The 57671-nt window shown below is 37.6% G+C and carries 46 protein-coding genes and 2 rRNA genes (1 of these 48 running past the window's edge); 30 read left to right on the top strand and 18 right to left on the bottom strand.

Annotated elements, in window-relative coordinates:
• From QWY86_RS00240 to QWY86_RS00230, 3 genes are all read left to right on the top strand, one after another.
• A 23S ribosomal RNA gene (locus tag QWY86_RS00240) occupies positions 1-1895 on the top strand; it begins 980 nt to the left of the window's first position.
• Positions 1896-2033: 138 nt separating this feature from the next.
• A 5S ribosomal RNA gene (gene rrf / locus QWY86_RS00235) occupies positions 2034-2145 on the top strand.
• A gap of 562 nt (positions 2146-2707) precedes the next feature.
• Complete coding sequence (locus tag QWY86_RS00230; protein ID WP_290237393.1) at positions 2708-4468, top strand: S8 family peptidase; 1761 nt, start codon at positions 2708-2710, stop codon at positions 4466-4468.
• Positions 4469-4476: 8 nt separating this feature from the next.
• Here the strand turns inward: QWY86_RS00230 and QWY86_RS00225 are convergent, their stop codons facing one another.
• The 3 genes from QWY86_RS00225 to QWY86_RS00215 are packed head-to-tail and all read right to left on the bottom strand — an operon-like array spanning position 4477 to position 7318.
• On the bottom strand, positions 4477-5253 hold the full coding sequence (locus QWY86_RS00225; RefSeq protein ID WP_290237391.1) for a polysaccharide deacetylase family protein: 777 nt from the start codon (positions 5251-5253) through the stop codon (positions 4477-4479).
• Entirely contained in the window at positions 5253-6185 is a 933-nt protein-coding gene (locus tag QWY86_RS00220) for a glycosyltransferase family 2 protein (protein WP_290237390.1), read from the bottom strand. Before QWY86_RS00220 ends, QWY86_RS00225 begins: the two co-directional genes overlap by 1 nt.
• The gene (locus QWY86_RS00215; protein ID WP_290237388.1) at positions 6182-7318 is read right to left on the bottom strand and encodes a glycosyltransferase family 87 protein; all 1137 of its coding nucleotides are present in this window, start codon (positions 7316-7318) and stop codon (positions 6182-6184) included. The genes QWY86_RS00220 and QWY86_RS00215 overlap by 4 nt, the downstream gene beginning before the upstream one ends.
• Positions 7319-7588: 270 nt before the next feature.
• Here QWY86_RS00215 and QWY86_RS00210 point away from each other — a divergent pair, with 270 nt between their 5' ends.
• Together QWY86_RS00210 and QWY86_RS00205 are read left to right on the top strand one after the other, a co-directional pair.
• Positions 7589-8791, top strand: coding sequence for a glycosyltransferase family 87 protein (locus QWY86_RS00210; RefSeq protein WP_290237386.1), 1203 nt, complete (start codon positions 7589-7591; stop codon positions 8789-8791).
• An 81-nt stretch (positions 8792-8872) separates the two neighbouring features.
• Positions 8873-9229 (top strand): response regulator, encoded by a 357-nt coding sequence (locus tag QWY86_RS00205; protein ID WP_290237384.1) that lies wholly within the window; start codon positions 8873-8875, stop codon positions 9227-9229.
• Between the two features lie 60 nt (positions 9230-9289).
• Here the strand turns inward: QWY86_RS00205 and QWY86_RS00200 are convergent, their stop codons facing one another.
• A complete protein-coding gene (locus QWY86_RS00200) occupies positions 9290-10810 on the bottom strand; it encodes a DUF4394 domain-containing protein (RefSeq protein ID WP_290237382.1) in 1521 nt (506 codons plus the stop codon).
• Between the two features lie 32 nt (positions 10811-10842).
• Positions 10843-11163, bottom strand: a complete 321-nt coding sequence (locus QWY86_RS00195; protein ID WP_290237380.1) for a hypothetical protein — start codon at positions 11161-11163, stop codon at positions 10843-10845.
• A gap of 177 nt (positions 11164-11340) precedes the next feature.
• Between QWY86_RS00195 and QWY86_RS00190 the strand changes: the two genes are divergently transcribed.
• From QWY86_RS00190 to QWY86_RS00150, 9 genes are all read left to right on the top strand, one after another.
• Complete coding sequence (locus tag QWY86_RS00190) at positions 11341-11499, top strand: hypothetical protein (RefSeq protein WP_290237378.1); 159 nt, start codon at positions 11341-11343, stop codon at positions 11497-11499.
• Positions 11500-12081: 582 nt separating this feature from the next.
• Positions 12082-14994, top strand: a complete 2913-nt coding sequence (locus QWY86_RS00185; protein ID WP_290237376.1) for a SusC/RagA family TonB-linked outer membrane protein — start codon at positions 12082-12084, stop codon at positions 14992-14994.
• A 19-nt stretch (positions 14995-15013) separates the two neighbouring features.
• Positions 15014-16504: a RagB/SusD family nutrient uptake outer membrane protein gene (locus tag QWY86_RS00180; RefSeq protein ID WP_290237374.1), complete on the top strand. Its 1491-nt coding sequence runs from the start codon at positions 15014-15016 to the stop codon at positions 16502-16504.
• Between the two features lie 10 nt (positions 16505-16514).
• A complete protein-coding gene (locus QWY86_RS00175; RefSeq protein ID WP_290237372.1) occupies positions 16515-17831 on the top strand; it encodes a DUF3472 domain-containing protein in 1317 nt (438 codons plus the stop codon).
• Positions 17832-17838: 7 nt separating this feature from the next.
• A complete protein-coding gene (locus QWY86_RS00170) occupies positions 17839-18387 on the top strand; it encodes a discoidin domain-containing protein (RefSeq protein WP_290237369.1) in 549 nt (182 codons plus the stop codon).
• A gap of 25 nt (positions 18388-18412) precedes the next feature.
• Positions 18413-19765, top strand: coding sequence for a Gfo/Idh/MocA family protein (locus QWY86_RS00165; protein ID WP_290237367.1), 1353 nt, complete (start codon positions 18413-18415; stop codon positions 19763-19765).
• Positions 19766-19888: 123 nt separating this feature from the next.
• Entirely contained in the window at positions 19889-20965 is a 1077-nt protein-coding gene (locus QWY86_RS00160) for a phosphotransferase enzyme family protein (RefSeq protein ID WP_290237366.1), read from the top strand.
• A 194-nt stretch (positions 20966-21159) separates the two neighbouring features.
• A complete protein-coding gene (locus tag QWY86_RS00155; protein WP_290237363.1) occupies positions 21160-24186 on the top strand; it encodes a SusC/RagA family TonB-linked outer membrane protein in 3027 nt (1008 codons plus the stop codon).
• A gap of 16 nt (positions 24187-24202) precedes the next feature.
• Entirely contained in the window at positions 24203-25960 is a 1758-nt protein-coding gene (locus tag QWY86_RS00150; protein WP_290237360.1) for a RagB/SusD family nutrient uptake outer membrane protein, read from the top strand.
• An 82-nt stretch (positions 25961-26042) separates the two neighbouring features.
• Here QWY86_RS00150 and QWY86_RS00145 read toward each other — a convergent pair whose 3' ends face one another.
• The 3 genes from QWY86_RS00145 to QWY86_RS00135 all read right to left on the bottom strand — a co-directional run bounded on the left by QWY86_RS00145 (position 26043) and on the right by QWY86_RS00135 (position 28591).
• Positions 26043-26693: a hypothetical protein gene (locus tag QWY86_RS00145; RefSeq protein WP_290237358.1), complete on the bottom strand. Its 651-nt coding sequence runs from the start codon at positions 26691-26693 to the stop codon at positions 26043-26045.
• Between the two features lie 105 nt (positions 26694-26798).
• Complete coding sequence (locus QWY86_RS00140) at positions 26799-27971, bottom strand: hypothetical protein (RefSeq protein WP_290237357.1); 1173 nt, start codon at positions 27969-27971, stop codon at positions 26799-26801.
• Positions 27971-28591, bottom strand: a complete 621-nt coding sequence (locus tag QWY86_RS00135) for an RNA polymerase sigma factor (RefSeq protein WP_290237355.1) — start codon at positions 28589-28591, stop codon at positions 27971-27973. The genes QWY86_RS00140 and QWY86_RS00135 overlap by 1 nt, the downstream gene beginning before the upstream one ends.
• A 187-nt stretch (positions 28592-28778) precedes the next feature.
• On the opposite strand from QWY86_RS00135, the gene QWY86_RS00130 reads away from it, so the two are divergent.
• From QWY86_RS00130 to QWY86_RS00105, 6 genes are all read left to right on the top strand, one after another.
• Entirely contained in the window at positions 28779-29600 is an 822-nt protein-coding gene (locus QWY86_RS00130) for a hypothetical protein (protein ID WP_290237353.1), read from the top strand.
• Between the two features lie 71 nt (positions 29601-29671).
• Positions 29672-30232 carry a YceI family protein gene (locus QWY86_RS00125; protein WP_290237351.1) on the top strand — a complete coding sequence of 187 codons (561 nt, stop codon included), beginning with the start codon at positions 29672-29674 and terminating at the stop codon, positions 30230-30232.
• A 3-nt stretch (positions 30233-30235) separates the two neighbouring features.
• Positions 30236-31174 (top strand): DUF5777 family beta-barrel protein, encoded by a 939-nt coding sequence (locus tag QWY86_RS00120; protein ID WP_290237349.1) that lies wholly within the window; start codon positions 30236-30238, stop codon positions 31172-31174.
• An 11-nt stretch (positions 31175-31185) separates the two neighbouring features.
• Positions 31186-31635 carry a QcrA and Rieske domain-containing protein gene (locus QWY86_RS00115; protein WP_290237348.1) on the top strand — a complete coding sequence of 150 codons (450 nt, stop codon included), beginning with the start codon at positions 31186-31188 and terminating at the stop codon, positions 31633-31635.
• A gap of 169 nt (positions 31636-31804) precedes the next feature.
• The gene (locus tag QWY86_RS00110) at positions 31805-32713 is read left to right on the top strand and encodes a hypothetical protein (RefSeq protein ID WP_290237345.1); all 909 of its coding nucleotides are present in this window, start codon (positions 31805-31807) and stop codon (positions 32711-32713) included.
• 586 nt (positions 32714-33299) lie between these two features.
• Positions 33300-34550, top strand: a complete 1251-nt coding sequence (locus QWY86_RS00105; protein ID WP_290237343.1) for an erythromycin esterase family protein — start codon at positions 33300-33302, stop codon at positions 34548-34550.
• A 106-nt stretch (positions 34551-34656) separates the two neighbouring features.
• On the opposite strand, the gene QWY86_RS00100 is transcribed toward QWY86_RS00105, so the two are convergent.
• Both QWY86_RS00100 and QWY86_RS00095 read right to left on the bottom strand, forming a co-directional pair.
• Positions 34657-36258, bottom strand: a complete 1602-nt coding sequence (locus QWY86_RS00100; protein WP_290237341.1) for a beta propeller repeat protein — start codon at positions 36256-36258, stop codon at positions 34657-34659.
• 45 nt (positions 36259-36303) lie between these two features.
• Entirely contained in the window at positions 36304-36435 is a 132-nt protein-coding gene (locus QWY86_RS00095) for a beta propeller repeat protein (RefSeq protein WP_290237339.1), read from the bottom strand.
• A 761-nt stretch (positions 36436-37196) separates the two neighbouring features.
• Between QWY86_RS00095 and QWY86_RS00090 the strand changes: the two genes are divergently transcribed.
• The 9 genes from QWY86_RS00090 to QWY86_RS00050 all read left to right on the top strand — a co-directional run bounded on the left by QWY86_RS00090 (position 37197) and on the right by QWY86_RS00050 (position 47640).
• Positions 37197-37691 (top strand): GNAT family N-acetyltransferase, encoded by a 495-nt coding sequence (locus tag QWY86_RS00090; RefSeq protein WP_290237337.1) that lies wholly within the window; start codon positions 37197-37199, stop codon positions 37689-37691.
• A gap of 3 nt (positions 37692-37694) precedes the next feature.
• Positions 37695-38477, top strand: a complete 783-nt coding sequence (locus tag QWY86_RS00085; protein ID WP_353958883.1) for a sigma-54 interaction domain-containing protein — start codon at positions 37695-37697, stop codon at positions 38475-38477.
• A 156-nt stretch (positions 38478-38633) separates the two neighbouring features.
• Positions 38634-38816, top strand: coding sequence for a potassium-transporting ATPase subunit F (locus tag QWY86_RS20035; RefSeq protein WP_353958882.1), 183 nt, complete (start codon positions 38634-38636; stop codon positions 38814-38816).
• 33 nt (positions 38817-38849) lie between these two features.
• The gene (gene kdpA / locus QWY86_RS00075) at positions 38850-40568 is read left to right on the top strand and encodes a potassium-transporting ATPase subunit KdpA (RefSeq protein WP_290237335.1); all 1719 of its coding nucleotides are present in this window, start codon (positions 38850-38852) and stop codon (positions 40566-40568) included.
• A gap of 9 nt (positions 40569-40577) precedes the next feature.
• The gene (gene kdpB / locus QWY86_RS00070; RefSeq protein ID WP_290237333.1) at positions 40578-42605 is read left to right on the top strand and encodes a potassium-transporting ATPase subunit KdpB; all 2028 of its coding nucleotides are present in this window, start codon (positions 40578-40580) and stop codon (positions 42603-42605) included.
• 18 nt (positions 42606-42623) lie between these two features.
• The gene (locus QWY86_RS00065; protein ID WP_290237331.1) at positions 42624-43184 is read left to right on the top strand and encodes a K(+)-transporting ATPase subunit C; all 561 of its coding nucleotides are present in this window, start codon (positions 42624-42626) and stop codon (positions 43182-43184) included.
• A 168-nt stretch (positions 43185-43352) separates the two neighbouring features.
• On the top strand, positions 43353-44423 hold the full coding sequence (locus QWY86_RS00060; protein WP_290237329.1) for a porin: 1071 nt from the start codon (positions 43353-43355) through the stop codon (positions 44421-44423).
• Between the two features lie 315 nt (positions 44424-44738).
• The gene (locus QWY86_RS00055) at positions 44739-45869 is read left to right on the top strand and encodes a sensor protein KdpD (protein ID WP_290237327.1); all 1131 of its coding nucleotides are present in this window, start codon (positions 44739-44741) and stop codon (positions 45867-45869) included.
• Positions 45870-45891: 22 nt separating this feature from the next.
• Positions 45892-47640: a HAMP domain-containing sensor histidine kinase gene (locus QWY86_RS00050; protein ID WP_290237324.1), complete on the top strand. Its 1749-nt coding sequence runs from the start codon at positions 45892-45894 to the stop codon at positions 47638-47640.
• Positions 47641-47920: 280 nt separating this feature from the next.
• Here the strand turns inward: QWY86_RS00050 and QWY86_RS00045 are convergent, their stop codons facing one another.
• The 8 genes from QWY86_RS00045 to QWY86_RS00010 form a co-directional block, all read right to left on the bottom strand.
• Positions 47921-49021 carry a Fic family protein gene (locus QWY86_RS00045; protein ID WP_290237322.1) on the bottom strand — a complete coding sequence of 367 codons (1101 nt, stop codon included), beginning with the start codon at positions 49019-49021 and terminating at the stop codon, positions 47921-47923.
• A gap of 760 nt (positions 49022-49781) precedes the next feature.
• Positions 49782-50690: an aldo/keto reductase gene (locus QWY86_RS00040; protein ID WP_290237320.1), complete on the bottom strand. Its 909-nt coding sequence runs from the start codon at positions 50688-50690 to the stop codon at positions 49782-49784.
• Positions 50691-50736: 46 nt separating this feature from the next.
• Positions 50737-51483 carry an SDR family oxidoreductase gene (locus tag QWY86_RS00035; RefSeq protein ID WP_290237318.1) on the bottom strand — a complete coding sequence of 249 codons (747 nt, stop codon included), beginning with the start codon at positions 51481-51483 and terminating at the stop codon, positions 50737-50739.
• Between the two features lie 54 nt (positions 51484-51537).
• On the bottom strand, positions 51538-52521 hold the full coding sequence (locus QWY86_RS00030; protein ID WP_290237316.1) for an alpha/beta hydrolase family protein: 984 nt from the start codon (positions 52519-52521) through the stop codon (positions 51538-51540).
• Positions 52522-52530: 9 nt separating this feature from the next.
• Positions 52531-52950, bottom strand: coding sequence for a cupin domain-containing protein (locus QWY86_RS00025; RefSeq protein WP_290237314.1), 420 nt, complete (start codon positions 52948-52950; stop codon positions 52531-52533).
• A gap of 96 nt (positions 52951-53046) precedes the next feature.
• On the bottom strand, positions 53047-53514 hold the full coding sequence (locus tag QWY86_RS00020; protein WP_290237312.1) for a cyclophilin-like fold protein: 468 nt from the start codon (positions 53512-53514) through the stop codon (positions 53047-53049).
• 18 nt (positions 53515-53532) lie between these two features.
• Entirely contained in the window at positions 53533-54708 is a 1176-nt protein-coding gene (locus tag QWY86_RS00015) for an NAD(P)-dependent alcohol dehydrogenase (protein WP_290237311.1), read from the bottom strand.
• Between the two features lie 11 nt (positions 54709-54719).
• Positions 54720-55286, bottom strand: a complete 567-nt coding sequence (locus tag QWY86_RS00010) for a DapH/DapD/GlmU-related protein (protein ID WP_290237309.1) — start codon at positions 55284-55286, stop codon at positions 54720-54722.
• 116 nt (positions 55287-55402) lie between these two features.
• Here QWY86_RS00010 and QWY86_RS00005 point away from each other — a divergent pair, with 116 nt between their 5' ends.
• Positions 55403-56218: an AraC family transcriptional regulator gene (locus QWY86_RS00005; RefSeq protein WP_290237307.1), complete on the top strand. Its 816-nt coding sequence runs from the start codon at positions 55403-55405 to the stop codon at positions 56216-56218.
• Positions 56219-57671: the final 1453 nt, after the last annotated feature.

Below are 57671 nucleotides of genomic sequence, written 5' to 3'. Positions count from 1 at the left end.
GCTAAGGTCACGCGCCGAGAGGGAAAGAACCCAGACCATCAGCTAAGGTCCCCAAGTGTACGCTAAGTTGAACTAACGAGGTCCGATTGCACAGACAGCTAGGATGTTGGCTTGGAAGCAGCCATTCATTTAAAGAGTGCGTAACAGCTCACTAGTCGAGCGATCGGGCATGGATAATAAACGGGCATTAAGTGTATCACCGAAGCTATGGGATTGAAATATATCGGTAGGGGAGCATTCTATATGCAGCGAAGGTATCTGGTAATGGGTGCTGGAGCGTATAGAAAAGCAAATGTAGGCATAAGTAACGATAAGGCGGGCGAGAAACCCGCCCACCGAAAGGATAAGGTTTCCTGATCAACGCTAATCGGATCAGGGTTAGTCGGGACCTAAGGAGAACCCGAAGGGGATATTCGATGGACAACTGGTTAATATTCCAGTACTTTTTATAACTGCGATGTGGGGACGGAGTAGTGACACTGCCGCGAACTGACGGAATAGTTCGTTAAAGGTTGTAGGTATTAGAATGGTAGGCAAATCCGCCAATCTAGCTGAAAACCAATAGTACCGCGAGTCTTCGGATGAGTGGATAGAGCAGGTAAACAGACTTCCAAGAAAAACCGCTAAGCTTCAGGTTATAAAAACCCGTACCGCAAACCGACACAGGTATCCGGGAAGAGGATTCTAAGGTGCTCGAGTGAATCATGGCTAAGGAACTCGGCAAAATGGCCCTGTAACTTCGGGAGAAGGGGCGCTTGCAGTAATGTAAGCCGCAGTGAAAAGGCCCAGGCGACTGTTTAACAAAAACACATGGCTTTGCAAAATCGAAAGATGAAGTATAAGGCCTGACACCTGCCCGGTGCTGGAAGGTTAAGAGGGGATGTCATCGTAAGAGAAGCATTGAATCGAAGCCCCAGTAAACGGCGGCCGTAACTATAACGGTCCTAAGGTAGCGAAATTCCTTGTCGGGTAAGTTCCGACCTGCACGAATGGTGTAACGATCTGGGCGCTGTCTCAGCCATGAGCTCGGTGAAATTGTGGTCCCGGTGAAGACGCCGGGTACCCGCAACGGGACGGAAAGACCCCATGCACCTTCACTACAATTTAACATTGACATTGGGTACAGGATGTGTAGGATAGGTGGGAGACTATGAAGCGGCGTCGCCAGGCGTCGTGGAGTCAACGTTGAAATACCACCCTTTCTGTATTCGGTGTCTAACTCCGCTAAGCGGAGGACATTGTTTGATGGGTAGTTTGACTGGGGTGGTCGCCTCCAAAAAGGTAACGGAGGCTTTCAAAGGTAAGCTCAATACGCTTGGTAACCGTATGAGGAGTGCAATAGCATAAGCTTGCTTGACTGTGAGACCTACAAGTCGATCAGGGTCGAAAGACGGATATAGTGATCCGGTGGTTCTGCATGGAAGGGCCATCGCTCAAAGGATAAAAGGTACGCTGGGGATAACAGGCTGATCTCCCCCAAGAGCTCATATCGACGGGGAGGTTTGGCACCTCGATGTCGGCTCGTCACATCCTGGGGCTGGAGAAGGTCCCAAGGGTTCGGCTGTTCGCCGATTAAAGTGGCACGCGAGCTGGGTTCAGAACGTCGCGAGACAGTTCGGTCCCTATCTGTTGTGGGCGTAGGAATTTTGAGTGGGGCTGACCTTAGTACGAGAGGACCGGGTTGGACTAGCCTCTAGTGAATCTGTTGTTCCGCCAGGGGCATTGCAGAGTAGCTACGCTGGGAATAGATAAGCGCTGAAAGCATCTAAGTGCGAAACTAGCCACGAGATGAGAATTCCATATAGGACCGTAGAAGATGACTACGTTGATAGGTTACAGATGTAAAGCTGGTGACAGCATAGTCGAGTAATACTAATCATCCGAAGCTTTCAAAGCAAACAGACTGTTGTTTGTTCTTCAAAACTTAACTTCTTTCAATAATATGTCATTTAAGTTGTGGGTTATAAGTTATAGGTGGTACGTTTTAAGACGTATAACTTAAAACATAAAACTTAACACTTATATAAAAACATTTAGGTGCCTATATCGGTGGTGTCCACCTCTTCCCATTCCGAACAGAGAAGTTAAGCCCACCAGAGCCGATGGTACTGCGGTAACACGTGGGAGAGTAGGTCGGTGCCAAATCTTAAAAGAAGAGCCTTGTAACAACTGTTGCAAGGCTTTCTTTGTTTATACACTTTTTTGGAGCATAAGAGCAAGGAACAAAGAGCAAGGAGTAAGGATGAAGGAACAAGGAACAAGGATGAAGGAGCAAAGACTAAAGAGCAAGGCGGCTAAAATCGAAAGCCTCAGTTCATTTTCCGGGACTGAACTGGATAGGAATGAAACAATACCCTATTTGAGCAGTTGTTCAACTAAACAACTAAACAACTAAACAACTAAACAACTAAACAATTCAATTTTCTGCGGATTGAAATGGGGAACGCTGATTTGTGCTAGGTTTAAAATACTGACATTGAAAGTTAAACCTGATGGGCGTGGAAATCTTTTTCGGCTTTCCAAACAATTAAAATATCTTCTTCCAGTCACCGAAAAGATTGAAACTACAGCAGGGCTACATTTGCCATTATAGATGATGTTGGTTTGTTAAAAGAATACATTCTATTGTTAAAATATGCTAAAAATTTTAAGGACAAGGCAATAAAACCGTATTATTGTAATATTGCGTAGGTATAATTTGATGAAAATGAAATTGAAAAGGTTAGGAATTCTTTTAGTAATATTTGCTGCCAATGTTGTTGCTTCTGCACAAGACAAAAATATAGAATTGCCTAAAAATTGGTTCAATTTAGATTTATTGGAAAATGGTTATTTTGGTATCAGTACTGAAAAAGCTTATCGAGAAATTCTGACGCTGAAAAAACCTAAGCAAAAGGTTGTTGTGGCAGTTATTGATGGCGGCATAGAAACTAACCATGAAGATCTAAAAGATGTAATTTGGACTAACTCAAAAGAAATTCCAGGTAATGGCATTGATGATGATGGCAATGGCTATATAGATGACATACATGGGTGGAATTTCATAGGTTCAAAAAATGGTAATTTGGAATACGATAATCTTGAATTGGTTAGACTTTTAAGGATTTACACTCCTAAATATCAATCTACCACTAACCTAACACCCTTAGATAGTACCCAAAAAGAAGAATTTAAATTGTACAAAAAAATGGTTGGCGATTTTGGTAAGAAATATGAAGATGCCAGCAATACTTTTTCAGTTCTTATTGCCATTAATAAGGTACTTGATTCTGCCGCTAAAGTAAACAATAAGCAAATTCCAACATTAGATGATATTGAAAGATATAACCCTGATGATGAAATAGAAGAACAGGTTAAAAAAATCATCAGAAAAGGTGCGAAGGAGGATGGTAGTTTTGAGAAATTCTACAAGAGTATTAAGGATGGATATAAGCAATATGATGCGATGTTGAAATATAACCTCAATCCTAAATATGATATGAGAGCAACTTTGGTTGGCGATAATTATTCAGATTCGGAACAAAAAAATTACGGCAATAAAGATGTTAAAGGACCTGATGCACACCATGGAACTCATGTTGCAGGTATAATAGCTGCAAATCGTATAAATGCACTTGGGATAATGGGCGTTGCGAATAATGTAAGCATTATGGCAATTAGAGTTGTCCCTACCGGAGATGAGCGGGATAAAGATGTAGCAAATGGAATTAGATATGCAGTTGATAATGGCGCAAAGGTAATTAATATGAGCTTTGGTAAAAGCTACAGTTGGGATAAAAAAGTTGTTGATGAAGCCGTAAAATACGCGGAAAGCAAGGGTGTTCTTTTGGTACATGCGGCCGGAAATGATAATCAGAACAATGACATTGAAGAAAATTACCCTAACAAATATTTTGAGGGTAAGGAAGCTGCTGAATATAAAGCAGCTCATAAAAAACCAGCATTAGCAGATTTTACACCCCCAAAGCCCAATATGCAAAATAATGGTATGGGCATGAGGCCGCCTATTAGCAACAGTGCATTTAATAAACCAATTCCATTGGATTCGGCGAAATTTAAACTTCCACATGCTTCAAACTGGATAGAAGTTGGTGCAAGTGCTTATAAGGATGATGATAATTTAAAAGCAGATTTTTCTAACTATGGCAAGTACAATGTTGATGTATTTGCACCGGGTTTCTTAATTAATTCTACAGTTCCAGATGGTAAATATGAGGAATTGGATGGTACAAGTATGGCATCTCCTGTTGTTTCAGGATTGGCAGCACTGATTTTGAGCTATTATCCAGATTTATTACCATCACAGGTAAGGGAAATAATTATGAAATCGGTAACCAAAGTTACACGTAAAGTAAAATATAAAAATGAAAAAGGTGAGAATGTGAGAGTACCTTTTAGCGATATTTGTGTAAGCGGCGGCATAGTTAATGCCTACAATGCATTGAAATTAGCAGAAAGTTATAAATAGTTTTTTAGCTATTTTATAGTTTGAATGAAATCTTTAAATGTGCCGAATGGATACTTTTTAACTTTCATCCAGCGAATCAAATTTTCCATTCTACTAACCATTTTATCGCCGGTGTTTTTTACAACGTAGCCGGGAAAACCAAATCTTTCAAAATCATCTAAATCGGTAAATTCCCATGGGTGGAAATAGATATTCAGATAATTGTCTTTTTTGTAAGTCCAGCGGGCTAATAATTTATAAATAGACAATGGGAGGTTATGAAATGACAGCCAAAATAATGGAAATCTTATTAATGGACTAACCGAGGCAGGGATTTGCAATACATTTTCTTTAGTAAAAAATGTGCGGGAAATGCTAAAGTTATTGTACCTACCCGGTAAATAAGTTGGATTTATTGATGTGTTGTAAGCATAACCTGCTTTTTCAATTTCCTTTTCATCCACAGGCATCATTCGTGCCATTCTGTAGCCGACTATTTCTTGCCCAGAAAGTGCTTCTAATTTGATTTTCGATTGGAGCAAATGTTCAGGTTTAAAATCTGAATGATAATAACCGTGTGACGCCAACTCATGACCGCTATCAGTAATTCTTTTAATGATATCGGGAATATTCTCCGCAAAGGTTACGGTACAAAAAAAGGTCGCCTTAACATCGTATTTATCTAAAATGTCTAAAATCTTTAAAGTTCCTGCTTTCGAAATTGCAATTTGATCAGCAAATGAGATTTCCCGATTGTATTCATAAGGCATGTCAAACTCTTCAATATCAAAACTTAAAAGTACCATTATTTTACAGGAATATTTGTTGAACGGATGATATAATTTGGACGGTTCTTGCTCTGCATAAACATTTTACCCACGTAAATACCAATTATGCCTAAAATTATTAATTGCAAACCACCAAAAAATACAATTGTCATAATTACCGAAGCCCAGCCAGAAACTTCAACATCATTTGCAAAGGCATAAATAATATATGGGATGTATAATACTGAAGCAAACGATAATGTAAAGCCCAAATAAACCGCAGAATACAAAGGTTTAATACTAAAAGAAGTTACGCCATGTAGCGCCAACCTCAACATTTTTTTTAGGGTGTACTTACTTTGTCCGGAAAAACGAGCTGCCGGATTATATTTGATTGCAAATTGCTTAAAGCCCAACCATTTTACCAAGCCTCTTAAAAAAGGTTCATTTTCATGGAAATTTCGGAATACATTTACAACTTTTTGATCTAGTAAACGGAAATCGGCTGCGCCAGATTCTAATTCAATATCAGATAGCCAGTTTAAAGTCTTGTAAAATAAACTCGATGAACTCCGTTTACCTTTGGAAAGTGTTTTATCTTCTTCGCGAATGGTATAAACAACTTCAAAGCCTTCTTCCCACTTTTTAAGCATTTCTGGTATAAGTTCTGGTGGATGTTGCATGTCGCAATCCATAGAAATTACACAGTCTCCATATGCATAATCCATCCCAGCCTTTACAGCAAGCTGATGGCCGAAGTTTCTAGAAAATTCAAGAAAAAAAATATTATCAAGTTGTAACGCGTATTCTTTTATTTTTTCGATTGTATTATCGGCACTGCCATCATCAACTAAAATAATTTCATAATTGTAATTAATTGATGCAAAAACCTGTTTAATGCTTTCTGCAATTACAAAAATATTGTCGGCTTCGTTGTAAGCAGGAATTACTATAGAAACTAATTTATTCATTTATTGGCAGTAGGGTAAGCGTCAAAGTCTTCTACCATCATTTGATAGATTATGGTTAACCAAATAATTATGCAAGGTAAAGCTTTAAGCGAATATAGGCGAATGAATTCTTTAACCGAATGCGGAAAAATATCAGTAGGAGATAAGCTTGTTAAAATAAAAGTAAAAATAAATAGTGCAATTATCCAGTTTTGTTTTGGTTTTTGTTGCGTAACGAACCACACTGCAACACCTGCAAATGCGATAATATAAGTTGGCGATTCAGATCCACTGCTAAATATAACCGTGAAAATTAATGTAGAAGCTAAGAGCAGTAGCTGAAATGATAAAAACTTATATTGTTTTAATCTTGTATAAGGTAATGCAAAAAGTAAAATTCCACCTAATAAAAATGGGGCATTTTCTAATTTTACATTTCCCGAAATTCTTCGAGCCATACCCATTACAGAAATATCTTGAAATGAAGTTAATGATGCATTAATATCATTTTTATGTACCAATGAATTATACCAGTCAGAATAGCTTTGTATGATGAAATTAGGTGAGGAAATCACCATTGGTAGTATAAACAATACCGCCAGGGCAATTATGCCTCCTCCTATAAATTTTATTTTATTCTTACTGAAAAAGAAAAATGCCAAGCCTACAATTCCATAAAGCTTAATTAATGTTCCTATTGCGATGAAAAATGCTGATTGTATTTCCTTCTGCCTTATTGTGTAAGAAAAACTCAGTAAAATTAATCCGGTTAAGGCAATATTAAACTGAAAGCTGAATAGTGCTGTTAGCGTTTCATGTGCACAAATCCAGGCAATTATTTTTCTTTTATCAATAGATATTGGCAAACTAAAAATCCCATAGAGTAACAAAACTACGTTGGCCATGTTCCACAAAACGGCACCTATTGCATCAGGAAATAAAGCGAATGGAGCTACAAAAATTGAAAACAGCGGTCCGTAATGATTGCTATCTAAATATTCAGGATATTCTGAGTATAGATTTTTATTTTCTACAGTATGGATATATACGTATTTATAAATCTGATAATTGTTGTACGTATTATGGTTATACTGCTTAATACCCGAAATAACAGCAAGAAGCAAATAAATGATTATTATAAATCGTTTATTCATCAAAATGGATTTCAGCTTATTTGGAAAGGTTAACCTCAGATTCATGCCATGATTAGAACTGCAAATATAGGCATTTATATTTTTTTGAAAACTGAATTGCCTTGCGGAACTTAATATTCTGATTAAGAATATAATACATCATTCTACTCAAAATTAGAATAAAAATGTATGATTACTTATACCAGTTGTTTTTTTTGTGCTTAATGATTTGGAAGTGATAAATGTTATAATTAATATTGCTTTGTAACATCCTTATTACTTTTTTAACCAATGATTAACTTTCCTGAATTACTTAGAAAAGGGAAAACTTTTTCTACTTCTAAGCAAGGTATTATATTTTATATATGGCTTGCAATTGCATTATTCTTTGCAATAAATTCACTCATAACACATCGATTTAATAACTATCTAATATTTGAGAATACTTTTAGGAATTTGTTTGCTGAGCAATCTTTTTATGCTCAGTATCCGCAATTTCATGATGATGTAAATCATTATGGCCCAGTGTTTTCTTTGTTTATTGCGCCATTTGCAATGTTGCCAAATTGGTTAGGTTTAATACTTTGGAACGTATTTAATTGTGTGATTCTGTTTTATGCTTTGCAAACACTGCCCATAAAGTCTGATAAACGCGTAATAATTGGCTATATCGCAATTCCTTGCCTTATCGAATCCATGTTAAACCAACAATTTAATGCTACTGCAGCAGCATTTATTATTTTAAGTTTTACCAGGTTAAATAATAGTAAAGGTTTATGGTCATCTATGCTGATTATTTTAGGCACTTTTATTAAGCTTTATGGTGTAATGGGTTTAGCATTTTTCTTTTTTGTGAAAAATAAACCTCGCTTCATTTTGTATTCTGCATTATGGGCGGTGGTATTTTTTACTTTACCAATGTTTTTCTCATCGCCGCTAACTATTTTCGAATCTTATCAGGAATGGTTTATTACATTGGCTGAGAAGAATCTAACGAATACAACTCAAGGCTCTGTGCCTATTTCAATCATTGGTTTCTTTAGATCACTTATTTACGATTATGATATTCCTAACCTGGCATTTTTAATGCCTGGAGCTTTCATTTTTCTAATCCCATTCGTTAAATGGTCATCTTTTAAGGGAAAAACATTTCGATTATTAATTCTATCATCAGCATTGCTGTTTCCTGTATTATTTAGTACAAGTTCAGAAGATTGTACTTACGTAATTTCAATTATTGGCGTTGGCTTATGGTTTATGTATGAAAAGGATAGTCAAATAAAGAGGGTTTTATTACCAACGCTTTTAGTTTTATGCTGCAACTTTCCATTGCTATTATTCCCGCACTGGGCGCATAAGCATCCTTTATCATTAGCTATACTAAGTTTACCATTCTTTATTGTTTGGTTGCGAATAATTTATCTGGCTTGGGCTTATCAATCGGAAGTAGAAGAAGAACATACTTTGGAGGTTTCTAACTTCAACATTTCATAAAAATAATTGGAGGTTTCAGTTTATTATAAATATCCGAAACCAAAATTGATTCTTTTCGTTATGGTTAAATGAAAATTTGCTATGAATAAAAAGATATTAATTGTAGATGATGATAGTGAATTACAAGCCGTATTTCCCTTATTGTTCGAAAACAGGAATTTTGAGTTAAAGGGTGTATTAAATATTACTGATGTAGAATTTGTAATAGAAGAATTTAAACCCGATTTAATTTTACTTGATATTTGGATTGGCGACATAGATGGAAGAATAGTTTGCAACTATTTAAAAAGTCATGAAAAAACCGCCAATATTCCAATTATTTTAATTTCGGCAAATTTGATAGATATTGATGATGCGAATTGCCGACCAGATGCCATTGTGCAGAAACCATTTGAAATAGGATATCTGCTAGAAATTATGGACGAATTGATGATTTAAAAAAGAAAGCCTTGAAAAATAAATTTCAAGGCTTTCACATTTATATTTAGAGGGAAGAACTTAAAATCCTAAGCCAACTGTAAAAGCTCTGGCTGAGGTTGAAACTGTTCCTAAAGCGGTTGCTGCTCCCGTAGTTAGGTTAACAGTATAAACTCTTTGAGTTGTACCAACTGTAAATAAACCATATGCAATACCAGAAGTTGAGCCAATATCAAAACCATTTGCAGCCTCGACATTAATTCCAAGTGCGCCAACATCTACCAATGTACCAGCATTTGGTGGATCTTGTTTATACAATCTATCGCCAGTAGAATCTATGTTATAAAGCACAGTTGACGCAGCAGCAGCAACATTATTTGTATAAGCTGAGCCTGTAACTGCGGCAGTCGAAAGTGATATGCTACCATCAACAATCACGGTTCCATCGGCAGGGTTAAAACGTAAATTCTGTCCGGTGTTACTTACAATTCTAATTCTATCAACAGATGGATTAAAATCAAAACCAAATTGAGTGCCAGCCAAAAGGGTAGTTAAAGGATTAGCATTTACAGCAGCAGCAACACCTGATGAAGCATTAATCGTGTAAATTCTGCTGGTGCTACCTAGTGCAAATATTTGTCCGTTAATTGGGCGCATATCAATGCCTAAAATGGTTTCTCCAGTTTGAATTCCGGTAATTGGTTTTGTAATAATTGTTGGTGTAGTAGATAAATGATTAAATATCAATAGTTCATTAGCTGATGAAATTGCATAAGCTACAGGTTCAGTTGGAATTGCTAAACCAGTGATTTGTTGACTAAAATTACCAACTTTTGAAGCTTTTCCTGAGTTGATATCGATAATAAATAGTGATGAAGTCCCGGCAACTGACATTGCAGCCAAAGCAGATGTTCCATCAGGATTAATATCAAAACCACTTGCATCTTCTACATCGTAACCTAAGCTACCAACTTCAACAAGTTTCCCATCATTTGGTGGGTCTTGTTTATGAAGCTTATCGTTGGCTACATCAATATCAAAAAGTACGGTAGTTGTAGCGCCTGCCTTATTTTGTGTATAAGCTGCTGCAGTAACTCTGGCATTTGTTACGCCGTTAATTGTGCCATCGGTTGCGGCTACAGTTCCAGTTTCTGGGTTTAAACGCAAGTTTTGACCGCTTGAAGTTACAAGTCTAATCCTATCAACTGTTGGGTTAAAATCAAAAGCAACAGAAGTTCCGCTTAAGGCTGGTGTAAACGGAGCTGCAGAAATTGATCTTGCAATACCGGTTTTTTGGTCAATAACGTATAACCTGCTTGTACTACCAATTCCATATAATTGGCCTGTTGCCGGTCTGAAATCGATTCCAAGTATGGTTTCTCCGGTTTGTAAGCCAGAAATGCTTACCTGAGAGGTAACTGCTGATGGTGTTTTTGCATTTATAAGCAACAGTTTACTATCTGCAGTTAATGCATAGAAATTTACGTCTGGTCCAGGAGTTAAAGGGTCGTTAAAGTTTCTATCTTTTTTGCAGGATGATAATGTTAAAGATAGTGATACTACACATAGTACCGCTAAAAGTATTTGTTTAATTTTAAGCATTGTATTTAAGTTTATTTTAAGGAATTGTTTAATTATTCGAAAAAATAAACTGCTTTTGGAGGCTGTTTAGGCACAATGGAATAAATTATTGGAAGAACGATATTGTAATTTGAAAAGGAAATTTTAATTCTTTTTAAAAAAATAACACATCTCGACTGATTCAGTATAAATTCAGTCGTTTTTAAACTTCCAGTTTCTTTTTTTTCCTCGCTGGATGTTTCAATTTTTTCTTTTTCTAAATCTTCTTTTGGTAAAGATTTTATTGTATTGCAAATAACAGGCACAATTACTTTAGCACTTACAGAAAGTAATGTGAAGAATGATAGAAAAAATAAAAGGTAAATTTTTTTCATTGTAAGCTTTGCCTGAAACTCGTTTCTGGTACTTACTTACGAACTCTACAACTATTTGGTTTTTATTTATTAATAAATTTTCAATTCGTTTCTACCAGGATTGTTACCAAGAAAATAAAATAATCTTAAACATTTAGAGGTTTGATAAGTTAATGTATTAAAACAATTGGCAAAACTATGGCAACTTTACAAACTTCAAATTCAGATAACCACTCAACAAAGATTCAAAGCTCAAATTCTGTAGTTATAACAGATAACTCATTGGAAACACAACATAATCGTGAATTATTTCTACGCTTTTTATTGGAAAATATTGAGCAGGATTCAGAAGAATAGATAATTCTTCAATAATAATTTCTCAATATAATTAAAGATATTTGGCTGCTCTATCAACCTTAATTTGCAATATTTTATTGAAATATTGCTTGCCCTGAAATAATGCTTTTGATGAAATTATTCGTGTTTAATAGAACATGAATACACATTTGTGCCCTTATTTTTGCCTTTTGCATACATTCATGCAAGTTTTCTCAAACGTTTGCGCAGCATTAATTTTAATGCGGTTACTTCACCTCAGTAATTTTCTAACCATTCCTAAAAACTTATATGTATTCCATACATAATATTTAGTTATTCCACTTTTTACAATAGGCAGACAATTACAGGCCTTTTAAAATAGCTGTGTTAATAGGGCTTTACGCAATAATCTTATCAAACGTTTGCGTTTAGTTTTCATATTCAACATTACTTTCTTCCTCTTACCTTGGTCAAAACAGTTAAGGCTAACCACACAAACAAAACTTCTATTATGAATAAATTTTATCCGATAAGGGAGTGAAAGTTAAAGGCAATTCCCAAAAATTACTAAGCATCAAATACCAAGTTGATGCAAAAAACTAACTAACCAAGCTTAAAAAAATGAAAAAATTACTCCTACTTTTTGCGCTACTAAGCTCAGTACTTAGTATATATGCACAGGAATTAACTATTACTGGCACAGTCAAAGATTCAAAGGGCGACCCAATTCCTAACATTAATGTTAATGAGCAGGGCAAAAATCTTAATGTACAAACCAATGGTGATGGAATTTATAAAATCACCGCTTCCAGAAATTCGACTTTAATTTTCAGGGGCATAGGTTATACCACACAAAGCATAAAAGTTACCACTAATACGTTAAATGTTTCTCTTGTAGAAAGCACAACAGATTTAGATGCCGTAACTGTTGTTGGTTATTCGGCTAAGAAGAAATCAGAACTCAGCAGTGCGGTATCAGTTGTTTCCGGAGAAAAGCTAAATGATGTAACATCTGTAAACTTAGCAACGTTAATTCAAGGTAAAGTTCCAGGCGTTGTCGCATCAACTGCTTCAGGCGATCCTACATCAGGTGCGAGCATTGTAATTAGAGGTGCAGGAACGATAAATGCCAGTACTGGTCCGTTATATGTAGTTGATGGAAATATTGGCGGTTCTTATAACCCTGCTGATGTTGAAACGATTACCGTATTACGCGATGCAGCTGCAACGGGTTTGTATGGCTCAAGAGCCGCAAATGGTGTTATTATCGTAACAACAAAAAAAGGTAAAAATGGCGAAACTAAATTTAATTTAAGTTCTGTTGTTGGTTTTGCTAATCCAACCATGGGCAATTTTAGCCTGATGAATGCCCAGGAACTTTTTAATTATCAAAGCACATTTTTTACGCCTGCAGCTGGTGTTTTAAATAATGATACCGATTGGTGGGATTTAGGTTTCAGAACAGGAATGATTAATAACCACACATTAACGGCAAGTGGTGGTTCAGAAAAAACTCAGTTTTACTTATCCGGTAATTATTATAAAGAAGAGGGAACCCAAATTTATAACGATAAAACACAATATAGTTTAAGGGCAAACATTATTTCACAATTAACAAAACGCCTTAAACTTACTGCACTTTTAAATGGATTGTACATTAATGATAATTACAATTCTGCAGGTTCGGTTTATCAATCTTATTTAAATTTACCTTATGATGCAGCTTACAATGCTGATGGAACACCTGTAGATTCAAGATATGGAACTTGGTATGGTAGAGATAGATCTAATTTTCTGCACTCCTTGCAATACAATTATTCAAAAGCAAGAAGTTATAGAACTACCGCCGATTTGAATTTAGATTATACTTTGTTGGATAATTTAACAATCTCTACTTATAACAGAGCTAACATTTTTAATCTACGTAGTAATTCATATTATGATAAACGGACTAAAGATGGTGCTGTAAATAATGGAAGTGCTTATGTAAGTAATTCATTTTCTTCTACGCTTTTATCATCAAACAGAATAAGATATAACGTAAACTTTGGTAAGCACAACATTAGTGCATTGGCGGTTGGCGAGATTGAAAAGGGTTATTCTGATTCAAATAGTGCAAATGCTAAAGGGCTTCCGGCCGGAAGAGATGCTTTTAGTACCGCAACTGATATCATCAGCAATCCATCTGGCGGCTATGATAATTATCAATTTATTAAATATTTAGGTCAGCTAGATTATAGCCTTGCTGATAAATACTTTGCAGTTGCATCAGTAGTTAACGAATATTCATCACGTTTTGGTAGCAATAACCCAGATGCAACATTTTACCAGTTAGGTGCTTCATGGATTATATCTAATGAAAAGTTTATGGAAAACATTAAGCCAATAAGCTTTTTAAAACTTAGAGGTAGTTATGGTACAACTGGTAATGCAGATGGAATTGGATATTATGCATCAATGGGTTTGTATAACATTAATTCTGGTGCAAGTTACGCAGGTTTGCCTGGTGCTGCACCAAGTCAGATGGCAAATCCAAATTTAACCTGGGAGAAATCAAAATCTGCAAATATTGGATTAGAAATTGGTTTATTTAAGAGAATTGATATCAGTATTGATGCTTATCAGAAAAAGAATTCTTCGTTACTTTTCTTTAGAGAATTACCAGCTACAACAGGCTACAGCGGCGTTTACGAAAATGTTGGTGTAATTAGAAACAGAGGTTTGGAGCTATCCATCAATTCAAAAAATATTGTAGGAAAAGACTTTACCTGGGAAACCAATTTCAATATTGCAATGAATAGAAATAAGGTTTTGGAAGTAAATCAAGGTCGTTCTGAAGTTTATGCTGGTGCAACACAGCCAATCGGTGTTGGGCATAATATGGATGAATGGTTTATGCCGGTTTGGGCTGGTGTAAATCCAGCTGATGGAAGACCTTTGTGGCAAAATGCAATATCTGATGCAGATGGAAACAGTTACGTGCTTTATACAAATACGTATAACCTTGCATCAAGAGTTTATACCGGTAAAACTGCTGCACCTAAATTTACAGGCGGTTTAACCAACACCTTTGCTTACAAAAATTTCACGTTAAGTACATTCTTTAATTTTGTTCAGGGTAACTATGTTTATAACACAAGTCGTTTTTATTTTGATAATGATGGTTTATACGAAAGTTATAACCAAATGAATTTGGCAAAAGGATGGTCTAGATGGGAAAAACCTGGTGACATTGCAACACACCCAAAACCAGTGTTCGGTCGTTCTGATGCTTCAAACCAAACTTCAACAAGATATTTGGAAGATGGAAGTTATTTACGACTTCGTAACGCTACGTTAGGCTACAACTTGCCAGATGCATTAATGAAAAAAATCAAATTTCAATCTGCAAGAATTTTTGTAAGTGGAGATAACTTGTGGACGCTTACTAAATTTTCTGGTACTGACCCCGAAGTTGATCTTGCATCAGGAGATTCAAGTATCAAATACCCAACAAGCCGCAAATTTATGTTTGGCTTAAATGTTTCATTCTAATTCTTAAATCGTTAAAATCATGAAAAAGAATACGATAATTTTCGCAGCCATTTTAACTACGGTTTTAGGCACTTCATCTTGCAGAAAAGAATATTTTCCATCAACACAAATCGACGAAAACTCCGCCCTAACTAACGCAGGAGATATTGAAACCGCAACCATTGGTACTTATGCATTGTTTAAAGATTTAAACTATGTTAGAAGCGGTCATTTTTTAACAGAATATCCTTCTGATGAAATTGCTCAAGGACAAAATTCATCAGATGACCTTTCCAATTTGTATAAATACACGCACCTAATCAACTCTTCGCATGCCTCATTATTTTGGAGTCAATCTTACAAAGCTGCAGGTGCCGCAAATAAAATTATCGAAAAAATAGACGATAATGCCACTGCAGATCTTAGGCAATTAAAGGGAGAAAATCTTTACATAAGAGCCATGATGCATTTCAATTTGGTTCGGGTTTTTGGCCGACCTTTTAGTCAGAATGCAGGAGATAATGCGGGTATTCCAATTTTAAAAGAGGGTTTAACTGAAGAACAAAAGTTAACCTTACCTCGCAGCAAAGTTTCGGCTGTTTACGAATTTGTAATTGCAGATTTAATTAAGGCTGCAAGTTTAATGTCTGTTGCCAAAACTAATCCTTTTGCATCTAAAGAAGTGGCTTATGCATTATTATCAAGAGTTTATCTTTATCAGGAAAATAACCAAAAAGCTATCGATTACGCAAATTTGGTTATCAATTCTGGTCGTTATGCGCTGTTGCAAGGTTCAGAATATCAAACGTATTTCAGGGCTGCGCCGGAAGGCAACAAGGAAACCATTTTCTGTACCAGGCACATTAAAACAGAGGATAGAGGTTATTCTGCAATCGGTTCGATGTATTACAGTGGCGATGCAAATGGTGTAGCACAAAACCAGGCATTCAGCGGTTGGGGCGAAATATATGCATCTAAAAAGTACTATGATTTCTTATCGCTTAACCCTGCTGATAGAAGACTAAGCTTTATCTCTAGCTATAGAGTAAATGGTGTGGTGCAAAATAATACTAAGGTTACTCCTAACACGCCAATGCACTATATTAATAAGTATAATTTACAAGAGGGTATTGTTAATTTAAGTTCGCCAGTTTATTTAAGGTTAGCAGAAATGTATTTAAACCGTGCTGAGGCTAATGCTAAATTGGGCAATGCACAACTTGCACTTGATGATGTAAATATTATCCGTACAAGAGCGGGCATTACTACACACACAATCGCTTCGGTTGCAGCTTCCGCTAAAAGTATTCTTGATGTAGTATTAGAAGAAAGATGGCTGGAACATGCTTTCGAAGGTCAACGTGCTTACGATTTATTTAGAAACGGACGTCCGATGGTTAGGAATTATCCTGGTACACAAGCAGTAAATGGTAATGTTAATCAAACGGTTACCGCTTTTGATAATCGCGTTGTATCATTTATTCCGCTAACGGAGATAAATAAAAATCCTGCATTAACTCAAAATCCTTAACCTCTTTTTTATGAAAAAGTTAAATTTTAATAAAATGCTGAGGATTTATGGACCATTGATGTTACTTTTCTGTACACTAACTGTATTGGCTTGTAAGAAAAAAGATATTATTGAAAAGCCAAAAACAGAAACTGTACCTGAAACTATCGATGGTATTTTAGTTCCATTTGGAGGAAATGCATTTATTCAAACCAAAGCCGCAGCAGAAACAATTGAAAAAACTGGTTTAACAGGCTGGACAAGTGATAAAACCATTAGCGTGGTTTATTTTAGAGTTCAACAAGCCGGAGAATTAAAATTAGGCCTGAAACTTAAAGTTGCAGGTGGAACCAGTCAATTTAACGTAACTGCAAACGGCGTAACGAATAAAGTGACGGCATCAAACAGCGAGCTTAAAAATGTTTACGTTGGAAAAATTAATGTAGCCAAAGAAGGTTATGTAAAAGTAGAAATTCAGGGCATATCAAAAACCGGAAGTAGTTTTGCAGAGATTTCAGACTTAGTTGTTGGCGGTACAACTGCTGCAAATTTAATTTTCGCTAATGATCCCGAAAATTACTACTGGTCGCGTAGAGGCCCATCTGTTCACCTGGGTTATACTTTGCCGGCGTCAACAAATGCCGAATGGTTCTACAATGAACTAACTGTTCCTGTTGGCGAAGATTCGCCAGGTTCTTATTTCATGGCAAATGGTTTTGGACAAGGCTATTTTGGAATTCAAAGCAGAGCTAACGATAGATGGGTATTATTCTCGGTTTGGGACCCAAGTACCGGAATTACTGAAGCGACATCTCAAGGCCAAGGTGTAACTGTACAACGCTTTGGCGGCGAAGGTACAGGCGGCCAAAGCTATGTTGTTTACAACTGGAAAGCCGGGGTAACCTATAAATTTTTGACTCAGGCAAAGCCTGATGGTGCCGGAAATACGCTTTATTCAGCTTGGTTTTTCGAGCCGGAAGCCAATAGCTGGCGTTTTATGTGTACATGGAAAAGACCATTGACCGACACCTATTTAACTGGTTTACATTCGTTTTTAGAGAATTTCTATGATTATAACGGATACATGGGTAGAAAAATGTTAACCAATAATCAATGGATTTGTACTAATGATGGCGTTTGGATTGAACTTAAAGCAGCTAAGCTAACGGGTGATGCTACTGTTACCAACAAGCAAAGAATGGATTATGCAGGTGGTATTGATAATGGAACATTTTACTTAAAAAACGGTGGCTTCTTTGATCAATACATTCCAGTAAACCAAAACTTTACCAGAACAACAAATGGCATCAAGCCAGAAATTAATTTTAATAACCTTCCTAAAAAATAATATCAAGATGAAAAAGATTGTATTAAGCCTTTTAATAGGCATCGCTTTGCTAACTGCATCCTGCGATAAGGCAGAAAGCATTTTGTTTGAAGATAAATCTACAGCCATCAAAGCTGATAAAACAACCTGGACAGCAACCGCAGATAGCGAAACCCCAGATGGTTATGAAAATACAGGTAAAGCATCAGCCTTGCTTGATAATAATATTGCAACCTATTGGCATACTGATTACACGGTAACGAATCCAGATTATCCGCATTGGGTACTTTTAGATATGAAAAAAGAAAGTAAATTAGTTGCTGTAGTGGTTACCAACAGGCAGGCGGCAACACCAAACAGATCGGGAATGAAAAAGTTTAATTTAGAAGGCAGTACAAATGGAACAACTTTTACCAGCCTTGGAACGTTCAATTTTGCAATCACTAACGATCCGCAAACTTTCCCGGTATCCTCGGCTAATGCTTACCGTTATATTAAATTAACTGCTACTGAAAGTCAGACAGGAACCACTAAACATACTTTTTTAGCGGAAATTGATGTGTTTACAGTAAAATAATAATCACCTATAAAATAAAAGAATAATGGAACGTAGAGCGTTTATTAAAAACAGTACAATTACTGCAGCAGGAATTACAATTTTACCTGGCGGAACACTTTTTGCAAAATCTGACAATACCAAGGTTAGACTTGGTTACATTGGTGTAGGTGCAAGAGGTATGAGTCATATTTCTGAAGGTACATTAAGAGATGATGTGGAAATTGTAGCCATTTGCGATACACAGGAAAGCTCACTTAAAATTTGCCGTGCTTTTATTGCTAAAAAAGGCAGGCCTGCTGCCACAGAATATACAGGCGGGGCTGATGCTTACAAAAAACTTTTAGATAGAAAGGATATCGATGCAGTAATTATTGCAACACCTTGGCAGTTTCATAAAGACCAAGCCATTGATGCAATGAAATCAGGTAAATATGTGGGCTGCGAGGTTATTGCAGGCTTAACTGTTCAAGATCATTGGGATATTGTAAATACCTCTGAAAAAACAGGTATGCCATATATGACTTTAGAAAATGTTTGCTACCGCAGAGATGTTATGGCAGCTTTGAATATGGTTAGGCAAGGCGTTTTTGGCGAACTGATTCACTTAGAAGGCGGTTATCAGCATAACTTAAGAAATGTACTTTTTAACGATGGAAAATCTTATTACGGTAATGGTGTTGAATATGGTCCGAAAGCATTGAGTGAAGCACAATGGAGAACGCAATTCAATATAGACCAAGATGGAGATCTGTACCCAACGCATGGTGTTGGTCCGATTATGCAGTATGTGGATATAAACAGAGGTAATCGCTTTACAAATCTGGTCTCGTTTAGTTCAAAAGCCAGAGGTTTAGCCGCTTACGTTGAAGATATGTCGCCAGGTCATCCAAACGCAAAAATAAATTATAAAAATGGTGATGTAACCACAACGCTATTAAATTGCGCAAACGGTGAAACTGTTTTATTAAGTCATGATACGCATTTGCCACGCCCATATTCTATCGGATTTAGGGTTCAGGGAACGGATGGAATTTGGATGGATGTAAACAAATCAATCTATATCGAAAAAAATTCCAAGGGCAATGATAAATGGGAGCCAGTTAAAGAATGGTTTGAAAAATACGATCATCCACTTTGGAAAAAATACGAAAAGGAAGCCGTTGGTGCAGGGCATGGTGGTATGGATTGGTTTGTTTTTAATGGATTTATTCAGGCAGTAAAACAGAAAAAACAAACACCGATTGATGTTTACGATTCAGTTACCATGAGTGTAATTGTACCGCTTTCTACTAAATCTTTAAAAGAAGGAAATATGCCACAAAAATTCCCTGATTTTACTAAAGGTAAATGGAAGGAGCGAAAAAATACATTTGCATTAGATGATAGTGGCTTTTAGTAAAATGTTGTATAATTAGTCTGGCATTTTATATTGCCGTTATGAACTTGAGTTTTTCATTCATAACGGCAATGCTAAACACATAAACAACAAATAAATTAATGAGTAGATTTAGTAAGTTATATGATTGAAGAAGTATTGGAAAGGTTTGGATTGGATGAAACAGATGCCAGTTACAAACCTTTCGGGAGCGGTTTGATTAATAATACATGGAAAATTTCATCTCCTGCTGGAGATTATATTCTTCAAAAGATAAATACCCATGTGTTTTCTACACCAAAGGATATATCGGATAATATTCTGATGATTAAGCATTATCTGGATAGGGTAGCTCCAAAGTATTTTTTTGTCGGCCCCGTGCAAACTAATAATGGCGATTCTGTTTTAGAGTTTAACGGAAATGCTTACAGGCTTTTTCCATACGTAGCCAACTCAATAACTATTGATGAGGTTCAACATGCAGATCAGGCTTATCATGCGGCAAAACAATTCGGTAAGTTTACGCGTATGCTAGAAGCATTCAATCCCGAAAAACTAAAAATTTCTATTCAGGATTTTCATAATCTGCCTTTCAGGGTAACTCAATATCAACATGCGTTATCTATAGCTAGCAAACAAAGGTTAGATGCTGCTGAATGGGCAATAAAAGAGATAGATAGGCATTTCTACATCGTAAATATCTTCAATCGGGTTACAGAAAATCAAGAATTAACGGTAAGGGTAATTCATCATGATACTAAAATTAGCAACGTACTCTTAGATAAAGATAACGGACGTGGTATTTGTGTTATAGATTTAGATACGGTTATGCCAGGTTTTTTTATTAGCGATGTGGGCGATATGATGCGAACTTACCTTTCTCCATCAAATGAAGAAGAGTTAGATTTCGATAATATTAAAATCAGACCTGAAATGTTTGCCGCTATTTATAAAGGCTACATGGAAGAAATGGATAAAATTTTAAATACATCAGAAAAGCAACTTTTTATTTACAGTGGTAAGTTCATGATTTTTATGCAAGCCATTCGTTTCTTAACCGATTTTTTATCTGGAGATGTTTATTATAAAATTACTAATCCAAGGCATAATCTAAACAGAGCAGAAAATCAAATCTTCCTTTTAAATAAATACACAGAAAGCGAACCAATTTTTAATGATATTATAGATAACAGGACTAAAGTTTTAGAAATAACGTCTTAATCAAGGAAATTCACATCCCAAATAATTAATACTCAAAGCTACGGAAACGTGGCTTTTTGTTTTACAACATAAATTTTACTCTTGTTTGGAATAAGATATGTTGTGCACTAATAAATATTGTTTTTATATTTGATAAGCGTTTAATTAACGTTTATAATGTTAATTAAGGTTAAACTAAAAAACCAAATATAAATATGAACAGACTTTACCTCGCTTGCATGCTATTGCTGGCAGTTTTTACTGTACAGGCGCAAACCCGAAAACTCAGTGGAACAATCTTTGAGTCGGGCACTACAACTACAATTCCTGGTGCAAATATTTCTGTTACTGGTGCTGATGCAAAAGCCATTAGTGATGTTAATGGTAAATTTACAATTGATGTTACTAGCGATAAAGCATACACATTGGTCATTAGATATGTGGGATACATAGATCAGTCTATTGTTATTCAACCTACGGATCAGAACATAAAAGTTAACATGGTTTCGCAGACGAATGATTTAGATGAAGTTGTTGTTGTCGGTTTCGGAACCATTAAACGTAGAGATTTAACCGGAGCCGTGGCCTCAGTAAAAGCTGCTGATATTGTGAAAGCACCCACACATAATGCTATAGAAGCAATACAGGGTAGAGCTGCAGGAGTTGATATTACCCGAAGTAGCGGTAGTGCAGGTGCTGGTGTAAACATTCAGATAAGGGGAACACGTTCAATTTCCAATAACCCATCGCCTTTATATGTTATAGATGGTGTTCAGAATGGCGGCAGTATCAATAACATCAACCCGAACGATATCGAAACTATTGATGTATTACAAGATGCATCTTCAACAGCAATTTACGGTTCGCAAGGTGCAAATGGTGTGGTTATCATCACTACAAAAAAGGGAACATCAGGAAAACCAAAAATTTCTTATAATGGCTATTACGGTATTAATGGTGAAACTGCATTTCCAACACCACGCCAGGGTGAAGATTATTTAACCCTAAGGAGAGAATCTTTTAGAAATGATGCAGGCGTAATTACGCAAACTGATGCGCAAATATTTAATGGCGCAGGCGAATTAGCAGCCATTCAGGCAGGTGCATTTGTAAACTGGATGGATTTGGCTATCCAAAATGGTAGACAACAAAGTCATACGGTTTCTATAAGAGGTGGTTCTGAAGCAACTAAAGCATTATTCTCATTAGGTTATTTTAACGAAGAAGGTGCGCTTAGAAATAATGATTATAACCGGTACAACTTTCGTTATAATATCGAACACAAAGTGAATAATTGGTTTAAGGCAGGTATTACTGGTCAGTTAGCTTACAGTAAAACCAATGCCCGCCGGGATCCATTATCTGCTGCTTTAACGGCTCTACCATTTGGTACACCTTATAATGCAGATGGAAGCATCAATATCTTTCCGATGGGCGGTTTTGCAACGGGTAATACGGCTTTGAGTCCGCTAACAGATGAAAGACCAGGCGCCGCGATTGATGAAAACTTAGGAACTGAAGTAAACGCAACGGGTTTTGCAGAACTAACGCCAATAAAAGGTTTAACCTACCGGATGAATTTTGGTACGGTACTTAGCAACAGTAGAAGAGGAGTATTTAACGATCAATTTTCAAATGCCCAAAATACGGTAAGGTATGCATCAGCCTCGCTTACCAATAATAATGGAAGATACTACAACTGGGATAATGTTATCACTTATAATAAATCGATAAATAAACACAATTTTACCGTAACGGCATTATCAAGCTATATCCACAGCGACGCCGATGTAAATTCTGCAACAGGGATTAGACAGGTATTGCCTTCACAAGGTTTCAACAATCTTTTTGGTACTGAAGCATCAAGCAGGGTTACAACTTCGGGCTTTACAAGGTTCGATTTATTGGCTTTTGCAGGGCGATTAAATTATAGCTATGATGGTAAATATCTTTTCCAGGCAACCCAACGCTGGGATGGTGCTTCGGTTCTTGCGCCAGGCAGAAAGTGGGATGATTTTGCATCAGCATCTGTTGGTTGGGTAATCAGCAGCGAGGCTTTCATGAAAAACCTTAAACAAATTAGCAATTTAAAGTTGAGGGCAAGTTACGGTGCTGCGGGTAATTCGGGCAGTGTTTCTCCTTATGGTTCTCAAAGTTTAATAACAACGGTACCCATGGGTTTTGGCGAAGTACCGGTGCCTGCATTTGGTTTTAGTGGTGCAGTAGCCAACCCCGATCTAGGTTGGGAACGTTCGGCAACCTTAAATACTGGATTAGACATTGGTTTGTTCAACAACCGAATTTCTGGTTCACTTGAATTGTATCGTACTAAAACAACAGATATTATCTTAAGCAGAGGGCTTCCACTAACAAGCGGACAAAGTACCATCACGCAAAATATTGGTGCAACACTAAACAGCGGTATCAACGCAAGTTTAACAACTGTTAATTTCCAAACTAAACATTTTACATGGAGCACAACTGCAACCTTTTCTCGTAACAAAGAAAGAATTACAGCTCTAATTGATGGAAGAAATATTGTAGCCTCGAATAATCCGGAAGAGAATTCACTATTTATAGGCTCGCAGGTTAAAGTGTTTTATACCTACAAAAAGTTAGGAATTTGGCAATTAAACGAAAACCCAGGTGCTTTAAGCTTAGCTGGACAGGCTTTTAGATTTGGAGACATCAAATTGGAAGATGTAAACGGAGATGGTATCCTTGATCCTACAAATGATAGACAAATTATTGGTGGTATTCAGCCAAAATGGTTTGGTGGCTTGCAAAATAATTTCAGGTATAAAAACCTGGATCTAAGTATTTTCTTAATCGCAAGATATGGGCAAACCGTTAAGGCAGAATTTGTTGGGAGATACAATCCGGGCGGTGTAGCCAACGGACCGGATAACTTTGATTATTGGACCATCAATAACCCTTCTAATGATTTCCCTCGCCCTCGTCAGGGTAACGGTCTATCAAGCATTTACCCAAATCAATACCAGTCGTTATTGTATATCGATGGCTCATTCTTTAAAATTAAGAACATACAGTTAGGTTACACCTTACCAAAAAGCATTACTGATAAATTGAAAATAGGTTCGTTAAGAGCTTATGCAACAGGTTCAAACATCTTTACGTATTCAAAAAATAAATTACTGAGAGATTACGATCCGGAGCGTGGCGGTGCAGAATCATCACCATTGAGCCGCCAGTTTGTATTTGGTTTCAATTTAGATTTATAACATTTAAGAAATTATCATGAAAAGGAATATATTTTTGTTCGCAGCGCTTTTATCAGCCTGTTTAGTTTCTTGCGAAAAACGCCTGGATGAGGTAAATCCGGGTGGTGCAACTGCTGATGCAACCTGGACAACACCACAAGGGTTTGTTACAGCTGTTAACGGCGCTTATCAGGAGCAGCGTGCCTGGTACGGTAAAGAAGATGGTTTATTGGTTTCAGAAGGTGGAACTGATTTATGGTTTAACGCAAATAAGGCCAACTATGCAAATCAGCTTACACGTTATGAAGGTTTATCTGGTGCAACACCAAGTTCTTCTTTAGCAGTTTTCAGGTTATTTTACAGAGCTGTAAACCTGTGCAACGCCGGAATAAATCGCATAGAAAGTGCTGGTTTTACCGACGTGGCAGAAAAAAACCGCCGTTTAGGAGAATTAAGATTTCTCCGTGGATTTTATTACTGGCATATTGTAGAGCAGTGGGGTGGTGTTAATTTACGTACGCAGGAAACAACAACAGTAGAATTAACCGCAACACGGAGTCCGGTAAGTGCTTTTTACGATTTAATAATTAGTGATTTAAAATTTGCTGCAGATAACCTACCGGTTTCTTCTTTCTGGGGTGCTGAATATAGTCGTGCATCAAAAAAGGCCGCACTTGGTTTTTTAGCCAGAGCATATTTATCAAGGGCATATTATGCAACCGGAACAGAACGCACAGAATATTTTACCCTTGCACGAAATACTGCAAACGAAGTAATTACACGCAAAGCTGAGATTGGAACTGATTTATGGGCAAGTCCTGCTGAACTTTGGAATCCGGCAAATAATAAAAATAACAAGGAAGCATTATACATCATCAGTAATTCTACAAATACGGCAATTGATTATGATGGGAATGCAAACAGATTACATGCCTGGTACTTAACGCAATACAGCAATAAACCTGGTTTAGTTCAAAGCATTCCATACGGGTTTGATGGACAACGCCGCTTGCAACCAACTCGTTTTCTTTTAGATCTTTTTAATGAGCAAATTGATGCCCGTTACGCAGCAAGCTTTCAGGAAAACTGGTTGGCAAATTCTACAACAAGTGGCTCAACAGCATTTACGTGGACTGCCGCTCAGGCTGCTACTTATGGTAAAGCCGCCAGCGTTGTTGGTGCAACCGTTGTTAGTGGAACCGGACTTTCTTTACAGATTACTAAAAATATTGTTGCCGACAAAGCAACAAAGCCTTATGTAGTTGTAGATAGAGATGATTTGTACAACGCTAATGGCACCATTAAATCGCTAACAGATTTTGTTGCTTTAAAAAAGTTTTTAGATAATAACAGGACTGTTCCAAATTCTCAGCCTGGTTTTAATGATGTGATTGTGATGCGCTTGGGAGAAATGTATTTAATTTCTGCAGAGGCAGAATTTCAACTTGGAAATTACGGCGCAGCAGCAACTCAGTTAAACGTATTGCGTACACGTGCAGCAGTTAAAACACCTGTTAATCAAACTGCGGCTATGCAAACAACAGCTGCTGCAGTACAAGGCGGTGGTATAGATTTCATTTTAGATGAGCGTGCAAGAGAACTTTGTGGTGAGCAAATAAGATGGTTTGATTTAAAACGTACATTAACAGGCGAGCAGTTTGTGGCCCGTATCAAATCTGCAAATCCGGATATTACAGCGGTACAAGCCTTTCATCGATTAAGGCCAGTGCCTTTAACCGAATTAAATGCTTTGTTGAATGGAGCAGAATTCGGTCAGAATCCTGGATATCAATAAGAGGTTAAAAAAAGAGCAGGCAACAATGCCTGCTCTTTTTTTAGGTATTAAACTTTAATTACCCTTTTGCTTATAATAAGTACTAATTAGATTTTTTATCTTCATTATATTTTTGAAAAATCATAGCTAAATCATCAAAACCTAAATATTTAGATTGAAATTGTTTAGTTAAAACCTGATTATCAGCAAAGGCTTTACTCAGAACGTCGATATAATTTTTCTTGGTTAACTCATAAGTTGTATTCCCTTCTTCATACATAAAAGTTTCATCTATTGAAGTCTTTCCTCCGCTGTTTGAAAAGGAATTTGTATTAGAAAAAATTGGCCTTCCGCCCGAAGCATGCATAGTTGGAGCAGCACTCATGCTTGCGCTTCCAGAACCAGCAGTTGTATAAATATTAAATTTTCTATAAAATTTTGATGTTGGGGTTAACGCAGCTATACTTCCTAAATAAAGTTTATTTGCTTTATTATTTTCGGTTTTAACCACTAAACTATCTCTTCCACCAGATAATACAACAGATTGTATTTTATCCAAAGCAATGGTTTGTTTCTCTGTTTCATTATCTTTCTTAAAAACTATCGAATTTAAAGAAGAAGGAACAAATAAAAAGCCTTCCATTTTTTGTCCGTTGGAAGTGTAATAATGGCCGTACTTGAAATCACGGGCTTGTTGCGCTTGTACGGTTAAACAAAAGATAACCAATACGATGAGTAGATTTAATTTTAGCATATGTAGATGATTAGAATGTTAAATTTAAATAAAATACCTTTCAAATTAAACGTTAGTACCTCTTGTAATTTGTAATAATTTTGTTCAGTTTTTAATTATTGCCAGCTATTTCTTTTTAAATACATCCATCATATTCAAAGAAACCGCGACACCAGCTGATGATAATTTAGAATTTCCATAACCAATTTCGGTTAGAGGAATTTTCATGAATGGGCTAATCCCTACGGCGAATTTATTGTTAATTTTGTGTTGAAAGGTTACACCTACATTGGCTACACCAAGCAAATGGTTGTTTTGGTTGTGAACCTGGTATGATTTCGGACCACTTGTATACTCATTCTCGTAAGTATAATTATATCTTTCCTTTAGCATCAAATAGCTTGATAATCCAGTGGTTACGATTAAACTGCTCCTACTGTTGCCTAAAACTTTATAATTTACATTAATCGGAATATCCAGTACATCGCAATTGGCGTATATGTTTAGTGGTTGGTTTTTAAAAACATAGTTAGAGTTTGGCTTATAAAGGCTAAAATCAGAATTGTAAAGTTTTTTGGCATATGCTAAGCCACTGCTAATGCTTAATTTATTGTTCAAAGATAAAGAGATTCCTACACCTATACCGCCACTTAAACTGCTTTGACTAGAGCCTTTTACGCTGGTTAAATCAGGAGCAACGCTGAAGGTTAAGGAAAGCGACGGCTTGTTAACAGTTTTGTTAATCGATGAAATGGCTGATTTTTTAAAACCTATTTCTGTTTTTATTTTCTGTAGCTTATAATCAACGTTAGTTTTTCCAGCTGCTAATTTTTGACTTTTTATATCGGCGAGTAATTTAATATCAGTCGATTCGCTTGTAGAATCAGTTACTTGTTCATTTCTGAGAACAGGATTGAGTTGGGTTTTATTTTTATAATCCAAACCATTTCTTACTGCATCAATTATTTTTATTTCAGAATTTTTTCTTTCGGATAAATCATTGCTCAAATGAGGGATTTTTGAGGATTTAGCTTTTTGGCTTTTAGCTCCATTATTCCATTTTTGCTGTAAAGCAGTTTGCTCGCTAAGTTTCTGATCAGGTTTATTCAGTAAAAAAACGATTGTTAAAATGGCTGCTATTGCCGCAATCGTACTTATCCAAAAAATCGGACTGATACTACGCCTACCTTCCTTATTCAGCTTTTTATCCATTGCAGCCCAGTGCATCTCGTCAAACCGAATCTCCGGATTTTTAAGCCCCTCCTTAAATAACGTATCTATATCTTTTTCCTCTTTCATTAAATATTGGTGTTTAACCCTATTTGTATCACCGGCGTATTCTCGCTGGTTTTCCAATCACTTAGATTTGTTTCTTCAAATGTTTTTAATAGTTCTTGTAATTTTATTCTAGCCTTAAATAAGTTTGATTTTGATGTGCCGACAGAAATGTTTAGCATCTCAGCTATTTCCTCATGTGTAAAACCATCTATAGCAAATAAGTTAAAAACAGTGCGATATGCCGGACTAAGCAATTGAATTACCTTTAATAAATCTTCGTATGCTAATCTGTCGTTTAGTAAACTAACAGGTGCTAACGCTTCCATAGAATCGAGCTCTACATGAGCAGCAAATTTCAAATTAGCACGGTAGAAATCAATTGCTGTATTGGTAATTATTTTTCCTATCCAAGGTAAAAACGCTTTATTAGGATCGTAATGGACAATATTTTTAAAAACTTTAAAAAAACCTTCGTTTAGTATTCCAGCAGCATCAAGCCTGTTGTTGGCATAACGCAAACAAATACCCATAGCAAAGCTATAGAAGTGTTGATATAGCGCTTTCTGGCTATCTCTTTCATTTCTAATGCAACCCTGTATATGCCTATTCAGTAAATCTTCGCTGTTAAGCTTTTTGCTCACTTATTCTCCTTTCAATACGATATACGGCGATTCTTTTGTAAAGGTTGCCTGCACACATTTTTTTAAAAAAAATCTTAAAGATATATTTTTTGGTTTGGGCAACCTTGTTTGTTGCTGCCACGTAATGCTGATAATAAAGTTACAAACCTTAAACTAAAACGTTATGATGGACTTCAAAAAAAATCTAATGGCCACTAGCTGCCTTGTTTTGCTATTTATTTCTGCCTGTAAGAAAACGGTTAATGAAGAACCGATGGTGGAGAAAAAAGGAATTCAATTAGCAAGTGATGCTAAATTTGGAACAATACTAACCGATAAAGCCGGCAAAAGTCTTTATTTTTTCTCTTCAGATGTGGGTGGTACAGCCAATTGTACTGGCGGTTGTGAGGCCACTTGGCCACTATATTATGCTTCAGATGTGAGTACAGATGTTAATCTCGATAAAACACAGGTTGGCGAAATTACGAGACCTGATGGAAGAAAACAAAGTACTTACAAAGGTTATCCACTTTATTATTATGCCAGCGATATAGCCGCTGCGGATGTAAAAGGCGATGGTATAGGCGGAATTTGGTTTGTAGCAAAGCCAGATTATTCTTTAATGTTAGCCAACATGCAACTTACCGGTTTAAATGGAAAAATGTATACTTCAGCTTATGTAGAAGGTACAGGCAACACCCGTTATTTTACCGATGCTATGGGCAGAACCTTATATGCCTTTTCTCCTGATAAAAACAATAAAAACACTTTTACAAAAGCAGATTTAAGTAACAATACCGTTTGGCCGGTTTATGAGGCAGAATTAAAAAGTTTACCATCAATTATTACAAAGGATTTAATTGGTGTTACAGATGTATATGGAAAGAAACAAATGACTTATAAAGGCTGGCCACTTTATTATTTCGGACAAGATTTGGTAAGAGGAAGTAATAAAGGTGTTAGCGTTGGGGCAGCACCCGGTTTTTGGCCGGTGTTAACCTTAACAACAACGGTTGCACCAGCACCATAATCTGTGGCTTTGTTCTGTAAAATGTTTTGAGTATCCTTTTTCAAATGCATTGGTAATTAAATTAAATAACCATGAAAGTAAATAAACTTGTAATTGCAGCTGTATTGCTTGCCTTTATTATTTTAAGATGTTTGGCGGTCAATGCACAGAGTTACCTTGCATCCAATGTAACAACATCTTTTTATTCAGAAACACCGATAGAAGATATTAAAGCATCAAGCAGTAAAACTGCAGCGGTTGTTGTGGCTACAACAGGCGATTTTGCTTTTCAGGTGGCAATAAAAAGTTTCGAATTTGAAAAAAAACTGATGCAGGAGCATTTTAACGAAAATTATCTCGAAAGCAATAAGTATCCTTCCGCATCTTTTAAAGGCAAAATAAACCCAAATATAAATTGGAAAAATGACGGGGAATATAGTGCGGTTGCCAAAGGAACTTTAACTATTCATGGGCAATCTAAAGCAAGAAGCATTCCTGTAAAAATTATCGTCAAAAATAAACAAGCAAATATATCGGCAAATTTTGATGTGGCATGCACCGACCATAATATCGAAATCCCAACCCTTGTTTTTACAAAAATTGCTAAAGTTATTAATGTAAAAGTGAATGGAAACCTAACTCATAAACCCTAAAAAATGTTCAAGTACTTTACAATTATCCTCGTTTTTTTGGTATTAAGCACTGCGCTTTTTGGCCAATCGGCAGATTCACTATTGAAAACAATAGCAGATACTACCACCTCAAAAAAAAGTAGTTCTACATTCAAATCGACCAGAATTGTACTTTCTCATTCTACAGAAACACAAAAGGCGCATGATTTGGATATGCGGATTCGTCATCATTTCGGAGATATTGGCGGTGAATTTGGAAGTGGCCATACCCTTTACGGCTTAGATGTTGCCTCCGATTTATTTATTGGTTTTGATTATGGCATTACTAATAAATTAACCGTAAGTGTAGGTAGAAGTAAGCATGATGAATTATACAATGGTTTTATTAAATATAAAATTGCTGAGCAAAACTCAGGTTCGGGCCAAAATTTCCCTTTAAATGTTACTTTTTTAGCTCAAATGGCATGGATAACCCGAAAACCTTTTGCTACCACTGAATTTGCTTCTTACGGTAATCGCTTTTCGTACTTTTTACAACCATTAATTTCAAGAAGAGTAACCGATAGAATTTCTTTACAATTGGCGCCAGCCTTACTGTTAAGAAAAAATACAGTTGAAATAAACGACCCAGAAGGCTTGTTCAGTTTAGGTTTCGCTGGGCGGATAAAATTAACCAAAAGGTTATCGTTTGTGGCCGATTATACTCTTGTGAATGGCTTAAATCGCCCTAAAACATTAGTGCAAAAATTTTATAACCCTCTAGGCGTTGGTTTAGAAATTGAAACAGGAGGCCATGTATTTTCATTAAATTTTATGAATTCAGAATATATCTCTGAGAACAGCTTCATTCCTGATACTAAAAAATCATGGACAAATGGAGGCGTTCGCTTTGGTTTTACAATCTCCAGAAATTTTACCCTTTATAAATCAAAGAATAAAAACATTCAATCTAACATATACTAAAACTAAAAAAAATGGAACGTAACGAATTTATCAAATCTCTTGGTTTAGGGGTTGCCTTAGTTTGCACAGGTAGTTGCTTTGCTGGTTGCGGTAGTAAAAGTAACGACCCACAGCCAAACGGACCGAGCGGTGTAACGCCTCCAGCAGGCGGCGCAAGCGTTAACCTCTCTACACAATTATTAACGGTAGGTGCATCTATAGTAGTTGGTGGCATACTCTTTATACGCACAGCAACTGGTAATGCAGCAACTTCATTCGTAGCAACGCAGGCCGTTTGCCCTCATCAAGGTGGGTCACTTGGTTTTATTCAAGCCAGTAATTACATACAATGTAATTTGCACAGTGCGAGGTATACCACCGGCGGTGCAATTTTGGCTCAGCCGAATGATGGTGGTACAACTGCAGCATTAAAAGTTTATTCGTTAAGCCTTGATGGAACCACCTTAACAGCAAATGCATAATTTGTCGAATGCCAAATGTGATGGGTAATTTTAATTATTTTGAATCCAACAGAGCCTGATGCAAAATCAGGCTCTTTTTTTGTTCGTAAACATTAATTTGTCATCCCCCTTGATAGTAAGAAAAAGGATGTTCAAATTCGCTATCGAAATATCAAACCCTAAAACCGCAATGAACTTTTACAAAGATAGATTGACTGTATGTATGCCTGCCAGAATTTCAACTTTAACTTTGCTGCTAATATGTTTTAGTCGCTTTACATTTGCACAAAATACACCGGCTAAAATAATTTCTGCTGATCTTAGCGAAATATCCGGCATATCAATTTTAAACGACAATTTATTCTTTGTGCATAATGATAGTGGAGATACTTCCAGATTTTTTGCCATCAATGCTAAAGGTAGTTTAATATCAACATTGTATTTCAAAGCTCATGCTTCAAAAAAGCATTTAGGTGTAACGGATTGTGAAGATATTGCCATTGGCCCTGGCCCTGTAACAACTAAAAGGTATATCTATCTCGGCGATATTGGAGACAATGCGAATAACCGCCCATACATTACAGTCTATAGGTTTCCAGAACCGGGCAAGTATTCCGGTAAAATGCAGATCGAAAGTGAAGCCGTTCATTTAAAATATCCCAATGGTCCGCAAGATGCAGAAACTTTAATGGTCGATCCCATATCGAAAGAATTAATCATCGTATCTAAACGACAGGACACCGTCGGAATATATTCAGCATCCCTCAATTTCAAAAACAAAGATACTGTTACGATGAAAAAGCAGGGCAGTCTTTTCCTCCCGGGCAGAGGTCTGTTCAAGTATGTAGTTTCAGGAGATATATCTCGTGATGGACGGCAAATCATTCTAAAAACCTATACAGCCGTTTATTATTGGCTGCGAAATGGTAAAGAATCAATTGCCCAAACCTTGAAGGGAAAACCTACAATACTTCCCTATAAGATGGAACCGCAAGGGGAGGCCATTGGTTTCACACCGGATGGAAAAGCTTACTATTGCATCAGCGAAGGGAAAAATGCTGTGATTTATCGGTATGATATTCCAAAAGTTACTTTGTAAGCCTTATTACTGGATTTTCCCTACAAGCAGATTGATTTCATATTGCCTTACCATTTGGAGTGTACTTGTTAAGGGTTTCTTAACCTTTTAAGTAAGCAAGGGGTTACCAAAGGGTTATGAATGGGTTACCAAAGGGTTACGAATGGGTTACCAATGGGTATAGAAAGGGTTAAGCAGGGGTTAACAAATCTGCACCAAAGGGTTAACAAATCGTAATTAAAAACCAGGTAGATTTGCAGTTTTTGGTTTCATAGACCATGATTATGATTAGCGAAAGAATATTGAATTTTAAACTAAAAAAGCCCATCTTTTGATGAGCTTTTAATCAGTAGCCGTTAATGGACAAATTTTGAATTTTTTCATTACTAATTTGAGGAATTGGCGAAAGTTGCTAATTATCTTAAACATGAAAATAATGTGCGTTTTTTGAGGCAATATCTAAATTAACAATCTTATTTTCCCATCGGAAATCCATAGGCTAGTATAGTATTGCGGATGTGTAGGGGTGCTGACAACATTTTAAGATGATTAGGGCTCTTAAATTATTATTTTTTTGCTAGGTTAGCGAGGAACCAATCTCCTCATTATGCTCAATAATTTGACCGTACTAGTAGTTTTATTTATATCAACCAGCTTTTCTGCTTTGGCCCAAAAAAACTTAATTAATGAACTAAACAATGAAATAATCGCTATTGATTCAAATAATAGTCAGGGTTATACCATCAGTAAAGAATCTTTAGGTAAAGTCTTAATTGGAAATAAAGTTATAGGCATCGGAGAGGCAACGCACGGAACAAAAGATTTTATTGACCTGAGATTATCATTAATTAAGAACCTTGTAGAAAACCTCAATTATAAACTGATTGTGCTTGAATGCGATTATTCAAGTACGTTACCAATGAATGAATATATCTGCGAAGGAAAAGGATCAGTTCAGACTGCCCTCAAAGCTATGGGATTCTGGATGTTCAACAATAAGGATTTCATTGCAACTGTAGAATGGCTCAAAGCTTACAATCAGAACAAACCTGAGGAAAATAAAATAAAGTTTTATGGATGTGATATGCAGGCTCCAATGATTATCTATGATCTACTTGTGGGCAAAACTGTACTGAAAAACCCGTTGACTTTGGATGAAAAAGAAGGTTTGAAACTTCTGGCAGATTACTCAAAAACAAAGTTTTCTAAAAATGAACTGGAAAATCTTAATACTTTAAAAGTACAAATTAATTTAAGAATCCAGGAATCGAAAGAGTCAGAAACTATCTTAAATGGATTACACACCATTGTGCAAAGAGTGAATCACAAAATAATCGGCCCCGGAAAAGACCAGTCTGAGTTTAGGGATAAAACAATGGCTGAAAACTTTACACGAATATATAAACAAAATAAAGCGTGCAATACCATACTCTTGGCCCATAACCTCCACATAAGGAAAAACCATAATTCATCTGGCGTAAGCTTGGGGAGTGAGCTTAATAAGACGTATGGCGCTTTTTATTATGCATTAGGAACGAGTTTCTATCGTGGAAATGTAACTGCTGCTGATCGGGACACTAAGCAATTAAAAACCTTTTATGTTGAACAAAACGATAAAAAATATATCGAATACACTTTTAATAAATTGGATAAGGATAATTTTCTGTTGGATTTCAAGAGCTCTGAACAAAATCCGGATGTTTTATCATGGTTACAAAAGTCTATCTCCACGCGTCAAATCGGTGCAACGTTTTCCGTTTCAAAACTTGATGATGAAAATACATCCAGGGCCATTGTGCAAGATGAAACTTTTGACGGTTTAATTTTTCTTAAATCTACAAATGCTTTAAATTTCTAGAAATATTTATTTCTGAATCAGCTACTGAGGATACATTCGTTTTTTGAGACAAAACTTATATTAAATAAGCTTTTAGTATTAAAAATCTAGCTCTTTTTTTTGGGTATTATTGAATTTTTCTTTTGTATATGCCTGATGGGCACGCTGTATATATTATCCTTTTGAAAGGGTCGTAAAATAATGTCCAAAAATTTTCGTCTTTTAATCCTTCAGTATATGGATTCCAGTTTTTGCCTCCATCTTTAGTTATAAAAATTCCTTTATCCAAAGTAGTACAAATGATGATTTTAAAATTTATTGGAGTGATTGAGGTTACTGTAACATATTCATTTTTTACTTTCAATCCATTGTTGGTTGCCGACCAAGTTAATCCATCATCTATGGATTTATATACCCCATGAGCATATGTTCCCGCATAAATGACATCTTTGGTGGTCGCAAAATCCCAAATCTCCAAAGAATCTAAAGATTTGACTCTCTTAAAGAATGTACTTTTATTTTTAGATCTTAATGTGAAGGGTGAGCCATTATTTCCACTAATAATTAAAGTCTGTTGACTATTCAATGCAGCAGTACGCGTGGAAAAATTCGTATAACCGTTTAAAATATATTTCTTCCATGTTTTACCATTATCTATGGAAGACCAAGTGCCATTATTACTTATACTGACAACAATTATTTTTTCAGAGAGGTGTTTGAAGATTGCATAATCACCTTTTATATCTTTTACACCACGCCAAGTTTTACCTTCATCATCAGAGATTAAAATTTTATTTTTTTCGAAAATTAATAAGTTACCGTTTGAGGTCGTGGCAACATCGGTACCCCCATCTTTTCGTATCAGCTTCCAATGTTTTGAGCTCAAGGAAAATTTCCAAATTCCATTGCCGCTTGCAAAAATATTGGATGTGCCTCCTGTAATTCTGAAAGTTTCCCAGTTGTCTATTCCATTCCCGACTTGTGAGAATTTATTTCCAATTTTATCTGAAAAATACAGACTTCTACCATTCGTTCCTACAACAAGTTGACCACTCTTAATTCTCATTATGAATCTACATATTTGCCCATTTAGTTCTTCCATTACCCATGTCTTTCCTTTATCTACAGATTTGTAAACACCAACTTCCCCATTTATTTGTTCGTACCCTGCTGATGCGTAAAGACTTGTGTCTTGAAGTAAAATCGAACTGATTGGTGAATTTGTATCAATGCCCTTATCACTTCGATACCAAGTTAAACCATCATCTCTTGAAAAGTATATGCCTCCTCGAACTTTTCCACTTTCTTCTTGACGATCGCCAAGTGATGCAAACAGCAAATTATTGAATTCTACCACCCCAGATATAGGAATATGGGTAGGGAGACCTTTTCCTGCCAGCAGCCAATTCTTCCCTTTGTTTTTAGAAATATATGAAGCTTTTTTTGTAGAAACAATTAAAATTCCTTTGCTTGTTTGGCTTAGATTAATTGGATCCAACTTTTTAAAGGAAGTTTGGGACCATGACCTTCCATCGTCATCAGACTTAAATACTCCAGTAGCAATATTATTGTTATTGCCTTCGCCAATAAATGCTGCTGTTAAAAAAAGTTGGTTTTCTATATTTTGTATTATAGAGTATAAATAAACATTTTTATCAAATCCTATCAATGACCAATTTATACCCTTATCATCTGATCGATATAAACCAGAACGATACACACCAGCCAAGAGCGTACCAGAGCTTGTAACGATAATTTGGTCAACTACCTTTCCTTATAACCCGCAACTTTTCCAATTTTTGCCACCATCGTTTGATTTGAAAATACCCGAAGTAGTAGCAACGTAAAGGATATGATCATCTGCTTCTGCTAGGCTTCTTATTGATGAGGCAAGTGGACTTTCCATTTTTTCCCATTTTGAGTTTAGGCTAGCTTTTTTATTTTGACAACCAATTAAAAACATGAAGGATATCATTAAAAGGCTTTTGATCATTTTGATATATATTAAGATATTTTATGATTAAAATCAAATATAGCCTAATATTTTAGTGTTGAGGAATTGTTACAAAAGTTAGTATTGCGTTTTTGTAAGATTGATTTATCATTAATTACATGTTTTGCTGTGATTGGTACATATAAATAAACCACCCTTTCAAATTCTCGCTGAAGGTCGCTGACCAGGTTTTTCCTAAAATCTTTTGCCCATTAATACCGAAATTCTGTTCGCCCTGGTCCATTTCTGTTATAAAATATAATATTATCGAGTACTTACTTCAGGGAATACATGGAAGTGTCTCCAATTTTTTCTACGGTTAACATTTTTTGTTTTTTGGATTTCTAATACCAAACCTGTGCCATTTGCGATTCCGAAGAATTGGTTTTTTGTTTTGTACAGTTTGCCGCTATGCAACCTTCCAAAATGAAAACTTTCCTTTTCATTTTGGTGCAGTGATATTGAACGAAATTTTTCTCAACAGAAAAAAATGTATGCCTTTTTTGCCTCTGAGCGGCATAATTGTAATTTCTCATGGCTTAGGCATTCCCTTTGTAACGGCCATGGCATGAAATTTTAAGATAATGGATAACCAGATTATATTTATACGAATAGCCGATGAGCGGGATATTAAATTTATAAACGAGATCATCGAGGAGACTTACCAGAGTGCATTGGCCAGGGGCAGTGGAATCTCACGCCGTAGCTTTGAATCGGTCGAAAGTAAGATCCTTGGCGGAAAGGCGGTGGTTGCGCTGACCAGCAATGGAGAATGGGTAGGTTTTTCCTATTTGGAATGCTGGGAGAATGATCGTTTTGTATCCAACTCTGGGCTTATCGTAGCACCAAAGTTCAGAAATTCCGGAGTGGCCAGAGCCATTAAGAACAGGATTTTTAAGCTTTCCAGACGTTTATATCCCGATGCTAAAATTTTCAGTATCACTTCCGGACCAGCCATCATGCGTATGAACTCAAAACTGGGTTTTCTACCGGTAAGTTTTGCGGAAATCACCCACGATGAGCAGTTTTGGGAGGGCTGTAAATCGTGTGTAAACTATGATATTCTCCAGCGTAAAGGAAAATGCAATTGTCTTTGCACGGCCATGCTTTTCGATCCAGATTATTTTATAAACGCACAACCACTCGTTTACGAACAGACCGAATTTTAGGCCATCCATCACGCGAGCGATCGGTCGCTCAAGCCATTTGTCGCCTTAAATTGCAGTGGTTTCAATCCCGAACTTTTAGAGAGCGAACTTTTCGGATACAAAGAGGGGGCCTTTACGGGCGCTTCTAAAGATAAAAAGGGCTTGCTCGAAGAGGCTAATGAAGGAACGCTTTTTCTGGATGAAATCGGGGAAATGAATATTGATTTACAAGCCAAATTACTCAGGGTATTGGAAAGCCAGACTTTTATAAAAATTGGTGATACCAAAACCAGCAAGGTCAATGTGCGCATCATTGCCGCGACCAATAGAGCGTTAAAAGAGGATGCAGAAAAAGGCACTTTTCGCTCAGATCTTTATTACCGCTTATCAGTATTTTCTCTGGAATTGCCATCATTGGCACAGCGGCGCTCAGATATCGTTCCCATTGCCAAATATTATTTAGATGAATTTGCCATTAAGGTAAACCGAAGCGAAATGATCATGGATAAGGACTTTATTAACCTGATTATCAACTACCCTTGGAAAGGAAATATCAGGGAATTGAAAAACATAATGGAACGGGTGGTCATTCTGGCCGATGGCAATATTGTTACAGCGGACCTTTTGCCTTTTGAATTTCACAACCTGGAAAAGGATAATGTGGGGATGAGTATGGCGGCAGTTGAAAGACAGCATATCAAAAAGGTTTTGCGGCATACAGGCGGGAACAAAACCGAGGCATCAAGGGTATTGGGCATTGGCCTGACCACACTGTATCGGAAACTTGAAGAATATCAGCTGAACTGATGAATCGATTTTTTTCAAAATGAAAAATGACCCTTCCAAAATGGAAGGGTTTTTTTATGCTGTTTTTTCTGTACCTATTTTTTTTCGGGTTAAGTAATTGTATTTCAATTGCTTGCAGTTGATTTATGTTTTTGTGGTATGGGAGTTGAATAAGGCATGCCAAAACAAATAAGTTATGACCATACTCCTATTTCTAATCCTGATTGTGCTCTGCTGGGCAAGTTACAAATCCATCGACTGGTTCGAAAAAATCTAAACATTATGATAGCACTATTTATTATCGCCGTAGCCGTATTTATCTATATGATTTACGTGCTAATCAAACCCGAAAAATTTTAAAACGGTCTGTGAAGACATTTAACGAATTAAGAAATGAACACTGAATTAACCGGCATTATTGCCACCTTCCTGCTCACCCTGGTTATTGCCATTCCACTTGGTAAATACCTGGCTAAAGTATTCGCAGGAGAAAAAGTCTGGACAGATTTTTTAAAACCACTTGAAACATTCATCTACAAACTTTCCGGTATAAACGTGAAAGAACAGATGAACTGGAAGCAACAACTAAAAGCCCTGATGACCATCAACCTGGTATGGTTGGTTTATGGTTTTTTTGTCTTGATGTTTCAGGATAAACTTCCATTTAATCCCGATGGTAATCCTGGGATGACAGCTGACCTATCTTTTAATACGATCATCAGTTTCGTAGCTAACTGTAACCTGCAGCATTATTCCGGAGAAAGCGGGGTAAGTTACTTAAGTCAGCAATATGTTTTAATGTTTCTGCAATTTGTAAGTGCAGCAACAGGTATTGCAGCGGCCGTGGTATTATTTAAAGCATTCAGGGATAAAAGCACAACTCAACTGGGTAATTTCTGGGAGTTTTTCGTAAAAGCAATTACCCGTTTGTTATTACCATTAGCTGTTGTTGTTTCCATTATCCTGGCTTTTAATGGTACGCCATCAAGCTACGAAGGGAAAGACCAATTTATTTCGATGCAGGGTGATACGGTAAATGTTTCACGAGGACCTGCGGCACAAATGATTGCTATTAAACATTTGGGTACCAACGGTGGTGGTTATTTTGGGGTTAATTCGGCACATCCTTTCGAAAACCCGAGTTATTTTACCGACATGGTGGAGTTAATTGCTCAGGTAATTATTCCAATTGCGATGGTTATTGCCTTTGGATTTTTTATAAGAAGAAAAAAACTGGGTTGGACAATTTTTGGGGTAATGACCATTGGTTTGTTTATGCTGCTTATTCCGATGCTTAGTTCTGAACTTGGTGGAAACCCTGCATTAGCTAAAATGGGTATTTCACAAACGACCGGTGCAATGGAAGGCAAGGAGGTTCGCTTTGGCCCTGCAGCATCAGCATATTGGGCAACGGTTACCACGATAATTTCTACTGGCTCGGTAAATAGTATGCATGACAGTTCTATGCCAATGTCAGGCACATGGCAATTGCTTGCGATGATGATTAATTCCTTTTATGGAGGTTGTGGTGTAGGCTTATTGAACTATTTCATTTATCTAATCGTAGCGGTATTTATATCCGGCCTAATGGTGGGCAGAACGCCGGAGTTTATGGGGCATAAGTTAGAGGCCAGAGAAATCAAGATTGCTGCAATTATCACTTTGCTTAGTCCATTTTTGATTTTAGCAGGTACGGCCATAGCCAGTTTCGTATTTACCAATTTTGGCGATGCCGATTGGGCGGTACAACCTAAAAACTGGTTAAATAATCCAGGTTTCCATGGATTTTCAGAAATGCTGTATGAGGTTACCTCATCAAATGCTAATAATGGTTCAGGTTTTGAAGGATTAGGTGACAACAACATTTTCTGGAATATATTAACCGGTGTCGTTATCTTCCTGGGTCGCTTCTTGCCAATTATTGGTCCGGTCGCCATTGCAGGATTGTTGGGTGCTAAAAAATTCATACCGCAATCTGCCGGTACACTTCAAACCGATACCAAAACTTTTGCGCTGATGACCTTTGCGGTGATCATCGTATTGAATGCCCTTTCTTATTTTCCGGCATTGGCTTTAGGCCCCTTGGCGGAATATTTTACAATGCTTAAATAAATATCATCAATGAAATCCAATAATAAATTGTTCGAGTCTGCCATGGTGCAGACCGCACTGAAACAATCATTTATAAAACTTGATCCTAGGGTAATGGTTCGTAATCCGGTGATGTTCACCGTGGAAATCGGAACATTGGTGATGGCTTATGTAACCATTTACTCGATGAGTAATCCCGGACAAGGTTCAGCATTATACAATTTCTTCATCTTCCTTATTTTATTGCTTACCGTGCTGTTTGCCAACTTTGCCGAAGCCATAGCAGAAGCAAGAGGCAAAGCTCAGGCCGATAGCTTACGTAAAACCAGAGAAGAAACGCCTGCGAAATTATTGTTGCCAAATGGCTCATTTGAAATTCGTTCATCAAACCAACTTCAAAAAGGTGACATTTTCATTTGTGAAGCAGGAGATACAATTCCAACTGATGGAGAAATTATCGAAGGTATTGCTACCATCGATGAATCGGCAATCACCGGAGAATCTGCTCCGGTAATCCGTGAATCTGGAGGGGATAAATCATCAGTAACCGGTGGTACAAAAGTGCTTTCTGATCAAATTAAAGTTCAGGTAAGTACCGCACCGGGCGAAAGTTTTTTAGATAAGATGATTGCTTTGGTGGAGGGTGCATCACGTCAGAAAACACCAAATGAAATTGCATTAACCATTTTGTTAGCCAGTTTTACTTTGGTTTTTATCATCGTTTGTGTAACACTTAAACCATTTGCAGATTATGCCAATACACCAATAACAATCGCGGCTTTAATTTCTTTGTTCGTGTGTTTAATTCCAACTACAATTGGTGGTTTATTATCTGCCATTGGTATTGCCGGAATGGACAGAGCTTTGAGGGCCAACGTGATTACCAAATCAGGTAAAGCGGTTGAAACTGCCGGGGATATAGATGTATTGCTTTTAGATAAAACCGGAACCATCACCATCGGTAACCGTAAAGCCACAAATTTTTATCCAACTGACGGTGTAGATGCCAAAACCTTTACCAACGCTTGCATTTTAAGCTCATTGGCTGACGAAACACCTGAAGGTAAATCTATTCTGGAACTCGCTGTAGAGAAAGGTTATCAGGTCTCAGGAACCCCTGAAGGCTCTACTTTTATCAAATTTACAGCCGAAACCCGTTCGAGTGGTTTGGATACCGAAGAAGGTAAACGCATTCGTAAAGGTGCATTTGATTCGATCCGCCAGATGGTAGAGAAAGCCGGTAATATTTTTCCCAGCGATATTGAAAACCATGTAAAAACCATTGCTACGAATGGAGGAACACCGTTGGTTGTTGCTGAAAATGAAAAAGCATTAGGTGTAATTGAATTACAGGATATTATTAAACCAGGTATAAGTGAACGTTTTGAGCGTTTACGCAAAATGGGCGTTAAAACGGTGATGGTAACTGGAGACAATCCACTTACTGCTAAATACATTGCCGAAAAAGCAGGGGTAGATGACTTTATCGCTGAGGCAAAACCTGAAGATAAAATGAACTACATTAAGGATGAACAAGCTTTAGGTAAGCTGGTGGCAATGATGGGTGATGGAACCAATGATGCCCCTGCACTTGCGCAAGCCGACGTTGGTGTAGCCATGAATAGTGGTACTCAGGCCGCAAAAGAAGCCGGTAATATGGTGGATTTGGATAACGATCCAACCAAACTGATTGAGATTGTAGAAATAGGCAAACAGTTGCTTATTACTCGTGGTACACTTACTACATTTTCTATTGCAAATGATGTGGCTAAATACTTCGCCATTGTTCCGGCCTTGTTTATTGCCTCCATTCCAGCACTACAGAGTTTGAACATCATGGGGCTTCATACTCCTGAATCGGCTATCCTTTCTGCAGTGATTTTTAATGCCATAATTATTCCTATACTAATTCCATTGGCTTTAAAAGGGGTAGCATATAAACCAATTGGTGCTACAGCCTTACTTCGTAGAAACCTGTTTATTTATGGAATCGGCGGTGTTGTAGCTCCATTTATCGGCATTAAAATAATTGATTTATTAGTTGGCCTTTTTGTTTAGGCTTTAAAAAATATAAAAATGAAAAAGTACATCATTCAATCGATCCGCTTAACAGTTGTGTTACTGGTTTTGTTATGCGTTGTTTATCCAATCAGCGTAGCCTTTATCGGTAAGTTTTCTAAAGGAAACGGAGGTGGAGAAAAAATTACCAAAGATGGTAAAACCGTTGGTTATGCATTGCTTGGTCAATCATTTACCAAGCCCGAATATTTTTGGGGACGTCCATCGGCGGCAGGTTATAATGCCGCAGGTTCTGCAGGTTCAAATAAAGGTGCATCCAATCCGGATTATTTAAAAGATGTTCAATCAAGAATAGACACACTTTTAAAATATAATCCGGGAGTTAAAGTATCTGATATTCCTGCAGATATGGTTACCGCTTCTGGAAGTGGTTTAGATCCCAATATCTCTGAGCAGGGCGCATCCATTCAAATTGCCAGGGTGGCAAAAGCCAGAAAAATAGACGAGAGAAAGGTAAAAGAATTGGTAGCCATGAATACCCTTAAGCCTTTAATGGGCATTTTTGGTCCATCATCAGTAAACGTTCTAAAATTGAACCTTGCTTTAGACGAGCTTTAAAACTAATGCCACAGCCTGCCCGCTTTGTAACCTGCGTTTGCCAAAACAATGGAGCGGGTAGGTGAATGGAAACTTAAAAATCAAATTCCCGATAATTAACACTACAGCGATGGAGCGCAAAAATTACGCCCGGCGCTTACAGGGCTTTGCCCTACAAATAAAATTAACATGAAAAAAACTTTATTACTTGCCGCCACTTTAACAACTGCATTTTTTGCAAAAGCGCAGGATGAACCAAAAATCAAGGTTTCAGGATATTTGGAAACCTATTATGGATACGATTTTAACAAACCTGTAGATCATAATCGCCCTGGATATATCTATTCTCACAACAGGGCTAATGAAGTGAACTTAAATCTCGGCTTTATCAAAGCCGCCTATGATAGTGGAAATATCAGGGCAAATATAGCGGTGATGGCCGGAACTTATGCAAATGCAAATCTTTCTGCAGAACCTGGTGTATTGAAAAACGTTTTTGAAGCAAATGCAGGCGTTAAATTATCTAAATCAGAAAATTTATGGATTGATGCTGGTATTTTTTCTTCGCACATTGGCTTTGAAAGTGCTATTTCCAAAGACTGCTGGGTATTAACCAGAAATATTTCTTCAGAAAATACACCTTACTATGAGTCAGGGGCAAAAATTACCTATGGCACTAAAGACGGAAAATTTACAGCAGTTGCTTTATACTTAAATGGTTGGCAGCGCATCAACAGGCAAAATGGAAACAATCAGCCTGCTGGAGGTTTACAATTAAGTTGGAAACCAACAGATAAAATTACAGTAAACTATAGCAATTTTCTTGGTACCGATGGTGCAGATTCAGTACGCGTAAACCGCTTTTATAACAATGTTTATGGCATCTTTCAGTTGACAGATAAATTCGGAATCACGTTAGGTTTTGACTATGGTACACAGCAAAAAGCAAAGGGAAGTGATGATAAAAATGAAGTGATTTCACCAGTAGCCATCGTGCAATATAAATTTGCACCCAAATGGGCGGTTGCCGGAAGATTTGAATACTATGCAGACAAAAACGGAGTATTCATTTCAACAGGCACACCAAATGGGTTTAAAACCAAAGGCTATTCCTTAAACCTTGACTATGCTCCTATTTCAAATGCGGTGATTCGTTTGGAAGGAAAGGCTTATGATAGCAAGGATAAAATTTTTATACGCGATGCGGCAGCAGTTAATGCTAATGCCAGTTTGACTGCAAGTATTGCCGTTTCATTTTAGCGCTCATCTACCGGGCCCGGGAAATGAATCCCGGGCTTAAAACATTACAGGTCATGCATCCTTACATCGAAATTGTTTTCTGCGTAACTTTAATTAGCTTCGGCATCATGTTGTTGCAGAAGTTTGCCCTAATCAAATCTGGAAAAAAACACAACCTATATCATACTTACACCGCGAGGAAATATGGTGCCCTTGCTTTACGGAAAGTGTATATTCGGCTGGCGTTGACGTTATTTGTGCTCGGGCTGGTGATTACAAGTTTGATTTTGATTGAAAAAGGTATCATGAGTGTTGTCTGGAATTATTAGCAGCAAAATGGAAGAGGAACAAAAAGAAGCATCTGTAAAACATTTCCTTGATCTGGTTAAGAAATCCAGAAGGGGTAAGTTGAAAATTTATATCGGTATGAGTGCAGGCGTGGGTAAAACCTACAGGATGCTTCAAGAAGCACATGCGCTGCTCAGAAAGGGTGTTGACATTTGTATAGGTTATGTAGAAACCCATATGCGGGTGGAAACCCATATGTTGCTCGAAGGTGTTCCGATAATTGAAAGGAAAAGGATATTTTACCGTGGTAAAGAGGTAGAGGAAATGGACCTGAAAGCCATTTTAAACCGGCATCCCGAAATTGTTATCGTTGACGAACTTGCCCATACCAATGCAGAGGGCAGTAAGAATGCCAAACGCTGGCAGGATGTTTTTGATTTGCTAGAGGCTGGGATAAGTGTGATTTCTGCGGTAAATATTCAACATCTCGAAAGTATTAATGAAGAAGTAGAGCAGATTACGGGCATATCGGTAACGGAGAGAATTCCGGATAAAATCCTGCAACTTGCCGATGAAATTGTGAACATCGATCTTACCGCCGATGAACTGGTTACCCGGTTGAAAGAAGGCAAGATTTATGATAAAAGTAAAATTGAACGGGCTTTAGGCAACTTTTTTCAGTCTGATAAAATTCTTCAACTAAGGGAACTGGCGTTGAAAGAAGTGGCTCATCAGGTAGAACGTAAAATTCAAACCGAAATACCCAAATCTATTAAATTACGGCCAGAAAAATTTCTAGCCTGTATCTCCTCCAATGTGGAAACCGCAGGTGTGGTGATCCGTAAAACTGCTCGTCTGGCTTCCTATTACCGTTCGCCTTGGATTGTGCTTTATGTACAGAGTGATAGTGAAAGCATGGAACGTATCAAGCTCGATAAGCAGCGACATCTCATCAATCATTTTAAACTGGCAACAGAGCTTGGTGCTGAAGTCATTAAAATCAAGAGTAATCAAATTACCCAAACCATTATGGATGCGGCTTCGAACAAGGAAGTAACCACCATTTGTATCGGAAAACCCCATTTGAATATTTTTCAGGTAATCCTTCGAACGGCGGTATTTAACGGGTTGCTCAAGAACCTCGCCTCCAAAGATATCGATCTGGTTATTCTCTCTTAATCTATAAATAATAAAAGGCATCATGAAAATCAAAACAAAACTTCGCCTTGGCTTCGGATTTCTATTTCTGATTGTTTTATCGTTCGGACTTCTCGCCCTGTTTTTCCTCAATGAACTTTCTGATAAATCAAAGGTTATCTTGAAAAATAACTATGCAACATTGAAATACATTTCCGCCATGCGAGGTGTATTGGATAAAAATATTTTCCCACTCTCTGAACAGGATAAAAAGGTATTTGAGATTAACTTAAAACTCGAACAAAAAAACATTACTGAACCCGGCGAAGCAGATGGTGTTTCACAACTTTCGAAAAGCTATATCCAGCTCAATGGCAGCAAACTTGAAGCCCAACGTTTAATTCATTTGAAAGAACTGCGGTTTGCCTTGCAAAAAATAGAAGACCTGAATATGCTGGCCATTTACAACAAAAATGAACGTGCAAATGAAACTTCAGGTAGAGCAAACATTTATATTGCCTTATCTGCGACCATTTGCTTTCTGATTCTGTTTACCTTCATTGTAAATTTCCCTGGTTTTGTAGCCAATCCCTTAGCTGAATTTAGCGCCGCCATAAGGCAAATTGCCAATAAAAACTATAAGCAGAGGCTTAATTTTAACAATAATGATGAGTTTACCGAACTTGCTTCGTCCTTTAACAGTATGGCCGCCAAGTTAAATGAATGGGAAAACAGCAACCTATCTAAATTAAAGAGTGAGAAGCTCCGAATTGAAGCTATTATTGCGCAGATGCAGGATGCGATCATCGGTCTGAATGAGAAAGGGGAGGTGCTGTTTTTGAACAATATTGCCAGCAGGCTTATCAATCTGGACGAAAAAAACACGGTAGGACAAAATGCCTCAGAACTAATCAAAAAAAATGAACTCCTGAAACATATACTCAGTAGTAAGCAGGAAGATAAACCACTGAAAATCTATGCTGATGACAAGGAATCTTACTTTCAGCTGGAAAGCAGGGAAATTATCATCCCAAATTTTGAGGCAAAAAATGACCAGGCTTTAATTGAAGCTTCCAAATCTGCGGGTAGTGTTTATGTTTTGAAAAACATTACCAAATTTAAAGAACTCGATGAAGCAAAAACGAACTTCATTGCAACGGTTTCACACGAGCTGAAAACACCGCTTTCCTCAATCAAGATGAGCCTGAAGCTGCTCAATGATGATCGTGTTGGAAAGGTTAATGCTGAGCAAAAGGAGTTGCTGGAACATATCCAGGAGGATTCTGATAGGTTACTCAAAATTACAAGTGAGCTTTTGGATCTTTCGCAGGCCGAGACAGGCAACCTGAAATTGAGCTTTGCCCTTACAAGACCTGTAGACATCGTCAATTATGCGGTGGATGCGGTAAAATTTCAGGCGGAACAGAAAAATATTCGTTTAGATGTTAATTGTGGGGATACCTTGCCCGATGTTAATGCCGATATTCAGAAAACGGCATGGGTGCTTGTCAACTTTCTTTCCAATGCCCTGCGCTATAGTGCTGAAAAATCAACTGTAATACTCGAGGTAATGCAGGTTGGTCAACTGATTCAGTTCTCGGTAAGGGATTTCGGTAAGGGGATTGATGAGAAATACCAGAAAAGACTTTTCGACAGATACTTTCAGGTACCAACTGATGGGCAAAATAAATCTGGCTCGGGATTGGGACTTGCCATTTCCAAAGATTTCATAGAGGCAGAAAAAGGTAGTATTTGGGTGGAGAGCGCCATTGGAGAAGGCAGCAAATTCTTGTTTAACCTGCCGATTGCTTAATGTGGGTATCTAGTATAGAAAGAATCTTCATTCAAGAGATAGCTCAATGGTAATCTCTTTTTTATTACCCATAAAACGATGGAAGAAAAAAAGAACCATCAAAATAGATTTTAATGGTTCTTTTAATTTTATAATTTAGTAATAAATAGTCAACTTTTTCAAGGACTATACAAAGTAGCCGTTACTGGACAAATCTCGAACTTTTTCTTGTCTGATTTGCAAGAACTGGCGAAAGTTGCTATTTATCTAAGATGTTAACTTTGATGATAATATTTGCAGATTAAACATTGAGGATATAACTTGTGCTTCTCCCACCAGCAGTTTCTTTTAATAAAAGCCCTTTTTCTACTAATGCAGCAATATCTCTTCCAGCAGTATCTTGAGAACATTTGGTGATTTTCGCCCATTTTGAGGAGTTAAGCTTCCCATCAAAGCCGTCTAAAAGCTTATTAAGCATCAGCCTTTGTCGGTCATTAAGATTGTTGGTTGCTGCATTTTCCCAGTATTTTGCCTTTTGCATCACTCTAGCTAATGTCTTATCCGTGTTGGATAATGCTCGATCATAGCAGATAAGAAACCATTCTAACCATTCAGTAATATCAAGATTACCTTTTTGAGTTTGCTCAAGCATGCTATAATAAGTGTTTCGTTCAACACTTATTTGAGCAGACATACTGTAGAAACGTTGATTGCTTTCATCTGCCCTGCAAAGTTGCATGTCAGTAATAGCCCTTGCAATACGTCCATTGCCATCATCAAATGGGTGGATGGTCACAAACCATAAATGAGCTATTCCTGCTTTTAAAACCGGATCAATATTATCGACAGCATTAAACCATATTAGAAAATGCTTCATTTCTTTTTCCAGCAATTCGGCATCGGGTGCCTGATAGTGCACTGTTTCCCGTCCCATGGCACCGGAAATTACCTGCATCGGATCATCTTTGGAATTATTCCGCCAATTACCTACTTCAATTTTATACATACCGCTTCTACCTATTGGAAAAAGTGCTGCATGCCATCCAAATAATCGCTCGTCACTTAAATCTGAGTTATAGCGTTGAGTGGCGTCTAACATCATTTCAACTACACCATCAACATTTCTGTCTGAAGGAACAAGTCCCGCGGCTTCTATTCCTAAGCTTCTTGCAATAGATGAGCGTACTTGGTCTGGGTTAAGTATTTCCCCTTCGATTTCACTCGATTTCAGAACATCCTGTGTAAGTATTTGTAAGGTAGCTTCCTCTTTTAAACTGAAACCGAGCCCCTCCATTTTACCTAATAGCCGACCCTGCTTATGCCGAACCGACGTAAGTAATTTCGATAGCGCTCTATCATTCCATGTGAAGTTAGGCCAGGTCTTATATTGATGAATGTACATAATATTCTCCGCACTATATGCGGTAAATATAAGATCTTTTCTCCGCATAATCAAGTGTAATCTAACGATAATGTGCGGAGATTAATGGGGTTAATCTCCGCAAACCTGTGCTTTGGCGTATTCCGAAAGGTCTTTCAAAGTAGAGATTATTCAAAAAAGTGATCTCTGTTTTTTACCCATAATGGCCGTTTTTAAGTTTATGACATTAGGGGTTGGGGTGATTATCTTTCGCACCCAATTGAAAACTAAACGTACATCTTTAGTTAAAACATTCAAGTACCCAGCACTTCATGCTCATTTCCTAACCATTACCCATCCAATGCCTATCCCAGTGCTACAGCAGGATACTTGCCTCAATCTTTATTCGCTTGGGATAAAGGGTGGGAGGAGGAGGATAGGCGTATGATGCGGATGGGCTCGCTTTTGTTTCGTTAGCTATTCGCAATTAAATCGAGAATGAATCGCATATGGTTTGCCCCTTGTTCAGGTTGGCTAATCCAATTCGTTACCTCCGCTTAACCCTTTCTTAACCTTTTAACTAATTATAGGTAGGCCAAATATCTGGGCTAACGTAGGTCTGGTGCGAAGGGTTACCGAAGCAGGCCTAAAGCAGTGTAAAAGCAAGAGACTAGCAAGCATAGTGGATAAACCAGAATAGAATGACCCCTTTGTACCAATTTTTTATGGTTTATAAGTTTATTGATTAATAGTGAGTTATAAGAAAAATATTTTTGACGAGAGGGGCTCAACCGACAGCGGTTTATTCATCTTCAGCAGTCAGTTCAGTGTTTAATGAATCTAGGTTTTCTTTCAAACGGTCAAATTTTGTTGTTCCGGGAATGGGTACAATCCAAGGTTTTTGGGCAAGCAGCCAAGCCAGTGCAATCTGGGCTGACGATGCATTTTTTTGTAGCGCTATTTGATGAAGCAATTCCACCATTGACTGGTTTGCTTTTCTGTTTTCCTTCTGAAAACGAGGCAGTGTGTTACGGAAATCTGATTTGTCAAATTGGGTAGTCTCATCAATTTTACCGGTCAGAAATCCTTTACCCAAAGGACTGAATGGCACAAAGCCGATGCCCAATTCTTCCAGAGTCGGAATAATTTCCAGTTCCGGTTTTCTGTGCCATAGTGAGTACTCGCTCTGCAGTGCTGCAACAGGCTGTACCGCATTTGCTTTGCGAATTGTTTCGGCACCCGCTTCAGACAGGCCAAAGTGTTTTACCTTTCCTTCCTGAATTAACTCCCTAACCGTTCCGGCCACATCTTCTATAGGCACATTCAAGTCTACCCGATGCTGATAATACAAATCAATAACATCGGTCTTTAGCCTTTTTAAACTTTGTTCTGCCACTTTCCTAATGTTTTCAGGACGACTATCTAGTTCAGTCCATTTTCCGTCTGCCGCCGCCCTGAAACCAAATTTTGTAGCAATAACTACCTCATTTCTAAAAGGCTCCAGCGCTTCGCCAACCAATTCTTCATTGGTATAAGGGCCATAGATTTCGGCAGTATCAAAAAAAGTAACTCCTTTTTCAAAGGCTTGTTGGATTAACTTTATCATTTCCCTTTTATCGGGGATTGGGGTATAGCCGTGGCTCATCCCCATACAGCCTAATCCAAGTGCTGATACTTCAAGACCGCCGGTTCCTAATTTTCTTTGTTGCATCTTAAAATTTTGTTTTGTAAGACTAGTATGCTAAAAATTGACCAATTTAAAGCTCCTGCGCTGTCGGGCGGAAAATCACTTCGTTGATGTCCATATCCTCCGGCTGACTGATGGCGAAAGCAACTACTCTTGCGAAACTGTCCGGGCTGATGCCTACTTCTCCCACATAGTCTTCATTCGCTTTGCGTACATCGGCATCAGTAATCTGATTCAGCAATTCTGTTTTTACGGCACCAGGACAGACGATGGTTGTACGGATATTGTAAGGTTTTACTTCCATTCTAAGACCTTCCGTTAAGGCACGGACGGCAAATTTGGTAGCAGAATAAACTGCAGAACCGCTAAAAATTTTATGACCAGCTACAGAAGCCGTGTTGATGATTTGCCCGGATTTTTGCGCTTTCATATGAGGAAGTGCAGCGGCAATACCATTGAGAACACCTTTAATGTTAACATCAATCATCGTATTCCATTCTTCAACTTTCAAACTTTCCACCAATGATAATGGCATTACGCCTGCGTTGTTAATGATGACATCTACTCGCCCGAACTTTTGAACAGTGGTGTCAACGAGATTTTTCACCTGCTCTAGGTTAGTTACATCTGCTGTTAAAGCCAAAGCTTTTCCACCATCGTTATTGATTTCCGCTGCTAATTTTTCAATTCTATCTGCTCTTCTTGCCCCTAAAACTACCGTTGCGCCAAGTGCCGACAAATGTTTCGCCGCCGCTTCACCCATTCCGCTGCTTGCTCCTGTAATGATGACTACTTTATTTTTGATATTATTTTCCATTTTTTAGTTTATTTAATTTTTAATCTTATTAACAATTCCTTCCTTTGGACAGTTTTATTTAAAATGTTTATCGAACCAGTCGAGCATCACTTTCGGATTTTGCCCGAAATAGTTGTAGCCCTGGAAACGTTGGTCGGTTCCCTCAATCCAAAAAAGCTTTTTGTCTTTTGCTGAAATGTTGTTATAAATTTCTTCCACATAGTGAAAGGGCATTGAAAAATCAGCTTTTACCTGAGCCACAAGTGTAGGAATATAGTCGGCCTGAGATTTTTCGATTAGGCGGAAATCATCCAATACATAACCTGTTTTCTTTTTAAAAGCAGCGTCAACCTTTTCATACCCATTGGGAATTTTTGCATTGTCCATCGCGGTTTTCACAAAAGTTCGTGGTGGCGAAGGTTGCAATGCTATCATTGCTACAATATTTTTAAATTCTTCCGGGTGTTTGTTCATCGCCACAAAGGTAGAATTGGCGCCTACACAGCGGCTGTACAATGCAACCTGCATATTTTTTGTATCGGGTCTTGACTTGGCATAATTCAGTGAATCAATCACATCGCGATACTCTACAATACCGTGCGCTACAATACCGCCATTGCCTGCACCGCTACGTCCGTGGTTGCGGAAGTCGTAAGCGATAATATTGTAACCTGCATCGTGCAGAATTTTATACTCCGGTAAAAAATTCACTTCAAAACCACCAAACATTTTCCACGGTTCCAAATGTCCGGGAAAACCATAGCGGTTGGCGGGCATCGGGTGATTGCAGATAATGAGTTTTTTTGAATTTTTTGCAGGGATAAACCAGCCTTCAATGGTCACGCCATCGGTTGACGGAAAAAAAATATCTTCATACTCCATCCCATATTGGTCTGGTGTACGCATGATCGGGGTACGAAGAGAATGCGCCATCATTTCTGCCATTCCTTCTATCGCTTCTGCGTTTTTTTGATCTGTTGTTGTATCATTTTGTGCTGAAACATCCATAGAGATAAGGGCAAAGCAAACCGCAATGAATTGTTGAATTATTTTTCTCATACCACTATTTTATTTATTGTTTAAACTTTTATAAACCTCATCCGTTACCGCTTCGGCCCAGTTTACAATTCCTTTTTCAGTATTAGGAACGATGTACAATTGTTGCAAACCCACATCGGCACTTGCCCCATGCCAGTGGCGAACATTTGGCGGACATTTGACCACGCTTCCTTTTTTAATTATTTCAATGGGTTGACCTTCGATCTGATGATAACCTACGCCATCGGTGACAATTAAAATCTGCCCTGCGGGATGACTGTGCCAGTTGCTTCTTGCGCCAGGCTCAAAATATACGTTTCCAACGGCTGTAGTATATGTACTGTCTGCATCCACCAGACCAATATTATAAGCATTTCCGGTAAATGTTTCGCTTGGTCCCTTTTTTCCTTTTGGAAAAATTTCGTTCAACTTACTTTTGTTTGTTTTCATTTTTTCCTGGTTTTTATTGTTGTTGCACGCTGTTGCCAATACACAAAATATTAACGGCAAAAACATTTTTAAACGATTTCTCATCACGATTAAGATTTAATTGTTTTCAAACTTTACCACTATCTCCCCTGTACCCAAAGCGGCAGCAAGGCCGGTAGGATCATCAACATAGCCCAATTTGGTATAGCTGTATGAGGTATAGAAGCTTTTATAAAAGAGCACCAGCGTATTGTTTCCGTACAAGTTCAGCTCACCTGCTTTGATCGCACCTCCAACCGACGCATTTGTAGGCAAGTTACCAGGCAGATCGAAATACTTTTCGTTACTATTTAGCTCTGTCATTTTAAGCGTAATCGGAAACTTTGCCCTGAAAGCGTTCGCACTTGGATTATCGTATAACGTAGCGAAAAAAACAGCAGTGCCGATGGTAATTTTCATTTTTGTTGTTGAGGGGGTCGAACTATCGTTGTTTTGCGTTGGCAATGAATCCTTACCCTTGACGCAACTTGCAGTGCAAAAGGTAAAAGCAAAAATGATGGCGGCAACCGTTGATATAATTTTCATAAAGCTCGATGTCGGAAATTAAAATGATGATGCATCAATCACATAGCGGTATCTAGCTTCCTTGTTGACCACTTTATCCCAGGCATTGTTTATTTCCGACGCTTTAATAATTTCTATCTGCGGATAGATTTTATTGTCTGCACAATAATCCATTACTTCCTGGGTTTCGGGAATCCCGCCAATCAGCGAGCCGTTAAAGTTTACCCGGTTAAAGATCATATTGAAATTATTGATGGTCAGCTCGCCGTTTACGGGCTGCCCCACCTGAGTGAAGTAGCCGTACTTTTTTACACAATCGATGTACGGAGACATTTCGTAGGCATAAGGAACGGTGGAAATCATAAAGTCGAGTTTGCCTTTGTACGGTTTTAAATCTTCCGCCGATTTTAATACGACAACTTCCTTCGCACCAAAACTTTTAATATCACCTACCTTTGAAGGTGAAGTGGTAAAGGCATACACTTCTGCACCCTTTGAAACGGCCAGTTTCACCGCCATATGGCCCAAACCACCAATACCTATCACACCAATCTTATCGCCTTTTTTAAATTTCACCCTCATCATTGGTGAGTAAGTGGTGATACCTGCACATAGCAATGGAGCAGCAAATTTCAGCTCAATGGTATTCGGAATTTTAATGGCAAAATGTTCGGTTACTACGATGTTATTTGCATAACCACCTTGAGTGATCCCTGAAGGCGATGATTTTTCGGGACTGCCGTACGTTCCGGTCATTCCTACTTCGCAATGGTGCTCTTCGCCGCCCTTACAGCTATCGCATTGCATGCAGCTGTTCACCATACAGCCTACGCCAGCCTTGTCGCCCAATTTGAACTTGGTTACATTTTTACCTACTGCGGTCACGATCCCGGCAATCTCGTGACCGGGAACTTGTGGATATTTTTGCGGTCCCCAATGCCCCTTTATCGTGTGGATATCGGAATGGCAGATGCCCGAATATTTGATTTCGATCAAGATATCATTATCGCCTACTGCTCTTCTCTCGAAGTTCCAGGGCATTATCTTTCCTGCGACATCTTTCCCTGCATAGCCCCTTGCTTTGATATTATTGCTCAAAATATTGTTATTGTTTTGCGCAAACGCATTTAAAGGTCCTGCCAGCACAAAACCAGCGCCTGCAATTCCGGCCTGTTGAATAAATTTTCTTCTTGAATTATTGTTTCCTCTTGACATAGTTAGTATGATTAGGTTTTGATTTCTCTTATAATTTTCGCGGGAATTCCGCCTACGATAGCATTGTTAGGCACATCTTTGGAAACCACTGCCCCTGCTGCCACCACCGCATTTTCTCCGATGGTCACCCCTTGCAGAATAGTGGCATTTGCACCAATCCAGGCATTTCTTTTGATGTGGATAGGTTTTGGAACCAGGGAATGCCGATCTTCCCTTGAGGTTGGATGTCCTTCGGACAATAGGCTCACCTTCGGAGCGATAAATACATCATCTTCAATGGTAATGCCGCCCAGGTCCAGGAAAACGCAATCAAAGTTGATGAATACGTTCTTACCGATCTTGATGTGTTTTCCGTAATTGATGTGCAAAGGCGTAAACACATTAACGGTTGCATCAATGGCAGAGCCTGTAATTTGACTTAAAAAGCTTCTGATCTCCTGGGGATCAGCTGTGTTATTCATTTGTAGCAGGAGCTTTTTTGTTGCAAAAGAAGCTTCCATCATTTGATAAGCTTGCGGATCATTTGGTGCAAGGATTTCCCCCTTGCGTAACCTCTCGAAAATATCATTTGTGTTCATTCCCATGTTCTTTAAGTACAAAGATAAGGGCATAGTAATACCTTTATGTTACATTTATTTCGCAATTAATATCACATATTACCTATTATTGATTATTTCTTATATTTTTACCTAATATGGCAGCAAATCAAAAAGTTATGCTCTCCAAAGCGGTATCGGGAAGTGAGTTTCCAGAGGATTTCAATTTCCGGTTTCATACACATATTTACTGCCAGAGCGGGAGCATGGAATTCGTATTCAATGGACGGCGATTTCAAAGTAAAAGAGGCGAGTTCATTTTTTGGCTGGCTGGTATGGATGTTTCGGGATTGTCTTTTTCAAAAGGTTTCAAGGCAACTGTTCTGTTTGTCGACAGCGACCTGCTTACCGCAAGTTTACCCAGTGCCACCGCGAGCATCGACAGTATCATCCATTCCAGGGAATATCCAATCCTGCATCCCGACGAAAAGGACAAGGAGAAAATCCTTAAAAATTTTAAGCTGCTCTACGATATGTCCCAGGAAACAGTACATCGGTTTTATGAGGAGGTGCTGAAGCTCCAGATGCAACTTTTCTTGTTGGAAATGTGGCACATTTTCGAAGACGAGCTAGACAGAAGAAAACGAAGTCTGCAAAGCGGAACCCTGTACGAACAGTTTATTCAATTGGTGCAGGAACACTGCATGAGGGAACGCGAAGTACGGTTTTATAGCGATAAGCTGAACATCACGCCCAAGTACCTGAATTACATTTGCAAGGTCAATACCAAAATAACTGCATCTGCATGGATACAACGCAACGCAAAGGAGCGTATCATTATACTGTTGCAGAACAAGAAACTTAATATCTCCGAAATAGCCGATGAAATGAATTTTTCGAGCCGTTCGTTCTTTACCCGCTATGTGAAAAAATTGCTTGGCGTAAACCCAAAGGAATACCGGGAGCGAATATGAGAATCATAGATTATCTTTTTTATACCTCATGGCCAAGATTCACAACAAAAAAGATGCGCTTACGGATAGAAAGATCCTTAAGGAAAACTCGAACAACTCAATTATTCACTCAGCGTATGATAAATAAGCCTTTTTAGACTCAAATTTACTTTGGTGGAGGTTAACTGGTTGGAAAATGTCGAACCGGTAATGGAAGAGGTACAACTAATTGTTTTATAGCGATTTATTGGCATAAAAAAAGGAAACAACAAAAATGTGCTGTTTCCTTATGGTAGAGTCGACAATTCGTAAATCTAACTTCTATACTGATTTCGAAGACACGATTCACAGAGTGGAGGCTTATTACGAAAAGCATGGCGATGATAATTTGCATCCATAGTATTTTTGTGTGATTGTAGACATTTTTGACGTATAGGCACAGGGTTTGCACAAATTTCTATGTCGTCGTTTCCATAGAGTCAATCCGCGGAAGTTCGACCTTATTTGAGCATTGTGAAGCGGTAGTAAATTTCGAATATTCATTAAACAATAGGGTAGGAGGGCAGTATCGAAAAAAGAATCGTAGGTAATTTCGTGGTAATGCAAATATGACTACAAAGCCAATAGGATAGTGCTCTAGCATCCTCCCAACTCATCTCAATAAATTGGCTTTTTAGTGCATAGGCCAGGCAGGAGGTATAGGATTATCTTGGTATAAGTGAGAGTATTTACAAACGTATGGTTAAACAAGGCCGGCTTTTGCCCTTAAAACGTCCTCGCGGTGATAGATTTTATAAAATCCAGCTGGAGGATGAATATAGGGAAAGTATCAGAAAAGGCAGAGTATGAGATTTTCTACCCTATAACCTATTGCAGTCTTATTTTAAAATCGCAATCACCATTATGATTGGGTATGACTTTATTAATTGCGAAGCAAAATATTCGCTTACAATGATATTGAAGATGTAAAAAAAGTACCAGCACATATAAACTGTTTAAAAAGGAGTCGGCACATTTTATTATTTTCAATGGCTTTAGTATTTTCGTTAATCTAAATTACTTATTAATACCAATCAAATTTTTAATCCATGGCTCTCTTTAAAATCAACAATCCCACAACTTACAGGTTCATTTTAATTGCAATTCAAATCATATTTTCAATTATAATTTTACTTTTTGTTTATGCTTTTTTCAATATTATGTATAAGGCTTTTGAAAAGAGGCATGATTATTCCAGTTTTTGTTATAGCTTGTTTGCCGCAAACGCTATTATCTGTAATAACCTTTTTGGCTTTGGAAGATCCCAGATATTTATGGAGCGATTTACTTCCAAAGAACAGAAATCGGTATATTTTTCTGCCGTAATGTTTGGAATTGCAATAGTATACTAGAGATTTTTTCTCGTCAGATATTTTTTTTGAGATGCATTAATTTAGATTCCTTTTGGATGCAAATTATGCGGCTCTTTTTTTGT

Origin of the sequence: Pedobacter aquatilis (assembly GCF_030409415.1) — a bacterium.
Lineage (GTDB): Bacteria > Bacteroidota > Bacteroidia > Sphingobacteriales > Sphingobacteriaceae > Pedobacter > Pedobacter aquatilis.
This window is presented reverse-complemented; position numbering and strand designations above follow the sequence as displayed.

Coding starts and splice junctions, on each gene's coding strand:
- QWY86_RS00230 (WP_290237393.1), top strand. CDS start 2,708: ATGAAATTGAAAAGGTTAGGAATTCTTTTAGTAATATTTGCTGCCAAT.
- QWY86_RS00225 (WP_290237391.1), bottom strand. CDS start 5,253: ATGGTACTTTTAAGTTTTGATATTGAAGAGTTTGACATGCCTTATGAA.
- QWY86_RS00220 (WP_290237390.1), bottom strand. CDS start 6,185: ATGAATAAATTAGTTTCTATAGTAATTCCTGCTTACAACGAAGCCGAC.
- QWY86_RS00215 (WP_290237388.1), bottom strand. CDS start 7,318: ATGAATAAACGATTTATAATAATCATTTATTTGCTTCTTGCTGTTATT.
- QWY86_RS00210 (WP_290237386.1), top strand. CDS start 7,589: ATGATTAACTTTCCTGAATTACTTAGAAAAGGGAAAACTTTTTCTACT.
- QWY86_RS00205 (WP_290237384.1), top strand. CDS start 8,873: ATGAATAAAAAGATATTAATTGTAGATGATGATAGTGAATTACAAGCC.
- QWY86_RS00200 (WP_290237382.1), bottom strand. CDS start 10,810: ATGCTTAAAATTAAACAAATACTTTTAGCGGTACTATGTGTAGTATCA.
- QWY86_RS00195 (WP_290237380.1), bottom strand. CDS start 11,163: ATGAAAAAAATTTACCTTTTATTTTTTCTATCATTCTTCACATTACTT.
- QWY86_RS00190 (WP_290237378.1), top strand. CDS start 11,341: ATGGCAACTTTACAAACTTCAAATTCAGATAACCACTCAACAAAGATT.
- QWY86_RS00185 (WP_290237376.1), top strand. CDS start 12,082: ATGAAAAAATTACTCCTACTTTTTGCGCTACTAAGCTCAGTACTTAGT.
- QWY86_RS00180 (WP_290237374.1), top strand. CDS start 15,014: ATGAAAAAGAATACGATAATTTTCGCAGCCATTTTAACTACGGTTTTA.
- QWY86_RS00175 (WP_290237372.1), top strand. CDS start 16,515: ATGAAAAAGTTAAATTTTAATAAAATGCTGAGGATTTATGGACCATTG.
- QWY86_RS00170 (WP_290237369.1), top strand. CDS start 17,839: ATGAAAAAGATTGTATTAAGCCTTTTAATAGGCATCGCTTTGCTAACT.
- QWY86_RS00165 (WP_290237367.1), top strand. CDS start 18,413: ATGGAACGTAGAGCGTTTATTAAAAACAGTACAATTACTGCAGCAGGA.
- QWY86_RS00160 (WP_290237366.1), top strand. CDS start 19,889: ATGATTGAAGAAGTATTGGAAAGGTTTGGATTGGATGAAACAGATGCC.
- QWY86_RS00155 (WP_290237363.1), top strand. CDS start 21,160: ATGAACAGACTTTACCTCGCTTGCATGCTATTGCTGGCAGTTTTTACT.
- QWY86_RS00150 (WP_290237360.1), top strand. CDS start 24,203: ATGAAAAGGAATATATTTTTGTTCGCAGCGCTTTTATCAGCCTGTTTA.
- QWY86_RS00145 (WP_290237358.1), bottom strand. CDS start 26,693: ATGCTAAAATTAAATCTACTCATCGTATTGGTTATCTTTTGTTTAACC.
- QWY86_RS00140 (WP_290237357.1), bottom strand. CDS start 27,971: ATGAAAGAGGAAAAAGATATAGATACGTTATTTAAGGAGGGGCTTAAA.
- QWY86_RS00130 (WP_290237353.1), top strand. CDS start 28,779: ATGGCCACTAGCTGCCTTGTTTTGCTATTTATTTCTGCCTGTAAGAAA.
- QWY86_RS00125 (WP_290237351.1), top strand. CDS start 29,672: ATGAAAGTAAATAAACTTGTAATTGCAGCTGTATTGCTTGCCTTTATT.
- QWY86_RS00120 (WP_290237349.1), top strand. CDS start 30,236: ATGTTCAAGTACTTTACAATTATCCTCGTTTTTTTGGTATTAAGCACT.
- QWY86_RS00115 (WP_290237348.1), top strand. CDS start 31,186: ATGGAACGTAACGAATTTATCAAATCTCTTGGTTTAGGGGTTGCCTTA.
- QWY86_RS00110 (WP_290237345.1), top strand. CDS start 31,805: ATGAACTTTTACAAAGATAGATTGACTGTATGTATGCCTGCCAGAATT.
- QWY86_RS00105 (WP_290237343.1), top strand. CDS start 33,300: ATGCTCAATAATTTGACCGTACTAGTAGTTTTATTTATATCAACCAGC.
- QWY86_RS00095 (WP_290237339.1), bottom strand. CDS start 36,435: ATGGAAAGTCCACTTGCCTCATCAATAAGAAGCCTAGCAGAAGCAGAT.
- QWY86_RS20035 (WP_353958882.1), top strand. CDS start 38,634: ATGCCAAAACAAATAAGTTATGACCATACTCCTATTTCTAATCCTGAT.
- kdpA (WP_290237335.1), top strand. CDS start 38,850: ATGAACACTGAATTAACCGGCATTATTGCCACCTTCCTGCTCACCCTG.
- kdpB (WP_290237333.1), top strand. CDS start 40,578: ATGAAATCCAATAATAAATTGTTCGAGTCTGCCATGGTGCAGACCGCA.
- QWY86_RS00065 (WP_290237331.1), top strand. CDS start 42,624: ATGAAAAAGTACATCATTCAATCGATCCGCTTAACAGTTGTGTTACTG.
- QWY86_RS00060 (WP_290237329.1), top strand. CDS start 43,353: ATGAAAAAAACTTTATTACTTGCCGCCACTTTAACAACTGCATTTTTT.
- QWY86_RS00055 (WP_290237327.1), top strand. CDS start 44,739: ATGGAAGAGGAACAAAAAGAAGCATCTGTAAAACATTTCCTTGATCTG.
- QWY86_RS00050 (WP_290237324.1), top strand. CDS start 45,892: ATGAAAATCAAAACAAAACTTCGCCTTGGCTTCGGATTTCTATTTCTG.
- QWY86_RS00045 (WP_290237322.1), bottom strand. CDS start 49,021: ATGTACATTCATCAATATAAGACCTGGCCTAACTTCACATGGAATGAT.
- QWY86_RS00040 (WP_290237320.1), bottom strand. CDS start 50,690: ATGCAACAAAGAAAATTAGGAACCGGCGGTCTTGAAGTATCAGCACTT.
- QWY86_RS00035 (WP_290237318.1), bottom strand. CDS start 51,483: ATGGAAAATAATATCAAAAATAAAGTAGTCATCATTACAGGAGCAAGC.
- QWY86_RS00030 (WP_290237316.1), bottom strand. CDS start 52,521: ATGAGAAAAATAATTCAACAATTCATTGCGGTTTGCTTTGCCCTTATC.
- QWY86_RS00025 (WP_290237314.1), bottom strand. CDS start 52,950: ATGAAAACAAACAAAAGTAAGTTGAACGAAATTTTTCCAAAAGGAAAA.
- QWY86_RS00020 (WP_290237312.1), bottom strand. CDS start 53,514: ATGAAAATTATATCAACGGTTGCCGCCATCATTTTTGCTTTTACCTTT.
- QWY86_RS00015 (WP_290237311.1), bottom strand. CDS start 54,708: ATGTCAAGAGGAAACAATAATTCAAGAAGAAAATTTATTCAACAGGCC.
- QWY86_RS00010 (WP_290237309.1), bottom strand. CDS start 55,286: ATGAACACAAATGATATTTTCGAGAGGTTACGCAAGGGGGAAATCCTT.
- QWY86_RS00005 (WP_290237307.1), top strand. CDS start 55,403: ATGGCAGCAAATCAAAAAGTTATGCTCTCCAAAGCGGTATCGGGAAGT.